This window comes from Rhodococcus sp. NPDC019647 (genome assembly GCF_044389235.1).
GTDB classification, from domain to species: Bacteria; Actinomycetota; Actinomycetes; order Mycobacteriales; family Mycobacteriaceae; genus Rhodococcus_F; species Rhodococcus_F oxybenzonivorans.
This window is the reverse complement of sequence record NZ_JBIRXS010000006.1, coordinates 115,344-171,014: the sequence shown is the minus strand read 5'-3', so window position 1 is coordinate 171,014 and position 55,671 is coordinate 115,344. Positions and strand designations below refer to the sequence as shown.

Here is a 55,671-nt window from a genome sequence, read left to right as displayed (position 1 = left end):
TCCCGGAACGGCATCGGCGTCGACGTGCGGTTGGCGCGCACAGGCGGAAACCTCATCTACGCCGGAATTCTCCTCCTGATGATGACGACCCTCGCCGTTCTCGCCGCCTTCGTCGCATTGCAGACGTTCCGGCGCAAGCGGGCAGTCGACACCGACATGCTCGGTTGGATGGCCGCGATGCTGTTCGCCGTCGTACCCCTGCGCGGGATCCTGCCGGGCAGCCCGCCGATCGGGTCGTGGGTCGACATTGCGCTCACCGTCTGGGTGGTGTCCACGCTGGTCGCGTCACTCGCCCTGTTCGTCTTTTGCTGGTGGCGCGACAGCGAGCCCGCGAAAGGAACGTGACCGCGCTACGAGCAGCAGTTCGGATCCAGCACGAAGCGCAGCGCCTCGAGCGCGTCGCGTTGTGGACGGTAATAGACGTTCATTCCGCGCCGGGTGGGGACCACCATGCCCGCCTTCTTCAGTTGCCCCAGGTGATGACTGACGGTCGATTCGGATACACCGACACCGTCGGCGAGGTCGCACGTACAGACCTCACCCTCGCTGGCGGACAACAGGATCGACATCAGCTTGATGCGCACCGGATCGGCAAGAGCCTTGAGCCGCACCGCAACCTCGAGCGCCCCATCGTCCGAGATGGGCCCCGACGCGACGGGGGCGCAGCAGAGTGGTGACGTCGCATCGATCAGGGGCAAGGCCTTGGGCATGAACCCATTGTGCCCACCTTCTTGACATACGTCAAAAAGGTGGCGCATAGTGAGGAAGTAATTCGATATACATCGAAAAGGTGGAGGATCTCATGTCCCGCGTACAGCTCGCCCTCAACGTCGACGACCTCGGTCAGGCCGTCTCGTTCTACTCCAAGCTCTTCGGCACAGCGCCCGCGAAACTGAAGGAGGGTTACGCCAATTTCGCCATCGCCGAGCCCCCGCTCAAGCTCGTGTTGTTCGAAAACCCCGGTGCGGGCGGCACCATCAATCACCTTGGCGTCGAGGTGGAATCGAGTGAGGCCGTGCACTCGGAAATCGCCAGGCTGACCGAGGAAGGGTTGTTCACCGAGGAAGTGCTCGGGACCACCTGTTGCTTCGCCAGCCAGGACAAGGTGTGGGTCACCGGGCCCGCCGGCGAAAAATGGGAGGTGTATACGGTGCTCGCAGACAGCGACACGTTCCGCAATGCGACCACCTCCGAGCAGGATGCCCCGACCGCGTGCTGTGGGTCGTAATCCCTCACACTCAGGGGTCTCCGATCCGCCGGCGCGAGCTCACCACTCCGCGCCGGCGGATCAGTCGAGCGCGAACAGTGCCGCAGCGTTGTCGTGACACACCGAGCGAAGCCAGTCCTCACCGAGATCGAACCGGGTCAGACCCTCGAGTGCGTCCAGGTACGCATACGGGATGTTGGGATAGTCGCTTCCGAACAGGATGCGTTCCTGCAGATCGGACAGCCGGTGTACAGCGTCACGCGGAAACGGGGTCGCCTCCTCGGTGTAATCGGTGAACGCCATCGTGGTGTCGAGGTACACACCGGAATAGCGTCCCGCGAGCTCGAGGAACTCCCGATACTCGGGCAGGCCCATGTGGGCGATGATCAGGCGCAGTCGGGGGTACCGCGCCAGCAATTCGCCGATCGGCTCGGGGCCGGTGTACTTGCCTGGCGCGGGACCGGATCCGCAATGGATGACCACCGGCACACCCGCGTCCTGCAACGCTCCCCACACCGGGTCGAGCAACGGGTCGCCCGGTGAGTAATCGCCGACCTGAATGTGGGATTTGAACACCCGGGTGCCCGACTCGATTGCCTCGGACACGTACGCGGCCGCGGATTCTTCCGGATAGAACGTCGCCGTCCGGAGGCAGTCGGGCGTGTGGTGGGCAAAGTCGGCTGCCCACTGATTCAGCCACGCGGCCATCTCCGGCTTGTGCGGATAGATCATGGACGTGAACCGCCGAACACCGAACGCGCGAAGTTGCTCGACGCGCACGTCTTCCTCGTGCCGGTAGCGGATCGGCCACGCTCGCCCGGTGAGGGGACCCACCGCGTCGAAGTACCGCCAGACCTTCTCCATCACGTTGGCGGGCATGAAGTGGGTGTGGACGTCGACGATGCCGGGCAACCCCAGCGCCCGCCAGAACTCCCGTACGCGCAGATCCTCGGTCACGACTTCTCCTCGATACAGACTTTTCCCGGTACCGGGTGAACCGACAGGATCAGAACAGGGTGAACGCTTTTTCGGCCGCCGCAGGGGCCGCGACCACGGGTGTAGTGGGAGCCGGAGGTGGCGCAGCTGCCGGCTCACCGGATGCGACGGCCCGTGCCGCCTCACCGGCGAGTACGTCTGCCATCTCGTTGTAGTGGTTGCCGACGTGACCGCGTACCCAACGGAACCGCACGGGTCCGGAACGCTCGATGATGGCCTGGTCGATGGCCTGGACCAACGGAAGATTCTTCACCGGGGCACCGGCCGCAGTCTTCCAGCCCTTCCGCTTCCAACCGGGCAGCCATTCCGATGCGCACTTGATGGCGTACTGGGAATCCGACTCGATCAGGAGCGGATCGGGTCCGGGATGCGCGGTGATCGCCTCGAGCAGCGCCCGCAGCTCGGCGATCTGGTTGGTTCCCGAGGGTTCACCACCGGATCGGCTGGGACCTTCGTGATTGACCCATGCCCAGCCGATCGCCCCACCGGGGTTACGCAGACAGGATCCGTCGGTACTCACGATGATCATGGCTGGGACTTTACGTGCGCGCCCCGACAACCGCCGGTAGCGGTGGCCGACATGTCGCCGAAGGACGGATACGCTGCTTGCGATGACGGCTTCGCTGGAGGTGGTCGAGACCACCGTGACCGCGCGGCGTCCACTGGACGTCGCGATGACGTTGCACCCCCTTCAGCGCGGTAAGGGCGACCCCTGTCACCGGCGTGCGGTCGACGGCTCCATCTGGCGGACGTCGGTGCAACCGTCCGGTCCGGTCACCTATCGCCTCACGCAAAGCGACCGGCACACCGTCCACTGTCAGGCCTGGGGCGAGGGTGCCCGAGAGTTGGCGGATGGGCTGAACCGTCTCGTCGGCGAGCAGGACGAGTGCGAAGACTTCGCGCCGGAGCACCCGATCCTCGCCGAGGCCCACCGACGCTTCCCGCACCTGCGTCTGGGGCGCACCGACCGGGTGCTGGAAGCCCTGGTCCCGGCCATCCTCGAGCAGCGGGTCCATGGCATCGCCGCGTTCGCGTCGTGGCGGCGTCTGGTGTGGAAATTCGGCACACCCGCCCCCGGCCCGGCGCCCGACGGAATGCGGGTGCCTCCCACCGCGCCCGTGTGGCGGCGAGTCCCGTCGTGGGAGTTCCACCGCGCGAACGTGGACCCCGGCCGTGCCCGCACCATCGTGCGTTGCGCCCAGGTCGCGGACCGTCTGGAGAAGATCGTCGACCTGTCCCCGGAGGAAGCGACCCGCCGCTTGATGTCCATCCCAGGGGTCGGAATTTGGACCGCGGCCGAGGTGTCGCAACGTGCGCTCGGCGATGCGGACGCTCTGTCCGTCGGCGACTACCACCTGGCGTCGATGGTCGGGTGGTCGTTACTCGGCAAGCCCCTCGACGACGCCGAGATGGTGGCGTACCTGGAACCGGTTCGCCCGCATCGTTATCGCGCCGTGCGGTTGCTGCTGGTCAGTGGCAACGCAATCAAACCCAAGTTCGGACCGCGAACCCCCGTCGTGGACCACAGCTGGCACTGAGAGTTCGGTGGTGGCAGAACACCGCTGTCGCCTGACCCATGAACACCTGTTCAAGTGTTCACACGAGAAACTAGACTGCAGAGACGGGACAGCTGCCGGCTGAGGAGGGTGACATGGAGTCCGTAGCCATGCACATGAGTGACGGGCTGATCAATGCCCCGACGTCCGTCCTGTTCCTCGCTATCGCGGCGGCGGGACTCGCGGTCGCCGCGTGGCGGGCCCGCTCCGAACTCGACGATCGCACCGCCCCCATGGCCGGTCTCGTAGCCGCCTTCATCTTCGCGGTGCAGATGGTGAATTTCCCCGTCCTTCCCGGTGTGAGCGGACATCTCCTCGGTGGTGCACTGGCGGCCATTCTCGTGGGGCCCTACACGGGTGCGCTGTGCATCGCGATCGTCCTGATCGTGCAGGCCCTGCTCTTCGCGGACGGTGGGCTGACAGCCTTGGGTGCGAACATCACGAACATGGCGATCGTCGGGGTGACGGTAGGCTACGTCGTCGCGCTTGTTCTGCGCCGACTCGCGCGCCCCGAGGATCTTCGTCTCCGCGTGCTCGGCGCTCTCGCATTCACCGCTGCGCTGTGCGGAACCGTCGCGGCGTCGATGGGCTTCGTCCTCGAGTACGCCATCGGCGGTCAGCCCGCTGCCGGCGGCGCCACTGCGCTCGGCTCGGTGGCGGCCTACGTTGTCGGCGCCCACATCTTGATCGGAATCGGCGAAGGAATTATCACCGCCCTCACAGTCACGGCGGTGGCCAGGGCCCGACCCGACCTCGTGTATCTGCTCCGGACCGCGCCGCGCGACGTGGCGGTGGGCGCATGAGCGTGTCGACGCGGTCCCCTCGCCGCTTCCTTCTCGGGTTCGCTCTCGCGGTCCTGCTCATTGCCGGGGTCCTGTCCACTCTGGCGAGCTCGAGTCCGGACGGCCTCGACGCTGCCACGACACGCGGATGCGACACCGTCGAGACCGACACCGGCGCGGCACTGGTCGGGGACTGCATTGCGAAGAACGCCGAGGACCACCACTTGTCGGCGTCCCCGCTCGCCGACTACACGGTGAGCGGACGATCCGGCTTCACCGGCGTGGCCGGAATCATCGGTGCGGCCGCGACCTTCGTCGTCGCGGCCGCCGCATTCCGGCTCCTCGCCCGCGGACGGCGTCACCGAGCCGGACCCTGATCATGAGTTCCGGTCACGCGCAGCCGCTCTATCTCGACGGCACATCCGCAGTTCACCGACTCCCCGTCGAGGTGAAGATCGTGTGCGCGGTGGTGACGGTGTTCGCGGTGGTGGCCACGCCCCGCGAGGCGTTCTGGGCCTTCGCCGCGTACCTCGCAGTCCTGGTGGTGGTGTGGCACATCGCCGGAATCGCTCTGACCTGGCTCGCCCCGCGCATGTTGATCGAACTGCCCTTCGTTACATTGGCCCTGTTGCTGCCGTTCGCGGAGGGCGGCGAGCAGACGACGGTCCTCGGATTGTCGCTGTCGGTGGCCGGACTGCACGCCGCGTGGGGGATCCTGGTGAAAGGCACTCTCGGCGTGCTGGTGTCACTCACGCTCGCCGCCACCACCCCCGCCCGCGATCTGCCGGTGGGACTTGCCCATCTGCACGTGCCCGCCATGTTCACCACGATCGTGGTCCTCATGCTGCGGTACCTCGACCTACTCACCTCGGAGGTCGCCCGGATGCGCACCGCACGCTTGTCCCGGGGTGACGATCCGCGAACACTTCGCCAGATCGGCGCCACCGCGCAGGGTGTGGGCGGATTGTTCGTCCGTTCCTACGAGCGGGGCGAGCGCGTCCACCTGGCCATGCTGTCGCGCGGGTTCACGGGCGCGGTTCCCACAGTCGGTGCTCCTCCGGCGTCCGCCGCGGCGTGGTCGGCCGGCCTCGTCCCTGCCGTCTGCGCGGTGGGTATCTGCCTCGCGGCCTGGACCCTCCGATGACGGCCGCCGTGCACCTCGACGGTGTGTCGTACTCCTACCCGGACGGCAGGAAGGCACTCGACCGAATCGACCTCACTGTGAGCCCGGGCGAACGGGTAGCGGTTCTCGGCCCGAACGGTGCCGGCAAAACCACTCTGATGCTGCACCTCAACGGGATTCTGACCGCCTCGGACGGTCGGGTCACCATCGGCGGCGTACCGGTGTCGCGCAACACCGACCGGAACACGCTGCGCGAGGTGCGGCGGCGGGTCGGCATCGTCTTCCAGGACCCCGACGATCAGCTCTTCATGCCCTCCGTCGCGCAGGACGTCGCCTTCGGCCCGGCAAATTTCGGTGTCACCGGTGCGGCACTCGGCGACCGGGTCCGCACCGCGCTGGCCGCTGTCGACATGACGTCGCATGCCGAGCGCAATCCCGTCCATCTGTCGGTGGGGCAACGGCGCCGGGTCGCCCTGGCCACCGTCCTCGCGTGCGCTCCGGACGTACTGGTGCTGGACGAGCCGTCGAGCAATCTCGATCCGGTTGCCCGGCGTGAACTGGCCGAAGTCCTGCTCGCGGTGGACACCACCCAACTGCTGGTAACCCATGACCTTCCGTACGCTGCGCAGTTGTGCACCCGCGCGGTGATTCTCGACGAAGGCCAGGTGGTGGCGGACGGACCGATCCTCGACCTGCTCGCCGAGACAGAACTGCTCGCCCGCCACCGCCTCGAGTTGCCGTGGGGTTTCCAGCTTCCCGGACGCTCGACCGACTCCGGCGCGAATGTGCACTGGGAGCAACCGAAACGGGGACATCGGCTACCGCGGTAGGTCACCATGAGGGGACCACCCACACCGGAGGTCAGCGATGCCCACACCCGGAGCCGACGCAGTGGCGCAACGTGTCTTCGACGCCTCCCTCGGCGCAATCGACATTCTTTCCATCCATCTGGGAGATCGACTCGGTTGGTATCGAAGTCTCGCAGATCAGGGCCCCGCAACAGCGGACGAACTGGCCGAACGCACCTCGACCCACCCGCGGTACGCACAGGAGTGGCTCGAACAACAGGCGGTGACAGGACTGCTCACCGCAGACGGCGGCAGTCCTCGAAGATACACGTTGGAGCCCGGTGCGGCCGAAGTGTTCACCGATGAGAAAAGCCTGGCCTACCTGGCGCCGCTGGCCCGGATTTTCGTTGCCGCCACCACACAGATGCCCGCGCTGATCGAGGCGTATCGCACGGGAGGCGGTGTGGGATGGGCACAGTACGGTGTCGATGCGAGGGAATCGCAGGCAGATATGAATCGGCCGTGGTACGAGCAGGTTCTGCCGGGAGCGCTCGCGTCGGTACCCGAGGTCGACGCACTTCTGCGCACCCCCGGTGCCGCCATCGCCGATGTCGGATGTGGAGGCGCGTGGTCCACGATTGCCCTGGCGCGCGCCTATCCCGATGCCCGGCTGGATGGTTACGACATCGACAGCGCCACTGTCGAACTCGCGAAACACAACGTCCGCGAGCAAGGGGATGTTGCCGACCGGATCACGATCACCGAGTCGGATGCAGCGGGCATTCCGGAGGGCGCCTACACCGCTGCATTCGCCTTCGAGTGCATTCACGACATGCCTGCACCTGTCGAGGTATTGACGGCGGTACGCAAGGCTCTGGCACCCGGTGGGGTCATGATCGTCATGGACGAGGCGGTGGACGACGAGTTCTCGGCGCCGGGAAGCGACATCGAGCGGTTGATGTACGGATTCAGCCTGACCGTGTGCCTGCCGGACGGAATGAGTTCCAGTCCGAGTGCCGCCACCGGAACGGTCATGCGTCCGAGCACCTTGCGAAAGTACGCCGAGGCTGCCGGTTTCGGCTCGATGGACATCCTTCCCATCGAAGACTTCGGGTTCTGGCGTTTCTACCGGCTGACCGTGTGACACCTCGTGCCGGTGAGGCGTATGTAACGAATTTTGCGTAAACGCCGAAAAGTGGGATACCCGAAGGGGGAAGATGTTCAGCAAGCGACTAGGCATGGGAAGCACCATGACACTGCAGGATTGCACAGGGTTGGACACGTTCCTCATAGCCACGACGCGCGTGCCCTGCCCCCTTCGCCCCTCCAGGCCGAGAGATGAATTGGGGAGGGCTATGGAGTAGGCGACTCACCGGGGAGCATCACCGCGCACCCACATATGCATGTAGCCGTTCGGTACTTCCAGCGAATATGGTCCACTCACAACAATGTTCGGTACTCAGGTGGAGTCCGTGTTCGACCTACGACATGGTGGGAATTCTCATGAAACTTCTCAGAACTCTGGCATTGTCTATCTTCGTCGTCGCTGCGATGGCAGTCGGCGCCGGCACGGCCTACGCCGACCCCGGCACGCAGGGAATCGACTGGAGCCAGCCCTTGATGACCCCGACCGCCGAAGGCAGTAGCCAGGTGGCTGAACAGTTCTTTCCGGAAAATGACGCCAAACAGGCCGCCTTCGACAACATGACCAGCGAGATCAACACCGGTTGGAACAACGCGGGCCTGCAAGGCATGGCCATCGGTTCCAATGTGGGCATGGCAATCGGGTGCGTCTCGATCTTCCCCAACTTCATCGCCGGATGCATCATCGGCGCCGTCGTCGGCACGATTGCAGGAGCCGTGATCGGTGTCGGTGTGGGAAATCCGAACGCGCAGCCCGCGGTGGAGCAGTTCTTCGCCACACCCTGAGCGAAGAGCGAACCGCAGCCCGGCCCTACACAGGCCGGGCTGCGGTGTTTCATCTCACCTTTAGTTAGTGGACGATTGGTTAGTGCACGAACTATCGGGTACCCTGAGCTGGTGACCACGAACGTTGCCGAAGACCCCCTCGCACTCGACAGGCAGGTGTGCTTCGCGCTGGCGGTGGCCAATCGCGCAGTCCTGGGCGTCTATCGGCCGATCCTCGAACCATTGGGGCTCACCCATCCGCAGTACCTGGTGATGCTGGCCCTCTGGGGTACCTCCCCCATGTCGGTCAAGGAGATCGGCAGCGCACTGCAACTCGATTCCCCCACGCTGTCGCCGCTGCTGAAGCGACTCGAATCGTCCGGGCTTCTCACCCGTACCCGCAGCGCGGACGACGAACGCCAGCTCGTCGTGGAATTGACCGACGCGGGGAGGGCGTTGCGCGCACAAGCCGAAAAAGTGCCACCCGCCGTAGTCGAAGCACTCGGAGTGGAACTCTCCGAACTGATGGAACTGCACAGCGTGCTGACCCGCATCAACGCCGCGGCCGTCAAGGCAGGCGCGCTCGGAGGAGTGGACAAGTGACCAATCGAAGCCACGGTGCCCGGAGCCGGCCGACGCTCTTTCAATGGCTCGGCTACGCGTTCGGACGCAGATTGCCCGACTCGATGCAGGACTGGGTTCGGAACGATCTGATCGGTGACTGGGCTGTGCCGCGACACCTCGTCCGCAGCATGGTGCCGTTCATTCCGGTGTTCGCGGCCTTCTTCCTCTTCCCCGGGCCGGTGTGGTTACGCGGTTCCATGGTGCTGCTCGGGGTGTTCCTCGCACTCTTCTACAGCGTCGCCTACATGGCGCAGAACCGATCACGCCGCCTCGAAAAGCACGGACTTCCGCCCGACTTGGAAAACCCGAAAGCCAGACGCCGGCACGACGCCGAACGGGCCGCGTACTACCGAGCCCACCCCCGTGCGTGAGAGCTGAGACCGTTCGAGGTGTTCCTGCCGCCTTCGCGGCCCTGGGCGACCCCACCAGTCGCGCATACGACGACAAAACGGGACGAGAAGAAAGAAACACAACGCCGCCCTGACCTGCCTCGTCCGACGCCCGTGCGACGTCCTGTACGCCACGCTCGAGAACAAGGAACTCTACCGGGATCCAACCCCCTCAGCAGCTTGACGAAAACCAAAGGGGGACATCCCCAGCGCTCACTCGGCGAGAACTGGTACGACCGTCTGACAATTCCTCCCGCTCCGGGTGGCTCACCGAACTCGACAACGCGCGCCTGAGTTTCGTGGGTGGCTTCCCCGCCGGCTGCGTGGTCGCGGGAGTGCTGACGGCTCTCGCGGCAGTACTCACCCTGATTTACCTGCCCATCGCACCACACCGGATGCCGGCGATCCCGACGAAAAGAACAGGGCGAAGGCGCCGGAGAACCCTGCAGTAGTCCACAGGTAACCCGAACTCCCCACTTACCGCGGCAGGCTCCCGTTGCACGGACAGCGCGAACTGCTCACCCGTGGTTACTCCAGGTCGAACGCGGCCCGGATCGCCTCGGACAGGGCCGCTTCCTGCGACGGAAAGAAAAATCCAAGACCGTGCCCCAACGCCGACACCGGAATGGTGACGATGTTGTCACAACTGACCACCGAATCCTTCTCCAATCCGTTGGCCGGCCCCACCGGCACCTCGGTCGACAGTCCACGCATGGTGCCGGTGATCGGCGCCACCGTCACCCTACTCAAGTGCGGGCGCACCAAATCCCGGGTCAACACCAGCACCGGCCGCGTCTTGTCCAGCTTCGCGGCGTGAATCGGCCTCATCAGTCGAGATCGCTGAACAGACCCGCGGCATGCCGGGCGAGGTCGTCGAGGCCATCCGGATCATCCTCGCCGCGCGCCCGGGACAGAATCTCGGCATCCCGGGCGGCGATCTGCCGACGCCGCTCCCGCTCGAGCGCCCGCAACACCAGAGCCGCCCGGCTGGGCGCCCGATGTTCGCGCACTTCGCCGTCGACGAAGGCCACGATCTCGTCCGGTAACCGCACCGCAATCTGCGTACTCATACCTAAATGCTACCACTGTGGTACCACATTGGTAGCGCGAGCAGGCGGCTCAGCGGCAACATCGTCCTGACCTCTCCTCCCAGGGTGCGGAGGGCGGATACGGGCACTACACCGCAGCGACGCACGGTGTAGTGGGCATCATGCCTCAAGCCTCCGCCCCGCCGGGCCGAGCATCGGAGGCGTCACAACCTCAGCCTACGACGCCGGCCTTCCGCATCGCTGTAATGTCCGCAGCCGAGCACCCCAGCTCACCGAGGACTTGATCGGTGTGCTCACCGAGAGCCGGAATGTCACCCATCCGCATCTCCACGTCGGCGAATGTCATCGGTGGCAGCACCGCGCTGATCTGGCCCACCTCGCTGCCGACCTGACGCCAGCGGTCACGTTCCTTCAACTGCGGATGGTCGATCAATCCGCTCATATCGTTCAGCTCCGCTGCCGGAATTCCGGCATCCGCGAGTGCCTGGTCGAGGGCCGCGCGGGTGAACTTCTTCGTCTCCTCGGCGACGAGGGCATCAACCTCTTCGCGATGATGGACCCGCAGCATGTTGGTTGCATAGCGGGGATGATCGGCGAGTTCGGGTCGCGCGAAGACCTCGGTGACCAACTGCCGCCACCCCCGATCGTTCTGAACCCCGATCAGAATGTTGCCGTCGAGGGTGGGGTACGCGTCGTACGGAACGATGGCGGCGTGTCCGAGGCCGACACGAGGGATCTGCCGGTCGGCGTACATCTTCATGTACATCGGATGGCCCAGCCACTCCGCGGTCGCGTCGAACATCGACACGTCGATCTGCGCGCCCACCCCGGTTCGTTCACGTCGGAACAGCGCACTCAGGATGGACGTCAGCGCATACATTCCCGCCGCAATGTCGGACACCGGCACTCCGGTCTTCGTGGCCGTCTCGGGTGTTCCGGTCACCGAGATCATGCCGGTCTCGGCCTGCACCAGCATGTCGTACGCCTTGCGTTCACGCCTCGGTCCCGCTGTCCCGTAGCCCGACATGTTCGCCACTATCAGCGCGGTGTGTTCCGCGCGCAACGCCTCGGTCCCGAAACCGAGTCTGCTCGCTGCATCGGGCGCCAGGTTCTGCACGAACACGTCGGCACTCGCGATCAACCTCAGGACAGCATCCCGCCCCACCTCGGATTTGAGGTCGACACAGAACGACTCCTTCCCTCGGTTCAACCAGACGAAGTGGGAGGCCTCGCCGAAGACGGCGTCGTCGTAGTTGCGTGCGAAGTCGCCTTCCCCGACGCGCTCCACCTTGATCACCCGCGCGCCCATATCCGCCAGATGACGGGTGGCGAGGGGGGCGGCCACAGCTTGCTCGAGAGCGACGACGGTGATTCCGTCGAGCGGGAGTGTTCCGGGGTCGTTCTCCATGTGGGACTTCACCGTTCCGATTTCGATTCCGGGTGATCGTGATAGTGCGTGGCGCCGATCGCGTGCAGCAATTGGTGCACGGTGTCGTCCGAGAGCCGATAACGCATCGAGCGGCCGTCGCGCGTGGCCGAGACCCAGCCCTGGTGGCGCAGCAGTCGCAGTGCGTGCGAGACGGCGGTACCGCTCATCTCGAGCGCTGCCGCGAGGTCGCCAACACAGATCCCCGGCGCGTGGTGCAGGCACAGCAGCAACCGGAGGCGGTTGCCGTCCGACAACAATTCGAAGCGGTTGGCCCACCCCTCGATGTCGGGGCTGTGCAGCGCCGCCGCAGCGCGCTGAACGTCCTCGGGGTTCAGCGCAGGAGTGGTAGCCACTCGGCCAGTCTACAAACGGCCTGACCGCGCCCATGTGCGCATACATAGGCGATCGCTAAGTGTCCGTGTGGTCCAGGGCGTGCCGAAATGACCTTCTCCGCTTCTTGCGAGAGGCGACCAGACGAAAGCCGGGCCAATTGTCCAGCCTGGCCCGTCCTAGTCGCGCGGCGCTGGACCATTGGTATGAATAATCCGATGTCATTGGCATTCGATGCCCACGAAAAGTTACCGTTCGTGACCAGTGACGTGAGTCACTTCCCACTACTTCCGTGATCGGCGCAGCCCCGCCCGGCGCGGTGCAGGAGGCGAACGTGAAAATCCAAGATGCTGTGCCCGGCGCGGAGGCGACGGTTCCAGCCCGCCGAGGGGCCGACCGCGCGAAGATCTTGTCCGTGCCCTGGCCGTGGTACCTCGCTCTGGTCGCAGTCGGCTTGGGTGCTGTCTACACCGGCACGCTCCCGGAGAACATCTTCGGCGGCCTGGCCATCGCCATGATCATCGGCTGCGGCTTGTTCTGGATCGGAGACCGCACCCCGGCATTGTCTGCGATCGGTGGTGGACCGCTGTTGTGTGTGTTCGTCCCCGCCCTCGCCGTGTACTTCGGGCTGGTTCCGGACAGCTTCTCGGACATCGTCAAGAACTGGTTCACCGGATACGGATTCGTCGAGATCCTGGTGGCGTCGATCATCGCGGGCAGCATCCTCGGGATGGACCGCCGGTTCCTGATCAAGGCGGGTGGCCGATTCTGTGCGGTGATCGTGGTGGCGTTCGCGCTGGTGGTCACGCTCATCGGGACGATCGCCGCAGTCACCGGTTTCGGATTCAAGACTGCGATCCTCGACGTCACGATCCCGATCATGGCCGGCGGCATCTCCGGCGGTGCGATTCCGCTGTCGCAGATGTACGCCGACACCATCGGCGGTGACGCGCAGCAGTACATGTCCAGCATCGTGCCGCCGATCATCTGCGCGAACCTGCTGTGCATCGTGCTGGCCTCGGTGTACGCCAACCTGACGCGTCGGCGCACCAAGCTGTTCGTCGGCTTCAACGGCCACGGCGAGATGCTGCGGGTCAAGGCCACCCCGGAGCAGGCTGCGGCGCTGACCGACGACAAGCGCCCGCTGACGATCAGCGGACTCGGTACCGGTCTGTTGATGACCGCCGCGATCTACCTCGTCGGCGCCATGCTGCAGGCCGCGGTTCCGCCGGTGCACCTCTACGCCTGGGTCATCCTTCTCACCGCCGCGATCAAGCTGTCGGGTGTGCTTCCGCAGGAGGTCGAGGAGTCGACGACCGAGTGGTACCAGTTCGTGGTCAAGCTGTGGGTGCCGGCGGCGCTGGTCGGTATCGGGGTTTCCCTGATCGACATCGAGCAGATCGCCGAACTCGCCTCTCGCCCTGCCTATCTCGCGTTCACCGTTGCGACTGTGCTGATCACCGCGCTGACCGCCGGTTTCGTGGGGTGGCTGCTGAAGTTGTACTTCGTCGAGTCCTCGATCACGGCCGGACTGTGCATGACCGACCTCGGTGGGTCCGGCGACATCGCCACCCTCGGCACCACCCGGCGCATGCATCTGTTGCCGTTCGCGCAGATCACTTCTCGGCTCGGCGGCGGGCTGGTGCTGCTGTCGGCCTCGGGATTCCTGGCCTACTTCTACGGCTGATTTTTCAGCGGTCGACGCACAATTTCGGCGCGACCGCATTCGATGAGGAGAAAGAAACACATGGGTAAAACACTGGCCGAGAAGGTGTGGGACGCACACGTAGTTCGCCGACAGGAGGGCGAACCGGACCTGCTCTACATCGACATGCACCTGCTGCACGAGGTGAACACCCCGCAGGCCTTCGACGGTCTCCGGGCGAGCGGTCGTACGGTGCGGCGCCCGGACCTGACGCTGGGCACCGAGGACCACAACACCCCGACCGTGGCGGTGGACAAGGAGATCGTCGATCCGGCGGCGCGGGAGCAGGTGTCGTTGATGCGGAAGAACTGCGCCGAATTCGGAATCGAGTTGTTCCGCCTCGGTGAGGAGCATCAGGGCATCGTGCACGTCATCGGACCCGAACTCGGCCTGTCCCATCCGGGTTCGACGATCGTGTGCTGTGATTCGCACACCGCCACCCAGGGTGCGTTCGGTGCCCTGGCGTTCGGGATCGGCACCAGTCAGGTCGAGCACGTGCTGGCCACCCAAACTTTGCCGATGGGACGGTTGAAGAACATGGCCGTGACCGTGAACGGGTCCCTACCCGTGGGGGTGTCGGCGAAGGATCTGATCCTGGCGATCATCGCCCGGGTCGGCACTGCGGGCGGGCAGGGGCACATCATCGAGTATCGCGGTCAGGCCATCGAAGAGCTGTCGATGGAGGGCCGGATGACGATGTGCAACATGTCCGTCGAGGCCGGTTCGCGGGCGGGGATGATCGCCCCGGACGAGAAGACCTTCGAGTATCTGCGTGGCCGCCCGGCCGCCCCGACCGGGGATGCGTGGGATGCTGAAGTAGCGTACTGGCGCACGCTTTTCAGCGACGACGACGCCGTCTTCGACAAGGAAGTCGTCATCGACGCCTCCACCCTGACCCCGTTCGTGTCGTGGGGCACCACGCCCGCGCAGGCTGGCCCACTCGGTGATCCGGTACCGCATCCGGACCAATTCCCGGACCCGGTGGAGCGCGCCGCCGTCGAGCGCGCCCAGGCCTACATGGACATCACCCCCGGACGCCCCGTCCGCGGGTTGCCGGTCGACGTCGTATTCATCGGATCGTGCACCAACAGCCGCATCGAGGACCTACGGGAAGTCGCCCGCGTCCTCGACGGGAGGAAAGTCGCCCCCGGCGTCGAGTTGATGATCGTGCCCGGGTCGATGAAGGTGCGTCAGCAAGCGATCGACGAAGGCCTGAACGAGGTGTTCGAGGCCGCCGGCGCGGGACTGCGGTTCGCCGGGTGTTCGATGTGCGCGGCGTTGAACGAGGACCGGCTCACGCCCGGTCAACGGGCGGCGTCGACGAACAACCGCAACTTCGAGGGCCGCCAGGGCAAGGGCTCGCGCACCCACATCGTCTCACCGGCTGTTGCTGCCGCGACCGCGGTCGCCGGCCACCTGGCCGCACCGGCCGACCTGAACTGACTCTCACCAACGATCGTCTGCGAATCGAGGACCACCGTGCAATCGTTCACCGTGCACACCGGCGTGGCCGCACCACTGCGGCGCACCGATGTCGACACCGACCAGATCATCCCCGTCCGCTTCCTCACCCACAGCTCCCGAACAGGATTCTCCGACAAACTCTTTCACGACTGGCGCGAAGAACGCGACTTCGTCCTCAACGACCCCGCCTACGCCGGATCGACCATCCTGATCGCCGGCCGGGACTTCGGCACCGGCTCCTCCCGCGAATACGCGGTATGGGCGTTGCAGAACTACGGATTCCGGGCGGTGATCGCACCCCGCTTCGGGGACATCTTCCGCGGCAACGCACTCACCAACGGCCTGCTCACGGTGACGTTGCCGACCGAAACCATCGAACGACTCTGGGCGGGTCTCGAGGCCGATCCCGGTAGCGAGGTCACCATCGACCTGGTCGAACGGCAGGTCCGCGCAGGCACGATCACCGCCTCCTTCGAACTCGACGACAACACCCGCTGGCGATTGCTCGAAGGACTCGACCACATCGACCTGACCCTTACCCACGCCGCCACCATCACCGGCTTCGAACATCAGCGGCGCCCCGCGCTGCCGGCGACCACACTGTTGCGCTGACCCACCGTTGAACGGGCCGAGCCGCTCAGGGTGTCTCGGCCCGCTTCTTTTCCAGCAGCGGCACGATCCGCGGGGCAATGCGGCGGCTGAGCACCAGTTCCGACTGGGTCCGCAGCACCCCATCGATGGCGATCATCTCCTGCAGCACCCGCTCGAAGTCCTCGTGATCCTTCGCCACCACGCGGCACAGCAAATCTCCCTTGCCAGCAACGGAATTGACCTCGAGCACCTCGGGGATGGTGGCCAGATGCCGGCAGGTGGCATCCATCATCGACTGCGCGATGTCCAGATGAACGAACGCCAGGATGGAATATCCGAGCGCGGTCGGTTGCATCTGCGGGCGGTAGCTGGTGATCACCCCCTCTCGGGAGAACTTGTCGAGCCGCGACTGCACGGTGCCGCGCGCGACGTTCAAACGGCGGGCGTACTCGCGCACCCCGGCCTTGGGTTCCTCGACGATCAGCTTCAACAGATCGAGATCCAACTTGTCCAAGGGAGTGGTCAACTGCATCGCCCCATTGTGCCCGATACGACACTCAGGCCGAACCGAACCGGACCGATTGCCCAACACGCGATCCCAGTCAACTACCACTAGCCCATCAGGGGCGGGTTCTACACCGACCGCCCTACTTCGACGAACGGAGAACTCGATGTCCCAGCAATCCTCCCCGGTCTCGCCGACCACCGACTGGCAGGCACCGGCCACGGCCACCCACCGCGACCGTGCCGCGTTGTTGGCTACCCTGTCGCAGGTTTCCGATGCCTCCTGCGCGGTCTCCGACGCCCTCGACCAGCTGGGTGTCGGAGCGGCGATCGGTGCCGGCATCCTCGCACCGCTGCGCCGGGGGCAGCGGATCTGCGGGCCCGCCGTGACGTTGCGGTACCGGCGGCTGACCGGCGAGGTCGCCGACAACAGGGCGGACGGTCTCGGTGCCCGGCTCGGCGACCGGGACCTCTACAGCACCGCCCGGCCCGGTGATGTGGCGGTGTTCGACTGCCCCGCCCCCGCCGATACCGCTGTCGTGGGCGCCTTGTCGGCGCAGTGGGCGCTGCTGGCGGGGCTCGCAGGGTGCGTTGTCGGTGGCGCGGTGCGTGATTCGGTGTCCATCATCGACAGCGGCCTGCCGGTGTGGTCGATGGCCCGGGCTCCGCAGGCCGCCCGGTTCCGCTACGCCACCGAGTCGATCGGCGAACCTGTCCGGCTGGCCGGGCGTCTGGTCCACCCGGGCGACATCATCGTCGCCGATGATGACGGGGTCGCCGTCATCCCGGCCGACATGCTGTTCGACGTGGTGACGATCTGCGTGGAGACCGACCGCATCGAGCACGAACTGCTCGCCCAGTTGCGGTCGAGTGACTCGATCGCCGACCTGATGGGCAAGCTGCGGCAACGACCGGTCAGCGTGTTCGACCGCTGACCCTCGGCTGTCGACGCACTACTCGAACAGGTTCGGCAACCCGTCCGTGATCCGGTTCGGGAACTTCGGCTCGCGCTTCTCGAGAAACGCGTCGACACCTTCACGCACGTCGTCCGAGGTGCCGCGGACGTAGATGCCGATCGACTCGGCCCGGTGCGCTACCTCAGGGTCGGACGCACCGAGCATCCGCCACATCAGCTGTCGGGTGAGAGCTACCGACACCGGTGAGGTGCCGGAGACGAATTCGCGCGCGATGTCGAGTGCCCGATCGAGCACCTGATCGGCGGGGACGAGCTCCCTGACGAGTCCTCGTTCGAGCGCCTCGACTGCCGAGACCATCTTGCCGCCCACCGCCCACTCGACGGCCGTCGAGATGCCGACGGCCCGCGGAAGAAACCAGGTCGAGCAGGCCTCAGGGACCAGCCCGCGACGCGTGAACACGAACCCGAACTTCGCGGTTTCCGACGCGATGCGGATGTCGGCCGGCAGGGTCATGGTGACGCCGACACCCGCGGCCGGTCCGTTGATCGCGGCGATGACGGGCTTGAGGGAACGGTAGATTCTCAGCGAGACCTGCCCGCCCGTGTCGGCCGGGGCGCCTCCGGTCTCCGGGTCGTCACGCAGCACGAAGGTGTCGCCGCCGGCTGCGAGATCGGCTCCCGCACAGAAGGCCCTTCCCGTTCCGGTAATGACCACCGCACGGACCTCGTCGTCGGCGTCGGTCTCGTCGAAGATGTCGATGAGCCGATAGCACATCGCGTCGGTGAACGCATTGAGCTGATCGGGACGGTTCAATCGCACGACCGCGATCTCCCCGTGCCGCTCGAGTATTACTGCATCGTCGGTACCGGTCTCCGTCACGATGACTCCTTTCTGAGTGCCCCGCCGGTTTCGGCTCAGCGGACCTTGTCGAATCGTTCTGCCAAGTCCCGGTATTCGGACCGGATCGCCGTCTTCGAGAGTTTGCCACTGGGGAGCCGCGGCAGCGGCTCGTCCCGGATCACGACGTAGCGCGGAACCTTGTAGTCGGCCACGAGCCGGTCGCAGTGTTCGATGATTGCCGCTGCATCGACGCCATCCTTCACCGTGACGATCGCCGCCGGGGTTTCGCCGAAGCGCTCGTCAGCGGCTGCGATGACAGCGACTTCCTCGACACCGGGAATCTCGGAGATGACCCGCTCGATCTCGACCGGCGAGATATTGATGCCGCCGGTGATGATGAGGTCTTTGAGCCGGTCGACGAATTTGACACGCCCTTCGTCGTCGAGGGTGCCGAGGTCGCCGCTGTGCAGCCAGTTGTTCTGTAAGGCTGCCGCCGTCGACTCGGCGTCGTTCCAGTAGCCGGGGGTGACACCCGGACCGCGCAAGAGTATTTCGCCCTCTTCACCGGGAGCGGCATCGGTGCCGTCCGGACGGACCACCTTCACTTCGGTGAAGATCGAGCCGGATCCACACGTGTCGGGGTGGTCGAAGGCTTCGGCGACGAGGGTGGCGGTGGCGACACCGCCGGCCTCGGTCATGCCGTAGATCTGTCGCAGTGCGACGCCCTTGCCCGCCCAGCGCTGCAACAGTGCCGGAGCGACCGCGGCGCCGCCGACGATCGCGGTGCGCAGCGATGACAGGTCGGCGTCCGCGAACTCGGGTGAACGCGAGATCGCCTCGAAGATCAACGGCACACCGAAGATGGCCTGGACATCGTGTTCACCGAGAAGCCCGGCCGCGCGGCCCGGATCGAACTCCTTCTCGATGATCAGCTTTCCGCCGAGCACCGTTGTCATGACCAGCCCCCATACCAGGCCGGGGGTGAACACCAACGGCAACACCAGCAGCGACGTGGACCCGGGCCGGAAACCTTCCTCGGTGAGTGACGCTTCGAAGACGATATTGAGCAGCGTCCGGTTCGTGCAGATCACTCCCTTGGACATCCCGGTGGAGCCGCTCGTGAAGAGGAGGGCGGTCGGTTCGTCGGGCTCGAGATCGATACGGAAGTCGTCCTGTCCTCCCGCGCGTAGCGGCGCGAGCTCGTCGAACGAGAGCGTGTCGAAGGCGGAACCCAGTTCACGCGCCGCGTCGACCGTCGGCGCGAACTCGCTCGGCGTGACGACCAGGACGGCGCCGGCGTCGTCGACAACCTTGCGGAGCTCCGCCGGCTTGAACCGTGGGTTGAGCGGGATCAGTACACCGCCGGCCTTGAGGACGCCCAGTGCAATCACCGGCCACGTCAGCGAATTCGGGCCCAGCACGCCGACTCGTTGACCCGGTTGGATTTCGAGGTCCACGATCTTCCGGGCGATACGACTGGACCAGTCCTGCAGTTCGCGGTATGTGAGAGATTCACCCGCCACGACGAGCGCGTCCTGCTCTCCCTTGGTCTTCGCCCACCAATGCAATGCCGAGCCGACGGTGGCAGCCATTCGTCCTTACCTTTCGTGAGTCGCGCAGGTGCGATGTCGTTATACCGGGCCTACCGGGCACGTTGGGTGCCTGACACAGGGCGTGGGCCGAATCGCTCTTGCCGACAGATGTTTTCAGCGCGGCTCGGACCAGGAACACCTGGCTCGTGCGCCGTGCGACCCACGCTATATGGTCCAATTTGAGACGTCAATCAAGTCTTGTATTTTGCAAAACGGCGCGCTGTGACAGCCACGAGTCCCGCCGCGAACGCGGCCACTCCCCCGACCGCGAACACCACGACGTACGCCTGTTCTGTGGGCGTCGAGGTGCCCGGGATCACGATCGTCGCGAGCAACACCGCTACCAATGCACTGGCCAGTGAGCTTCCGAATGTCCGGGCGATCGCGTTGATGCCGTTCACCGCCCCCGTGTTCCCCGGAGGAACGCCGCCGATGAGCATCGACGGCAACGCACCGTAGGCGACTATGACGAAGACATTGATCACCGCAACCGCCGTGATCAATTGCCAGGTGTAGTCGTGAGCAAGGATCAGCATCACGAATCCGCACACCCCGACGGCGCATGCCGCGGTCAGCACCCGGTGGGCGGGGAACCGTCGGGTTACGAGCCCACTGACGGCCGCCGCAGTCGTACCGGCAATTTGTCCGGGCAGCAGGTACACGAGACTGGTCTCGAGCACCGACGCATCGAAGCCGTATCCCGCTTCCTCTCGGGAGATCTGCACGAACGTCGCGACGGCCAGGAACTGCACGAACATCGCGACACCCACCAGAAAAGCCGCGACATGCGCCGGAGCCACCAACCGTGCCGTCAGAAGCGCAGGAGCAACCAGCGGTGCAGTGGTCCGCCGTTCGTGCCGGTACCAGGCGGCAAGCACCAGCGCGCCGGTGACGGCGCAACCGAGTGTCCGCACCGACAGCCATCCCCACGTCCCACCTTGCGCCAGCGGCAACAGCAGTCCCGGCAGGCCGATCGCGAGCCCGACCACACCCCAGAAGTCGAAACCGTCGCGCGCTCCCGACCCCGGGGTATGCGGGATAACGCACCACCCGACGACCATTGCTATCACCGTGAGTATCAACAGCATCCAGAAGACACGTCGATAGTCGGCCCCTTCGGTGTACAGCACTCCGGCCGCGATCATTCCCGCACCGCCGCCGACACTCAACGCACCGGACATGACGCCGAGCGCCATCGGGACACGGTGCGGCCCCAGTGCGCCCCGCACTACCGCGACACCGACGGGGAACAACGCGTACGACACGCCCTGCAGAACTCGACCGGCGACGAGTGCCGGCAACCCCGCCCACGCGACACACAGCACCGAGCCGATCAGTACCGTGCCCAGCACGGCGAGCATCACCTTCCGCGGACCATGTCGATCGGCGAGGTGACCCAGCAGTGGTGTACATACCGCGGCTGCAAGGAGATTCGCTGTCACTGTCCAACCGACAGCATCCGTGCCCACGTCGAGCTGCACCGCGATGGCCGGCAGGAGCGGTACCACGGCGGTCTGCATCATCGACGTGATCATCACGATGAAGCAGAGCGCCGGGACCAGCACCGCCGATCCACGTGCCGTCTTTCGGGCGGCGAGATGGGCCGTATCGGGCGCCTGGGTCACGGCATCTCCTCGCTGCGGTGCCGGTCAGAGATCGAGCACGAGTTTGGCTGTGCAGCTTCGTGACACACAGATCATCATGCAGTCGTTCTCAGCCTGTTCGTCTTCGGTGAGGATCGAGTCCCGATGCTCGGGAACTCCCTCCAGAACGGGGGTTTCACACGTCCCGCACGTACCCTCACGGCATGAGAAGGGGGCGTCGACACCGGACCGGAGTACCGCGTCGAGCACGCTTTCGTTCGCGTCGACGGTGATGGTGCTGCCCGCGCGGTGCAGTTCGACCTCAAACGATCCGTCGACCGCATCGGCCGGCCGCTTCTTGGCAGCGAACCGCTCGACGTACAGCCTCAGGTTGGGATGCGCGAGGAATTCGTTCTCGATCGCCTGCAGGAGCGGCTCCGGTCCGCAGCAGTACACCGCGGTGCCGTCGGGGACGGCGTCGAGGGCAGCCGGAAGGTCGAGGATTCCGTACTCGTTTTGGGGCCGCAGCTCGATTCGTCCGGGGTACCGAGCGACCAGCTCGTCGGTGAAAGCCATGCTGGTGCGTGATCGGCCGCCGTACAGCAGGCGCCAGTCGGCACCAGCGGCTTCGGCGCAACGGAGCATCGGCAACAGGGGCGTAATGCCGATACCGCCGGCGACGAAGAGGTAGGACTGCGCAGGTTCGAGGGTGAAATTGTTGCGCGGGCCTGCGATCGCGACCAGGTCTCCGACTTGCAGCGAGTCGTGCATCCAGCGCGATCCACCGCGGCCGTCCTCTTCGCGGAGCACCGCGATCGCCAAGGAGGTGGTGTCGGATGCGTCGCCGCACAGGGAGTATTGCCGCACCGTCGACCTGTCGATAATGACGTCGATATGCGCTCCGGGCTCCCAGGTCGGGACAGCGCCGCCGTCGGGATGCGCGAGGCGAACTGCCATGACACCGTGAGCAAGCACGTCTTTGCCGATCACTCGCATTTTGCGTTGTTCGGTGTTGGTGCTTCCGGTCATCGGCGCTCTCGTTCCCATAGACTTCGCGTGCCCTATAATCTTAAGCAATTAGGTTTACAGGGCGCAAGCCCGGCCATTGGTACTCACGACGCGCACAGGAGATCGCCATGACCCCACACTCATCGACGGACCAGAGTGAGACGGTCCTCGACCTGTTCAAACTGGACGGGTCCGTCGCTGTCGTGACTGGTGCCGGCAGCGGCCTGGGCGCCGGATTCGCCCGCGCTCTCGCCGAGGCCGGCGCCGACGTAGTGATAGCCGCACGCCGGCGCGAGAACCTCGACGCCGTCGCGGTGACAGTAGAGGCCATCGGTCGCCGCTGCCTGGTCGTCCCCACCGACGTCACCGTCCCCGAGCAGTGCGACGCGCTCGCCCAGGCCGCTGTCGCCGAGTTCGGCCACCTGGACATCCTGATCAACAACGCCGGGGTCACCAGCTCCGCGCCTGCGACCCGCGAGCGCCCCGAGGACTTCCGCGCAGTCCTCGACGTGAACCTGATGGGCAGCTATTGGGTAGCGCAAGCGTGTGGACGCGTCATGGGCCCAGGCTCGACCATCGTCAATGTCGCGAGCATGCTCGGCCTCATCAAATCGGCACTCCCGCAGGCCGCGTACGCGGCCAGTAAAGCGGGAATGATCGGCCTGACCCGCGACCTGTCGCATCAGTGGTCGAAGCGAAAGGGCATCCGCGTCAATGCGATCGCGCCGGGATTCGTGGAGACCGACCTGATTTCCGAAATGTCGTCGGATACGCTCGAGGAGTTCCTGCGCGGCAGCTCTCTCGGCCGCACCGCGACGCAGCGCGAGATAGACGGAGCCGTGGTGTTCCTCGCCAGTCGCGCCTCCGGCTACATCACCGGCTCGACGCTCGCCGTCGACGGCGGCACCTCCGGACACTGATTCCGACGACGAAGGACCATGCAACCATGACGTACTCCACCACGGTGACCACCCTCCGCGGCGACGGCGTTTCCCTGGTCGCCGACCTGTGGGAACCCCGGTCGGAACCGAAAGGCACCGTCCTGCTGCTCCATGGCGGCGGGCAGACCAGGCACTCGTGGCAGCGCACCGGAATCCGGCTGGCCGAGCAGGGATGGCGCGCATATTGCATCGACGCACGTGGCCACGGTGACAGCCAGTGGTCGCCCGACGGCGACTACAGCCCCGATGCGCACGCCCGCGACATCAGCACAGTCGTCAGCGACCTCGGTGAACCCCCGGTGCTCGTCGGTGCGTCCATGGGCGGCATGGCCTCACTCGTGGCATCGGGCGACGAACAAGGTCTCGCCCGGGCGCTGGTCCTGGTAGATATCACCCCGAAGGCCGAACCTGAGGGTCTCGCCAAGATCACCGACTTCATGCAAGCTGGGTTGTCCGGCTTCGACAGCCTCGACGACGCGTTGGGAGCAGTGATCGAATACAACCCGCACCGCAGTCGAGCGCCGCGGGTGGAGGGTTTGCGCAAGAACCTGCGGGAACACGAGGGTCGTTGGTACTGGCATTGGGATCCGCGGATGCTGTCGGACAGGACGAATTCGGCGGCCGCGTCGGCCGAACGCGAGAGTCGTGCTCGCATCGCAGCGCGGGCCATCAGGATTCCGACGTTACTCATCCGTGGCGCCCAGTCCGATGTGGTCAGTCCGGAAGGAGCGCGCGAACTGCTGGAGCTGATTCCGGGGTCCCGCTATATCGACGTGGGCGGCGCGGGGCACATGGTGGGCGGCGACGACAACGACGTCCTGAGTCGAGGCTTGGTGGAGTTCCTCGACGAGGCGGTTCTCACCGCATGACCACCTGAGCGACTGGAACATATACCATTCTGACCATCTGCCGCGCCGACCAGGCCCGGCGTACTGCTCGAACCGAAAGCGAGACATGGCCCGACCGTCGAAACCTCTGATCAGTCGCGCAGCCGCCGTGGCAGCGTCCATCGAGATCATCGACTCCGAGGGACTCGATGCGTTCAGCCTGCCACGCCTGGCGAAACACATCGGAGTGCGTGCTCCCTCGCTCTACCATCACTTCTCCGACAAGTCGGAGATCCTCGCCGCGGTCGCACGACAGATCGCCGGCGCCGGAAACCTACCGCGACGCAAGCCCGGCCCGGACTGGCCCGAATTCTTCGTGACGCTGAGCATGAACCTTCGCCGGTCGATCCTCAAACACCGCAACGCCGCGCCGATCCTGCTGCAATATCTGCCCCGTGACCTGCTGATCGGCACCTACGAGGACACCGCCCGGTTCCTCGAGGAGTCCGGAGTGCCCGCGCACCTGCACGTCCAGATTCTCGACGGCATGGAGCGCCTGACGCTCGGTGCGGTGCTCACCGAGGCGATGCGCAAACCGAGCACCAAGTCCACGATCTTCCCCAACGTCGACCCGGAGTCGCAGCCTCTGCTGTCCAAGGCGCTCGCCGCAAACGAGATGACCTCCCGGCAGTTGTTCGAGGAAATGATTCGCAGCTTCCTGCACGGCGTGGTGCGCAACGAGAACATCGCGATTGCGGACGCCGCGCCCTCCGACAACGTCAAGGTTTCGGCCAACTGACCGAGTCCGCCCTTTCCCCGCGCGAACCGCCCTCGACGCACCGGTGCCCCACGGATCGAATCCGTGGGGCACCGCGTTTGCTGACCTACTGTGTTGTGCAGACCTACTGAGTTCTGCAGACCTACTGGGCAGGAGCAGGCAGGTGGACGGTCTTGATCTCGAAGAACTCTTCGAGACCTTCGATGCCGCCCTCACGCCCGACGCCCGACTGCTTGTAACCACCGAATGGCAGGGTGAAGTCCATCGTCGCGGTATTGACACTGATGGTGCCGGTACGGATGCGCCGCGCGACCTCGAAACCGTGGTCGAGATCCTCGGTATAGACGGCGCCCGAAAGGCCGTACACCGAGTTGTTGGCGATCGCGATTGCGTCTTTCTCGTCCTCGAAGGTGATCACCGAGATGACCGGACCGAAGACCTCTTCCTGCGCAATCCGTGAATCCGGCTGCACATCGTCGATCAGGGTGGCTGCGACGAAGAAGCCCGTGTCGAGGCCTTCGGGGCGGCCACCACCGAGCACCACCTTCGCGCCGTCTTCCTTCGCGATGTCGATGTAGCCGAGCACGCGGTCCTGCTGACGCTTGGAGGCGAGCGGGCCGAGGAAGTTGGTCGGCTCCCACGGGTTGCCCATCGGCAGCGATCCGTACGCGGCCTTCAGTGCCTCGACCACCTCGTCGTGACGCTTGCGTGAGACGAGCACGCGGGTCAGCGCGATGCAGGCCTGACCGGACTGCATGCAGCCACCCATGGGCAGGGTCTGCAGCACGTGATTGATGTCTGCGTCGTCGAGGATGATCGCCGCGGACTTGCCACCGAGCTCGAGCGACACGCGTGCAATGCGTTCGCCTGCCAGGGACATGATGCGCCGGCCCGCGGCAGTGCTGCCGGTGAACGTGACGTGGTCGACGTCCGGGTTGGTCACGAGGGACTCCGACACCTCGCGGTCGGCACACAGCACACTCACTACGCCCTCGGGGATGCGACCTTCCGCGACCAGCTCGGCAATGATGTCCGCGAAAATCGACGGCGAGATCGGTGCCTCGGGTGCGGTCTTGAGAACGACCGAGCAGCCCGCGGCGAGCGCCGGCGCGAGCTTGAACGCGATCGTGCCGATCGGCCCGTTCCAGGGGATGATTGCGGCGACCACGCCCGTCGGTTCCTTGACGATGCGTGAGATGCCGCCGTCGGCCCGGGATCGCTCTTCGCTGACCTCGAACTCGCGGGCTACCGCGGCAACGGCCCGGAACAGGCCGCCGGTCATCTGCTGGGTCGGGCGGCTGACGCTGACCGGTACCCCGACCTCGATCACACCGATCGGCGTCAGTTCGTCCACGCGCTGCTCGAGACGGTCGGCGATGGCATCGAGAACGTCGGCGCGCTCGGCCATGGTGCGCGACGCCCATTCACCCCTGTCGAACGACTCGCGCGCAGCGGCAACCGCCTTGGTGACGTCTTCGACGGTGGCGGTGCGAACGCGTGCAACGGTCTCTTCGGTGAACGAGTCGACGACATCGACCCATTCGTCACCGGTCGAATCGACCCAACGGCCGCCGATGAAGACTTGTTCGCGATCGGCGATCGACGGGATCGTCGTATCGGTTGCAGTTTCGGTGGTGGTCATCAGTGAAGCTCCTTCGCTTTCAACGGATGTTGTAGCCGGCATCGACGGGGAATGTGACACCGGTGACGTAGCGGGCCTCGTCGGAAGCGAGGTACACGATCGCGTTGCTGATGTCGACGGCCTCGATCAGCTCGACGGGCATCGGGTTCTTGTACGACTCGTCGGCGGCGACCTCCGGGTGGGAATTGACGAACTCGCCGTATTCGGCGTTCGCGACCATCGGAGTGTTCACACCTGTGGGATGCACGGTATTGACCCGGATGCTGTGGGGCGCCAGTTGTTTCGCATACAGCCGCATGAGGCCGACGACACCGTGCTTGGCCGCGCTGTACCCGGCTTGGCCCGGCAGGGTATTGAGGCCGATGCTTGTCAGGCCGGCGGCCGAACTGGTGATGATGATCGAGCCGCCCTCGCCCCGCTCGACGAGATTCGGCACGGTCACGTCGAGCACGTGCCACACACCGGTGAGCATGGTGTCGATCGCGTCGTGCCAGGCCTGCCGCTGCTCACCCGGTCCGATGACGGGCATGATGCCGGCGTTCGGCAGCACGATGTCGACCTTGCCGAACTGGGCGATACCCGCGTCGTACGCAGCTTGGACGTCTTCGACGTTCCGGACGTCACCAACGAACGCAACGATGGCGCCTCCGGCCTCCTTGACCAGGCGTTCCGTTTCTGCGAGATCATCAGAGGTCGCCATCGGGTAGAACACGGTCGGGATCTGGTCGCAGATGTCCATCGCGATGATGGACGCACCTTCCTCAGCGAGCCGGACGGCATGCGACCTGCCCTGACCGCGCGCCGCGCCGGTGATGAATGCGACCTTGCCATCGAGCCGTCCCATGGATAGTCCTCTCCGAGTGTAGGTTCCGCCTGGTGGTGCACACAGGCAACGTGCGGGGTGATCGGATGATCGAAATGAAGTCGGCACACCATCTGTGAGCCACAACACAGACCGTAGTTGCCTACAACCTTTAGGTCAACACCGAACAAGAATCGTTTTTCGTATCACCGGCAACCATTCAAAAGCTGGGCACTTCGGCCCACTCCCCGACCTGGTAGCACGAGTGCTCTTCCTCCTGCTCGAACGACAACAGTCGGCACATCCGCACCGCGCCTGCATCGTCCGGGTCGATACGAATCAGGGCGATCTGCGCTCCCGCGTCGCGCAGCGCCCCGAGCGCCACCACAAGCAGCGTGGTGCCCAAGCCCTCCCGCCTCGCGGCCTCGGTGAGCACGAGCGCCCGGACCGACGCGGCGTCGAGTTCGAGGTGCGTGGACACCGTCGAGTCGAACCAGACGAATCCGAGAGGTGCGCCCGAAGAATCTGTTGCAACGACCACGCTGCCGGCCCCGAGACGAATGTCGTCGGCGAGGCGCTCACGCTGCGCCGGCACCAGCGCGGCCGCATCCAGCACTTCCTCGATCGACTTCGACGCCGTCGGATCGTCGAGTGGGCGAGCTTCGGCGAGCGTGATGCCGTCGGGCACCGACACATCGTCGAGCGGGCTCGCGAACGGCCCCGACAGGTGACGGAACAGCGTCCACAACCTGCTGACCGGCGCAACGCCGAACCGGCGCGTGAGACGCTCGGACGCGGGGTGAGTGCCGTACGCCCAGCAGCGCAGGGCCACAGCGCCAGTGCCTGCCCAACCACCGTCCACGGTCGTGTCCAGACCGACCTCCTCGACGAGCATCGTTGCGATACCTCGCGACCGATAGTCCGGGTGAACCACGAACTGCGCGGTACCCAGCCCCCCGTCGTCGACCTGCAGATGCAGATACGCCACCACCACGAGCGGAGCATCGTCGCGAGCACTCAGATCTCTGCGCGCCGTGATCGGCAGGTGGTAGACCCGCACACCGTCACGGCTCGTCGAGGTCACATCGCCGGGATTGATCGAGGAGAAGCCCGCCTCGTCGTCGTAGTCGGCGGCCGCCGCGACAAGTGCCAGCACCTCGTCCCGATCGCCGGAATCCAGTTCCGAACACCACTGATACGAGATCATTCGTTCGCTCCTCATCTGCCGGTTCGTTCCGATAAATCTAATGCCAATCGGTATTGGATCGCAATGGTCGAAACCTACCCGAGGACCCAACCCGGGGTTTACAGCTAAATCTACATAAGTTAGATTTAGGATCATCGATTCGCCATCGCACCACAGCCTGGAGGGCAGCCATGACAGAGGTCGGAATCCCCCGCGAGGAACGCATCCGTCGCGCGCTCGACCATCTGCGCAACGACACCACCGACGAGTTCGAGCACGTCACGTGGTTCGAACCCGTCGAGTTCACCGATCCGGACATCGCCAAGATCGAACGTGAGCGTGTATTCGGCCGGGTTCCGTCGATCATCATCCACGGCTCCGAGATCCCCCGCGCAGGAGATTTCGTCACCCTGCAGTTACCGCGAAACAACGTCATCATCGTCCGCCAGCGCGATGGCAGCGTCAAAACCCTCGTGAACCAGTGCCGTCATCGCGGGGCCATGGTCGAGAAGGAGGAAAAGGGTCGCTGCCGCCTGTTCTCCTGCCCGTACCACCGCTGGTCCTACGATACCGACGGCAGCCTTCGCACCATCACCCGCGACAACACGTTCGGGGACGCCGACCGCTCCGAACGCAACCTCGTCCAACTACCCACCGAAGAGCGGCACGGCTTCGTCTGGGTGGTCGACGACGCCGACGCAACCATCGATGTCGCCGACTGGCTCGGCCCTGAAATGGACTCGATCATGGGGTCCTACGGCATGGACAAGATGGTGACCACTCGGGTTCAACGCTTCGACGAGCCCATCAACTGGAAGTTGATGCAGGACGCGTTCCTCGACGGGTACCACATCCAGTACGCGCACCCCAACACCGCCGCGAAGCACATCCACACCAATGTCATGGCCTTCGAGGACTTCGGAAATCATTGCCGATTCCTCAATCTCCGCAAGACCATCGACCGATGGATCGAGGAGGACCCCGGCGATCGCAGTCTCGCCGAGCACATCACGGAAAGCCACCTGGTGGGGCCCAACAGTACGTTGCTCAAGCAACCCGACCATTTCCAGCTGCTCACCTTCCGCCCTCACCGCAGTGATCCGCAGCGCTGCCACATGGAGATTCGTCTGGTCGCGCCTACGCTCGAAGAGAGCGGCATGACGGAGGAACGCTGGAACCGGATCTGGGACAAGAACGTCGAGATCCTGGTAGCAGTGCTCCACAACGAGGACTTCCCGATCTTGCGAGATTCACAGGTTGCCATGGACAGCGCAAACGCCGGCAACATGCTCCTCGGCCGCAACGAAGTCGCCAACCAGGTCTTCCGCCGCGCAATTCAGAAACTCGTCAACGAGAGCTGATACCTGGCCTTCACACTCGCGGAACTACGGACGCCGGTTTCCGCTCACATCACGAAGGGGACCCGATCACGATCGGGTCCCCTTCCTCATCTCGACTCAGAGTTCCGAAGTGAACGGGAGCGTCAGACGCACCTGCGGTGAATCTCCTCAGTCGCCGGCCTTCGCCTGGGAGAGGTCGAGAACACCCTCCGAAAGCCGAACGGCGCGTCGAGCGTCCACGTGGTTCGTGAGCGATCGACGCGCCGTTCGGATGGCACGCGTTCCGACAGTACTATTCGAGTGTCAACGCCCGTTCGGGGCACACCGCGACGGCCTCCTCGGCCGCTGCGATGTGCTCGTCGAGCGCGAGTGCGTCCTGAAGGATCACCGGATACCCGGAATCGTCACAGTCGACGACCTCGGGGGAACGGCTGTAACACAAACCGTGTCCCGCGCACACCGACCGATCCACGACGAGGCGGCGCGTACCGTATTCCTTTTTCGTGTCGTGGGCAGTCATGATCGTTACTCTTCGCCGGTGACCATCGGCGGAGGGTTGTTCCCGTCTTCGGGGAACATCATGGCCACGCGAGACAACGTGCCGCCATCGGTCGTCGGCAATGTGACACCCGAGATGTACGCGGACTCGTCCGAGACCAGGAACAGTGCTGCTCGAGCATTGTCCTTCAGTGACGGCGGACGGTTGAGCTTGAGCGGAATCGGCGACACGCTCGGCTCCCACGGACCCGCCACTTCCTCATAGGACTGGCCGACGACCGGCGTACCCGCCGGGGCGAGGAAGTTCGGCGACATTCCGTGTGTCGGCGCGATCGCGTTGACGCGGATTCCATACTTGCCGAGATCCAGGCTCAGGGCCCGAACCATACCGTTCACACCGGCTTTCGTCGCGGAATACGCCGCGATGCTGTGGTACGCGACGAACGACGCCGCCGACGACGTCGCCAGGATGACACCACCGCCGTTGGCCCGCAGCGCCGGCACCGCAGCCTTCGCGGTGTAGAACACGCCAGACAGGTTGACGCCGATGACGTCCTGCCAATCCGCGTCCGTCAGATCCTGGAACTCGACCTGCTCGCCACCGGCGACGGACGGCACGCCACCACGCGAGATGATGCCCGCATTGGCCCACGCAATGTCGAGCTTGCCGAATGCGGCCACGGTGGCCGCCACCGCCTCGATCACCTGCTGCTCGACTCGCACATCGGCGGTGACCGCGATCGCCGAACCGCCTTGCTTTTCGACCAGCTCGACCGTGCCCTTGGCGCGCTCCGGATCGATATCGACCACGGCGACCTTCGCGCCCTCCGCGGCGAACAGCTGCGACGCCTCGCGTCCCAGGCCGGAACCGGCACCGGTGATCAGCGCGACCTTACCTTCGAGTTTCATGAAGTCTCCTGTGTTCGGGAATGTGTTCGGATGAATGGAAGCTGTCATCGGACAGCGGGACAACAGAGATGGGACCGGATAGCCGTGTGTCACAGATACAGCGGTGCTAGTACGCGATGAACAGAATTTCGTCGCGTGAGTACTCCATGCCCGGATGCGACTCGCTCAAATGCTCCTGGGTTTTCACCACCAGGTCGTCTTCGTCACTGCCGGTGATCGCGGCGCCACACGGACAGCTCAGTCTTGTCTTCATTCTCATGCCGGTCAGCCTTTCTGTGCCTCTCGTGCGGTCGGACGCTCACAGCACGTCGGCGACCGAGAAGTTCGATAGTCCCCCGAACATGTTCGACGTCACACAAGATTATCTAATGCACGTAGGTTGTACAAGCCCCCGCGTCGGCTTGATCACATCGGAAACAGTCGTGATCAGGCAGGCTCCGTGGCCTTCTCTACAGACACGTCCGTCTCGGACACGGTCTTATTCTTCCGCGGAACCAACGACACCAACACTGCGGCAGCCACTCCGGCGAACGCAAAGGCGTAGAAGGCCCAGTCGGCTCCGAGTGCAGAGCTCATGATCATTCCGGTGAGTATGGGACCGCAGACACCGCCGAGCCGGCCGAGACCCACTGCCAGCCCGAGCGCCGTGCCACGGGCGGCCGCCGGGTAGAAGACTCCGACGAATCCGTATACGCCCGTCGTCGACGAGGCACAGAAGCCGATCAGCAGAACCAGTCCGAACACGAGCGCCTGTGCCGGCTGCAGAGTCAGGGCGGACACTGCGAGCGCCCCGAAGACGAAGCTCACGGAAATGACGGGACGCGATCCCAGCCGATCCGCAAGACCGGTGATGACCACCATGCCGAACCCGCTGCCGATGTTGAATGCGAGCAGGAATGTCAATGCAGACCCGAGGTCATAGCCGGAGGACCTCAGCATCTGAGGAATCCAGGTGTTCATGCCGTATGAGACGAGAAGACCGAAGAAGGTGATGAGCGGGAACATGACCGTCGCGATCCTGTAGCCGGGGGCGAACAGGAGCCGCAGCCCCGAGGGGGAGCCGGTACTCCCACTTTTCGACCTCTCGAGTGCCATGCCGGATTCGGCGCCGGCATCGATGGAATAGCGCTGTGCCAGTTCGCGGGCCTCGTCGTGCCGACCCTTGCTTGCGAGGAAGGCAATCGACTCGGGCAGGTTTCGGTACGCGATGACAAACAATACGACACCCAGAAGGCCGCCCACTGCGAACATCGATTCCCAGCCGAAGGCAGGGATCATGAAAATGGCGGCAATCGCGACGACGCACCCGCCGATGGGAAAACCGGTTTGAATCACACCGTTGTAAAACTGTCGGCGGTCGACCTTGACGTATTCCTGGGTGAGCGCGATCAAGGTGGGGAGTGCTCCGCCGAAGCCGAGCCCTGCCAGCAACCTGAACAGGCCGAACATTTCCAAGTTCGGCGCAATGGCGCACAACCCGGTGAACAGGCTGAAGCTCACGATGCATGCAAGTACCACGGGTCGTCGCCCGATGCGATCTGTGATGTAGCCGGCCAGCATCGCTCCGGCCATCATTCCGAACAGGGACAGACTGCCGATCAACCCCGCCGATGCAGTGGTGATCCCCCACTGTTCCAGTTCGAGCAACGTCGGCAGGACCGCGCCGAACATGATGAGGTCGACACCGTCGAGGATGGTAATGGCCAAGCAAGTGAGGACCACGGATCGGGCACCCGAGACGGCCCTTTCCTTCCCCGGGACAGAAATCTGCGACATGTTGGGTTCCTTCGGGTCGTGTGTATCGGGGTTCGGTTTCGGTGACTGCACGGATGGCGCGGTATTCACACCATGGGTGCGAAGGAGCTCAACCCCACTTGCGCGGATCTGCGAACGCGCGCCCCATCCATTGGTGGAAGTGCTGGTTGGCAATCTCGTTGCGTCCGAAATAGAGGGGTCCGACATCTGTATTCGCCACGGACTTCTGCAGGCCCTCGTTGACCACGAGGTCCTCGTCGCGTAGCACGGCCATGAGGATTTTCCAGTTCTTGTCCCACCGCGCCTTCTGCTCGTCCGTGACCACCGGCTCCCGAGTGAGCAAACGCATCTGCATCCGAGTCCCGACGGCTGTGCCCGGGGCGGGGACGAAGTTGAGCACCTCCAGATGATCCGGTTGACGGAGCACCGACATATTGGGCATCAGAAAGTGAGCAACGGTGATATGCCGATCGATGGGGGCATCCTCGGGTGCCACATCGCGCACCGAGTCGATGCTCTTGCGAGCGGTTACCATTCGTCCGTGCCTTCCCATCGGCTCCCACGCCTGCGCGTTGTTGTAGAAGTACGGGGCAACGGTTCCGGCGTGGGTCGAGGTGATGTGGTAGCCGTCGAGGAAGGCGTCCATCAGCACCTTCCAGTTGATGTCCACATCGAAGTTCTGGGCGATATGGCAGTGGTACTTGTCCATTTCCATGGCGGCGAGGGACTCGTCGAACTCGCGGCCGAGCCACTCCGCGATGTCGATCTTGCGATCACCCGCGGCGGAGTCGATGACCCAGACGAAGCCGTGCCGTTCCTCGACCGGAACCTCCAGCAAACTCATGCAACTACGATCGACCGTCCCGAACGTGGGCTCGTCCGCGATCGACCGCAGCCTGCCATCGCTGCCATACGCCCACCCGTGGTAGCGGCACGAAAAGATGCGCTTCGAACCCTTCTCCTCGGGAACGAGCTGCGCTCCTCGATGCCGGCAGGTGTTCACGAAGCCACGCACTCTCCCGTCCGCCTGCCGAACGAGAACAACTTCGTTGTTCGGCAGCTGGACGGTCGCGAAGTCGTTGTTTCCGGGCAGTTCGGTACTGTGTGCCGCGATGATCGGCACATACCCGAACAGTTCTCTGCGCTCCCGCGCCGCCAGCTCCGGATCGGTGTAGACGCGCGGATCGACCTCGAGGATTTCCGGTGCCATATCGGTGGTGCCGTTGTCGAGGTGATCGAACATCGCCCGGGCAAAACCCGCTTTCGTCTCCTCGTCGTACGGCAGATCGGTGTAGACCATCGTGCTCACTCCTTCGGGGACCGCTGCGGGCCCACAAGACCGTCGCTAAAGCTGCAGACTCTTGATTTCGACAAACTCTTCGAGGCCGAATGCCCCGCCCTCACGCCCGTGGCCGGATTGCTTGAATCCGCCGAACGGTGCAGCGCCATTGAACTTTCCACCGTTGACCTCGATCTGCGTCGCACGCAGTCTGCGCGCCACCGCCTTCGCGCACTCGGGGTCGGCGGACCACACAGCGCCGGCAATACCGAAAATCGTTCCGTTCGCGATGTCGATCGCTTGCTCGGTCGTGTCGTACGCGATGATCGACAGCACCGGACCGAAGATCTCCTCCTGGGCGATCGTGCTGTCCGGGTCCACCTCGGAAAACACTGTGGGTTGGACGAAGAATCCGGTACGGGCAGGTGCGTCGACCGAGCCGGCGACGAGCTTCGCGCCCTCCTTGACGCCGGCACGAATGTAGCCGAGTACCCGCTCGCGCTGAGCTGCGGTCACCATGGGTCCAAGCTTCGTGTCGCCGCTCGTGGGATCGCCCGGGGCATATGCCGCCACTGCCTCTGCGGCGAGCTTCTCTGCCTCGGACAGGCGCGAGCGCGGTACGAGCATGCGAGTCTGCGCGTTGCAGGACTGCCCGCCGTTCATGTAGCAGGCACGCACGGTGTGCGGCACGGCCTTCGCGAACTCCTCGACATCGAGGTCATCGAGCAGCACCGCGGCGCTCTTGCCACCCAGCTCGACCGACACCCGCTTCACGGTCCCGGCGGCCAGTTCCAGCACTCGCTTACCGACCGAGTTCGATCCGGTGAAGCTGATCATGTCGATATCCGGGTGAACGGCGATGGCCTCACCCACAATCGGACCGTACCCGTACACCATATTGAAAACTCCGGCCGGGATCCCGACCGCTTCGACCACCTCTGCCAGAGCGTGGGCAGTGAACGGAGCTACCTCGCTGGCCTTGACGACCACCGTGCACCCGGCCACGAGCGCAGCGCCGATCTTGGCGGTGATCTGGTGCAACGGGTAGTTCCAGGGCGTGATACATCCGATCACGCCGACCGGCTCACGCACGATAAGGGAGTTGCGGAGCGGTTCTTCCCACGGGAAGTCCTTCGCCGCGGTCACTGCCTCCCGCAGATCGACGATGCCCAGTCCGACCTGGGCCCACCGAGCGACCCTGCGTGGCGTGCCGACCTCGGCGACGACGATGTCGGTGATGTCGTCCTGTCGCCGCTCCAGTTCGTCGGCCAGACGCGACACGAACTCGGCCCGCGTGTGCGGGGCGGTCTGCGACCATTTGCCGAAGGCCCGTCGTGCGGCAGCGACCGCCATATCGACATCTTCGGCGGCTCCGGCAGGGACGCTCCCGATGGGCTCTTCGGTGGTCGGGTTGACGACGTCGATTCGCTCCGTGCTCGTGGAGACAATCCACTTGCCATCCACATATAGTTCCAGGCTCACGATGGTTCTCTCCGTAGAATTGAGTTGATGTAATTTACCGGCGCCTTGAATCGCACGCACACCGAAAAGCACTACGGTGCAGCGACTCCACACTCATGATCCGAGCAGATCTCGCAGGCTTTCGTCGCTTACCGGCGTCGTGGCTAGACCCAGCACCCCGGCAAGAAATCCGCGGATGGTGACCACGAAAAGCTCGCGCGACGACCACTGGTTGGCCTCGAGCGCGCGGGCGAGGGTCGGGTGTCTACGCTCATCGACCTTCGGGAAGACCTCTGTGCTGCCGACCGGATCGCGCATGAGATCGCTCAGAGTGGTTGCGAGAGCGAGTTTCTCCAGACCGTCCAATATCACTACATGGAGTCGCGCCGGAACGCCCCCGTCCTCGAGGATTCGCGCACACCGTTCATACGTTCGGGTCAGGACATCCCGGGGAAGGAATTGCACCAACACGAGGGCGGCATTGGGATGACGGAGGATCGCGTCGCGGTAATTGAGGCTGAGTTCGACGAACCACTCCACCCAGTCCGTACCCGACGAATACTCGGGCACCGTCGCCCCGGTCATCAGTTCCTTCGCCACCTCGGTCATGAGCTCACGACGATCAGCGAAGTGGTGGTACAGCGAGGAGGTACTTACGTTCAGCTGTTTGGCCACGCGCGGCAGACTGAACGCATCCATGCCTTCGGTGTCTATGATCTCGATGCTTGCCGCGATGGTCGCACTCCGGCTGATCAGAGGCTTTGCCGGTCTCCCCATCATGTCCCACTTTCGATCGCTCCGAGACTCAGCTCCACGACCCCGCCGTATCGGCTCCGGTGGAAGACCAGTGGCTCCGTCACCGGATCGGACCCGAAATCGAGCAAGCCGCCAACGGCGATGAGGTGATCTCCACCGTCGTGCTCTGCAGTGAGCGCCACCTCGAACCACGCAGCCGCCCCCTCGAGAATCGGCGCGCCGCGCTCGGCCGGTCGCCACTGCACTCCGGCGAATTTGGGTCCGCCCGATTTCGCGAAGCGGTTGCTATGATCGCGTTGACCCGAGGAAAGAACGTTGATACAGAATGTCTCGGCAGTACGGATCGCCGGCCAACTCGTCGAACGCCGACTCGGGCACAGTAAGACCTGAGGTGGATCCAGCGACAACGCCGAAAACGACTGGCAGGTGAACCCAGCCGGTTCGTCGCCGACCATCGCCGTCACCACCGTCACGCCGGAACAGAAATGTCCCAGAACGTCGCGAAGCGCCCGCGTGTTCACTGCCGATTGTGTGCTGCTGTCCGATCGTGTCGACACGTGTGGTCCTCTCATACTCTCAGTGCGATGTGCACCCTGATCTCGCCTGCAGGACTGAGCCATCCGCGACGATCAGCGAACTCGATCATTGCTTCGAATCGCGCCAACCACGACGGGTCCAATGCCTGCTCCCCCGCAAGGGCGCGGATCGTGTCTGGTTTGACGAAGACCTGCTGTGCGCCGGATGGTCGGCCGAGGGGCGAGAGTCGGTCTGCCCAGATTCTGCACTTCGGGTCGGCCGGTTCGATATGGAGGGAGCCGAACTCGTCGGCGTCTTCGAGCCGGAACTGTGACTTACCGGAAGTCTCGTCAACCACGATCCGCATGGGTTCCTCCCCTGTTCATTGTGGTGTGGTGGAAGCTAGGGCTGCGGGCATCGAGGATAGGCAGCACTTCATCCAGCAGTAATTGCACACATGCATCGCGTGTGTTCCTCTCCGTGACAGCAGGAACGACAGTGACGCCGTCGGCAATGTCGGCCGCGCGGATGTCGAGGATCAGACTTGCCAGGCCGCTCGGCGTTCCGACGTAGACGACGGTGTCGCCTTCCGTCATGCCAGTTGCGGACGGGCGCCTCTGTCCTGTACCGGCTTCGAACCGCGCGGTGCGAGCGTCCGGCGCGATATGGACGATGACGTCGAGCAGTACGTCGACCCGGCCACCGGATGTGTCGCCCGCGGCCCGAATGTAGGCGCACTTCTTCTGCGCCTCTCGAAGGTTCGGGGCTGTAATTCGCACTGTGCGGGGGTCATCCGGGCGCCGCACCACGATGGTGCTGTCGACCGGCGCGTCTGGCGTCGACAGGTCCACGGCCACGGTGAGCTGTACCCCGTTCACGACCTGGTCCGTTCCGTACGGGGTGCGGTTCGTCGCCACACCAGTGCCGGTGACAGGGTGATGGTGCGGAACACCAGTGGATCCGAGGACAGGGTCATTCGGTCACCGTCGAAGCGCACATGCCGCTTCTGGTTCTCACCGAGCCAGTTCGGGTACAGCGATACCGCCATCTCGTGCCATACGGCGGAGTGGCCTTCGTCGACGTGGTAGGGGCCCGAATACGCAAGGTATCCCCCGGCAGCCTCGCTTCGTTCGCTGATCTCGCCACTGTGGACGTTGCGCGAGCGGTACAGGGTTCGCCCCGGGCGCATGATTTGTGCCGACATGAACCCGTCCGCCGAGTAGATGATCAATCCGCGGGCCTCGGGACCGAGAGGGTAGTCGACTTTCCCGCTGTCGGAGGTCGTCGAGTACTCGACCAGTTCCCAGGCCCCGACGATTCGTTCGGCGATCGAGACGCCTTCGGTGTCGGTGTCGGTGCTCATGTCATGCTTCCTTTCAGCTCACAGCACGTCGCGCGTGCAGAGAAGGACCGAGCTCGACAATGCGGCCATGGGCCCGCCGATGAAGAGCGAGACCTGTGCATCGGGAACCTGGTTGGTGGAGGTTCCACGCACCTGGCGCACGGCCTCGACTGCCAGACCCATTCCGTTGACGAACGAATCCGCGAGGTTTCCACCACTGGTATTCACCGGGAGCAGCCCGTGCGGGGCGGTCAGATTCTCGAAGGTCATGACCTTGCCGGCCTCGGCACCGGGTGGGCACAGACCGTGATCGATCAGTGCAGCCACACCCGAGCCGCTGAAGTTCTCGTATACCTGGACGACGTCGACCTGGTCGGGACCGAGGTCGGCGTCTGCCCACAATGTTTCGGCAACTCGGGCGGCTCCGGAGAATCCGGCCGAGGTGTAGTCGAGATCGTTCTCGCAGTCGACAGCGTATCCGCCGACCGCACCCTGACTGCCGGCCAGCACGTAGGCCGGACTGGGTGAAAGTTTCTCGGCGCGATCGGCGGCGACCAGGATGAGCGCCACAGCCCCGTCGTTCTCCCGTGAGCAGTCGTACAGCCGGTAGGGCTCGACGATCATCCGCGATGCTTCGTATTCGGCTTCGTCGAGCGGGCGGCCGTACGCGGCGGCGTACGGGTTGCGCTGCGCGTGGAAGTAGTCGGCGAGAACCAGGGATCTCATCGCAGATTCCGGAACACCGTCGTGTTCGAACATCCGTCGGGTGCGCAGCGCGCAGGCTTGCGCCGGCGATCCGACCCCGTGCGGGAGCATATGGCCGTCGAAGTGATGCTTGGCGTATCCGAGTCGGCCGGAATCCTGCTGTGCCATGGCGCGATACACGACGACGCACCGCGCTTGTCCTGCAGCGATGGCGACTGCCGCGTTGGTGATCGCCGCGGCAGCACCACCTCCGCCACCACCCCAGATCATGGTGGACCATCGGATCCGGGGTGACATGAGCGACGCACCCACGACCGTCCCGTCGTTGTCGCCGCCCCCGTACGAGACGAATCCGTCGATGTCGCGTGGTGACACACCGGCGTCAGCCGCAGCCTCGACGATGGCTCGCAAAGTCATCCGGAGTTCGCTGTCCGGCGATTCTCCTCGCTTGTAATGGAATTCACTGGCACCCACGACGGCTGCGGCACCACGGAGAAAGGTATCGGTCATCGCCCGGTTCCCCGTTCCGTCTCGGTGGTAGTGCTCGCCAGGCGCCAGCGAAGCACCGGCCATGGTGCATCGGCGGGCTGCTGGATGATCCCCGCAACCCCGTCACCGATGGCAATGTCACCGTCACCATTCTCGGCGAGCAGACCGAGTACTCGTCGTCCCCCGGCATGCGGTAGTTCGACCAGAACCGTGACGAACGGCAACTCGTCGGCCAGCTCCGGGATGAAGGGGTGCCACGTCCGCGACCACGAGAAGATTCGTCCGACCGGTTCCACTGCAATCCATTTCGGGTCGAACGTCTGACACCGGCCGCACATCCACCGCGGTCCCCAGATCCACAGCTCACACTCGCCGCACCTTTGCAGCCTCAGCTCACCCGCCCGCAGGCCCTCCCAGTACGGCATGTCGAGGCCGTCTGCGTACGGACCGGCCAGAGCCGTCGCCGGAAACTCGCGTGCTGTACCGGCACCGGGCGTCATCGGATCGCTCCACTCTCGTGAATCGGCATTTCGCTTCCTTCTGCTGCAGGCGGGCGTCGTGGGGAACCCGACGATCAGTGCTTGGTCAGGTATCCCGCATCGATCGGCAGGTCGATTCCGGTCACGTACTTCGCGGCGTCGGAAACGAGCCACAACACGGCGTCGGAGATGTCCTGCGGTTCGAGCATCATCACGTCCAGCAGATTCGTGCGGTCGTTGTGCTTCCACTTCCGCACCACGTGCGGCAGCACCTTCGACAGGCCGGCCGCCATAGGCGAATTGACTCCTGTCGGGTTCACCGTGTTGACACGGATGTTGTGGTCAGCGAGCTCGAATGCGAGGGTGTCCTTCAGCCCCTGCAGGCCATGCTTCGCGGCGCCGTAGTGCCCCCACGACGGGGAAGCACCCAGCCCGTCGACCGACGAGGTGATCACGATCGATCCGCCGCGGCCACCCTCGATCATCACGGGGACGACAGCCTTGCACGCCTTCCACGCGCCGGTGAGGTTGACGTCGAGCATCGTCTGCCACGCGTCGTCTTCGATCTCGATCGTCGACTCTGCGTGATCGTGGATGCCGGCGTTCGCCAGCAGGATGTCGATACGTCCGAACTGAGAGACGGCCAGATCCGCGACAGCCCTCATATCTGCACTGCTCCGGACATCCGCCTGCATGCCGGCAATCTCGCCACCGGCTTCCTTGACCAGCTGGATCGTCTCCTCGAGATCATCCCGTGTCGCGAGTGCGTACTGCACCTCGCCGATCGGTGCCGCGATGTCGCAGACCACGATCTTTGCCCCCGCAGCGGCAAGAGTGAGCGCATGTGAGCGGCCCTGTCCTCGTGCGCCGCCGGTGATGACTGCAACTTTTCCGTCGAGTCCGTCGAGAGAGGTCATCGATTCTCCTGATTCGAAGTGGGTAGTGATGTAGGAATTGCCGGACGTACTACCCTGCGCTCTTCGCGCGTTCGTAGTCTTGTGTCGCCTGGCTGATGCCGGTCGCGAAGCGCTCGCTGAAGCCTTCCTTGCGTGCCTGCGTCCAGTGGTAGGAGTTCAGCAGCGGTTCGCAGGTGCCCGTGAATCGGGGCATGACGTCGCGCATGAGGATGCGGTACATGCGCGAGGTTGCCTCGATGTCTGCCCAGTCGTGTGCTGTCGCGAGGAAGGTGCCGAATCCACCAGTGCGGTCGATGATCTTCTGGATGTAGTCGATGGCATCGTTCGCATCGCCGATGCAGCCGTATCCGGACTCGTTGACACGCCGGACCAGTTCCTCGTGCGCGACTTCTTCGCCCGGTTCGATCATCTTCATCGGGGTGACGACGTGGCGGTAGTCCATGAAGTCGCGCAGCCCGTACCGCGTATCTTCGACGGCCTGCTCGAAAGTGTCGGCGATATGGATGTTGCCGACGATCGCCCAATCGTTCCGATCGACGCTCTGCCCGTACACATTCGCCTCATGGGTGGTGATATCCCAGGTCTGGGCGAGCAACTCGACCGACTTGGCGCTCGTACCACCGATAGACAGCAGACCGAGCCCGTACTTGCCGGCCAGCTTCGGGCCGGACGGCGACATCGCGGCCGCCACAGTAATCGGTACCCCCGGATAAGAATAGGGGCCGAGTTGGACTCGCGCGTCCTCGAGAGAGAACCATTCCGTCTTCCGGTCGACGGGTCCCGACGTATTGAGCAATTCCAGGATGGCGTCGAGCGATTCTTCCATCCGCGGTCGCAACAGGTTGTAGTCCATGCCCATCATCTGCGAATCGGCCACGAGCGCGCCCGGCCCGACTCCGATACGTATGCGGCCACGGGTCATGTGGTCCAGAAAGGTGATGCGATCGGCCACCATCAACGGATGGTGGTAAGGAAGGGATATGACGCCACTGCACAGCTCGATGCGCGACGTACGCTGCGCGGCTGCCGAAATCATCAACTCGGGCGAGGGCCCGACCTCGTACCCACCACTGTGATGCTCCCCGAACCACACCTGATGGAATCCGAGCCGATCGAGGTCCTCGACATAGCGGAGGTCCTGTTCGATCGCCATCGTGGGGTTCCGCCGCGGATTGTGATACGGCGGAAGGAACACTCCGCAGCGCAGGGGTGCCTTCCTCGAGGCCGGCGCAATGTTCACGGCCGACCCGTTATTCCCAGTTTTCGGTTCCATGTCAGATCTCCTGTCGGTCGTGGCGTGATGCGCCGCAGAATGGTGATGATGGCGCGAGCCGTCCGGCTACGCGGCACGAAAGCAATCGGCTCGGACCACCACACTTGTTGTTACACAGACGATCTGCTCGCACTTACAAGCTCACAAGGTGCACAGAGGGCCGCGTTGGTACGCGACTCGCCAGCAGCACCATAGTGCCGTGCGTCACATCGCTCAATCTAAACCCTATCGGTTAAGCGGTCAAGCGGAACCTGCTACGCGGCAGCGATTCCCTACCAAATTGGATCTGGCGCCCATTCACCCTTGACCGGTGGGAAAGAGCTGATCTACCTTCAACTCAGGGCGATCGCCCCTCTCACGTCGGCCTTCGCGCTCGCCACAGCGCGAACTCGCCTGACGCCCGGAAGATCACCTCCCCGCCGAGGTGATCCCGGGACCACTCCCTCGCGAAGGATCGCCAATGACGACGACACAGCTCGATATCCCCGAACATCTGATCACCGACTTCGATGTGTACGACCCGTCCCTGGCCGTGCCCGCCGACGTGTTCCAGGAGCGCGTCGCCGCGCTGCGCAAGCAAGGGCCGGTCCTCTACTCCCCGCATCACGGGGGGCATTGGGTGGTCACGCGGTACAAAGAAGCGCTTCAAGTACTCCAGGATCCGGAGACGTTCTCGAGCTTTCCGAACAATCTGCTCAATGCCGCGCAGGGCAAGTTCCTTCCGCTCGAGCTCGATCCGCCCGAACACAGCTACTACCGGCAGGCATTGCAGCCGCTGTTCAGTCCCAAGCAGATGAAGGCGCTCGAGCCGGAGATCCGGAAAATCATCACCGAGTTGATCGACCAATTCGCCGACAAGGGCGAATGCGAGTTCATCTCGGAGTTCGCACACGAGCTGCCGACTCGGATCTTCCTTGCGCTCATGGGGTGGCCGCTGAGCGACGCACCACAATTCACGGAATGGACCGACATCACGCTTCAGGGGATCCCCGGGGCGAGCGAGGCGGAATCGGCCGAGGCGCGCGCGAAGGCGGCCGGCGAGATTTACGAGTACTTCGGGAAGGTCGTCGCACGAGTTCGATCGGGTGAAGACAGTTCCGAGAGCCTTACCGCGCAGATCATCAACACCCCGCTCGACGTCGACGGAACGCCTCGGCCACTCACCGACGAGGAACTGAGCCGGATGTTCTTCCTGCTGCTCGTCGCGGGACTGCACACCGTCCAGGGTGCTCTCGCCTGGGGGCTGATTCACCTGTCGCACAACCCCGAGCAGCGCGAGGCGATCATCGACGACCCGACGCTGATTCCGTCGGCAGTGGAGGAGATCCTGCGGATCGAGACCGCCACGAGCAGCGGGCGTCGGGCAACCCGGGATGCCGAGATCGGTGGTGTCTCCATCAAGGCCGGAGATCAACTGTTGGTCGTCATGACGTCCGCCAACCGCGACGACGACGAATTCGACAGCCCTGACGAGCTACAGATCGAACGGCACCCCAACCGGCACATCGGCTTCGGCGCCGGTCCGCATCGCTGCCTCGGCTCCCATCTCGCGCGGCTCGAGCTGCGACTTGCGATGGAGGAGATCCACAGGAGAATTCCCGACTACGCGCTGGTCCCGGACAACCCCGCGGTCTTCCATTCGTCCCAGGTCCGCGGATGCGAGAAGCTACCGATCACGTTCACGCCGTCGTCACAGCACTCGTGATTAAAGAAGTTGCGACAACGGGTCGCCCAGATACTCACGGCCCGCCCACACAATACGCTCGGCTGGATTCCAGCCGAGCGTATTGTGTCACCATTTTGAGAACTGGGCGGATCTGGGCACATTGCTGATGCAGATGAGTGCGGCGGCGGGGTGGGTGGATCCGCCGGGGAGCCGATGTGTTGGCGTGGGCCGCGAAACCGATGCCGGATCAGTCCTCGAAGGCCTTCAGAGTCTCGTGATCGATTGCCGCCGTTCCGTACCGATCACCCATAAGGGCACATACTTCGGCTGTCTGCATTTCCGGCGGACACAGCGCGAACATCAACCCGTGGAGGTGATGGCGCCGGTACGCGAACCACGCTTCATCAAAGGTCGGTGCCGACGCACCTGAGGCAGAGAGGGCAGCGAGATAATGCCTGAGGAGCTCCACTTCGTGACTACGCCTGTCGTCAACCTCCAGGACCCCACCGATGAAATACGCTACATCGTCGATCCACGGGGCGAGGGAGGTCGTCTGCCAGTCCAAGAAGCGCATGACCCCGTCGTCGAGTGAGTAAGTGTTCCCGACGTGGGGATCACCATGTGAGACTGAGAGGACAGCGGCATCATCAAGCTGCCATAGACGCTCAATACATCTCTCGACCCGCAGACGATCTCGCAGTGCCTCGTCAAAGGAGGCGGTCTGAGGTCTGGTCATGTAGTCGGCCCAGTGTTGCGATTCGAGAAATGAGCGCGCGACCGGGCGAAATAGCATCGATCCCACTGTCAACCAGCTAACACTGCCGACTCCTTTGCGGTTCCACGTCTGCCCATGCCAACCCGCCAGTAGCTCCAAGGAGGCAGCGACTCGGTCGACGTCGTGATGGTCCTGGGGACGACCAAACCGCGCACCAGCGGTCCGCAGATCATCGGTGATGACGATGCCTTGGTTTTGTGACTCGCTCTCGTCGGCGTACCAGCACTTCGGTACGGATCCGCCGAACGTCGGCGCGATGTCACGATAGAATTTCGACTCGATTCGGTAGCCCAGTCCCGCGATTGAACGCATTTCATCGTTGAACCCTCCCTTCACACAAAGTGATTCGGGGGGTCCGTCGTCGTCGCGCTTCGAATAGTCGACCTCGAGAAATACCTTGGTCGCTGTGCCCCAGATTACTGACTCGATCGCGACAGATTTGACCTTCGTCCCAGGAAAGTTCCGACCTAGCGCTTCAGTGAGCCAGCCCTCTGTAATACCTTCGAGAGTCGTTGGTAGCGTGCGCATGTGTGCCTCCTGATGGTTCCGCGACGGCGTCGAAGCGGTGATACCGCGAATAGTGAATCTCCTCCCGAGCCGACCGGCCGAGATGGCGCGCCACTGGTAGGTAGGCGCGAGCGATTGCCGCCCTTCCCGAACAGTGATACAAAGTATGATAGTTGTAACGCGGCCGGTGTGTCAATCGTCACAACTCGCACGAGCAAAGCTGCTCCCATGATCGGATCGCCCGCCGTCTCAGGCGCACTGACCCATATTGAGACACAGCGCGAAAAGTCACTCGACGTCCGCCCTATTCGGATTCATCGCCACTGCCGCACGCCGCCGCCGACATCGGAAGTTCGTCGCCGGCAAAGCATTCTACTGACCGAGTCGTCCCCGGGCAGTGTGGCAACGCAGTCCGAACAGTAGAAGGTGCCCGGAGAAATCCGGGGACCTTCTCTGCTGTGTCACACCGTGGAGGAGACCGGTGACAGCGCCGGATCGTCCGCGGGCGGTTGCAGCACACCGTCGTGCACGAGTGAATCGATCTCGACTGTGCTCAGACCGAGCACTTCCTCGCAGATTTCCCGTGTCTGCGCACCCGCCAGCGGTGCCTGTCGCAGCGGCCAGTTCGGCAACGCCGCGAAGTGCGCCAACTGCTTCGCCGTCGGAAGCGGCGCCGGAAGCAGCTCGTGTTCGAGCTCGGTGTAGGCACCGCGCGCGGTCAGGTGCGGATTGATCAACAGGTCCGGGAGCCGGATCATCGCGCCGGTCGGTATCCCGGCGGCCTGCAACGTGTCCATCGCTTCGGTCGGCGTCTGCAGCAGCAACCACTGTGCCAGCACCTCGTCGGCCTCGGCCCGGTGCGCAATTCTGAGCTCGGCGGTGGCGAACCGCGGATCGTCGACGAGGTCGGGGCGTCGGAGCACCCCGCACAGCGCGACCCAGTCGGCGTCGTCGCGGACGGTGACAACACACCACTCGTCGTCGCCCGCACAGGGATACACCCCGGAGGGCGCCGAGTACGGATCGGAATTGCCCGGTGCGCTGATCGAGCCCGGCGCGAGGTGTTCGGCGACGAGCTGGTTGCCGAGTTGGACGATCGCGGTGTCGGCCTGGGCGACTTCGATGGCGGCACCGCGTCCAGTCTGCAGCCGGTGGATCAACGTGGCGAGAATGGTGGTGGCGGTAACCTGTCCGGCGATATGGTCGGGGTAGACGGTCGAGCCGTCACACAATCCGTCGGAAGTATCGGAGTATCGCCAGAGCGCCGAGACGCCGCAGGCTGCCCGAACCAACGGACCGTAGCCCAGTCGCTTGTTCCACGGTCCGACACTGCCGAAGGCGCTGCTCTCCGACACGATGATGCGCGGATTGATCGCGGCGAGCTCGTCGTACGACAGACCCATCGAAGCAAGGGTGCCGGGCTTGAAATTGGCGAGCACGATGTCCGCTTCCGCAGCCAGGCGCTTGAAGATGCGGATGCCTTCGGGGCTGCGCAGGTTGAGCCCGAGGCTGCGGCGATTGCGATGGCCCCAGGCGACGGATGCCGCCAGCGCAGCGCCACGCTTGGATTGGCGCAACCCGTCGGGGAACTGAGAGTTCTCGATCTTGATGACGTCGGCACCGTTGTCCGCGAACTGGCGCCCGAGCTCGGCACCGAACACCACGACACCCATATCGAGGACCCGAAGTCCCTCGAACGGTCGTGCACCCGGCTCGCGCTGTGGTGCGGGAATCGGAACGGGGGTGTCGGCCCCGGCCGAGCGGAGAACCAGATCGTTGTGTTCCCCGAGCTGTGGTGCACGGGAGCGCAAGCCGGCGCGTTCGCCGTTGATCTTCGCGTATCCGGACGGGACCCGAGCAGTGACACCGGGAGCGATTTCGGCGTCGACGAATGTACCGGACGCAGCGAAGTGCTCGGTGGTCAATACCTCGGCCACGGTGTTGAGGCCGCCGATCGGAATTCCGCGCGCAGCACCTTCCGCGACGAGGTCGTCGCGGGTGTACGTGCTGAAAAGCTGCTCGATGAGCGGATTGAGCCGCTCGGATGCGGCGAACCTGGCGGGAATGGTGTCGTACTTCGGATCCGCGAATTCTTCCGGCCGACCCAACCATTCGTACATCGCTTGCCACTGACGCTTCGCGAGCAGGCAGATTCGCACCTGCCCGTCGCCGCACCGATACACTGGGTAGAAGTTGGCCGCATCAGGTCGGCCCCGCGGGAAGTCCTCGGATCGACCCGCGGCGGCGGAGCCCTGCACACCGAAACCGGGGTCGAAACCGTGCACGATGACCTCGAACGCGGAGATGTCGACGAGCTGCCCGTGGCCGGTATGCAACCGGTCGTAATAGGCGAGCAGTGCGGACCACGCCGTATGCACACCCACCGATTCGTCGATCAGCCCGTTCGGCGGCAGCAGCGGGGCCTCCCCCGGCTCACCGGAGCGCGATAGCACACCGCTCAGTGCATAGAGGACCTGCTCGGTCGCCGCCCAGTCGCGATACGGACCGTTCTGACCGAAACCGGTGATCGACACGGCCACGAGCGCGGGATTGACGCGGCACAGGTCCGCAGCCCCCACCCCACGCCGGGCCAGAAAGCCCGGCGGGAACGACTCCAGGAGAATGTCCGAGCGCTGTGCCAGCAAGCGCAGCCGTTCCCGGTCGTCGTCCGTGTCGAGGTCGAGCACGATGCCGCGCTTGTTGGCGTTGCGCAGCGCGAACGGGATGCTCACACCGTCCCGTATCGGCTGGGCCGTGCGCGAGGCCGATCCTCCCGGAAGTTCGACGCGGACGATCTCGGCGCCGAGGTCGGCGAGAAACCGCCCCGCCGTGTCGCCGAATCCGTCCGTCAGCTCCAAAACCCGGACACCCTGCAGAGGTAGTGCCATCATGTGCTCCAAAGTGTGTGCTCGTCGCGGAATCCGTTGTGGTCAGCGAGTTCCGAAGTACACCGACTTCGAGGTGAAGTACGGTGCCAGTCCCTCCGGGCCGAGCTCGCGGCCCAGCCCGGACGACTTGACGCCACCGAACGGCGCGTCGAGGTCGAGGGCGTAGTAGTTCACTCCCACCGTGCCGCTGTGGATTCGAGCCGCCAGATCGAGACCGTGCTGCTCGTCCGTGGTCCAGACCGTGCCACCGAGGCCGTATTCGGAGTCGTTGGCGATGGCGACGGCCTCGTCTTCACCGTCGTACGCGCTGATGGTCAGCACCGGGCCGAAGATCTCTTCCTGCGCGATGCGGGCGGAATTGTCGACGCCGGCAAATACGGTCGGCTCGACGAACCACCCCTGCGGCTGCGCGGCGGGTGTGCCGCCGCCGGTGGTGATGCGATAGCCGGCGGCACGGCCGGCCTCGATGTAACCGAGCACGCGGTCACGCTGCGCGGCCGAGACGAGCGGACCGATCTCGGTGGCCTTGTCGAGCGGATCGCCGACGGTCAGTGCCCGCACGGTCTCGGTGACGGCGTCGACGACCTCGTCATACCGCGAGCGGGGGGCGAGGATCCGGGTGCTCGCGTGGCAGGTCTGACCGTTGTTCACCAGCGACACTTCGAGCATATTCTTGACGAACACGTCGAGATCGGCGCGCTCGGTGACGATCGCCGCGGACTTGCCGCCGAGCTCGAGAGTGACCGGACGCAACAACCGGCCGCACACTTCACCGATGGCGCGACCGGCCGCGGTGGAACCGGTGAACGCCACCTTGTCGACTCCCGGATGGGAAACCAGATAGGCGCCGGCGTCGCGGCCGGCCGGCACAACGTTGACCACGCCGTCGGGGAGACCGGCCTCGACCGCAGCCTCGGCGAACACGAACGCGTCGAGCGCCGTCTCGGGGGCGGGCTTGAGCACCACCGTGCACCCCGCCGCCAATGCGGGAGCCAGCTTCATCGCCGCAAGCGGTTGCGGGTAGTTCCACGGCGTGATGGCCGCGACCACACCCACCGGCTCGCGACGCACGACGGTGCGGCCACCGAAGGCGCTCGGCCGCACATCCTCGTTGGCCGCATCGCGAATCAGAGCTGCGTAGTACGCAATCATGGCTGCGGGGCCGAAACCGTTGACACCGCCCGAAAGGGCGATCGGCATACCGTTCTCCCGGCTCACCAGCCGGGAGGTGTCCCGCCCGCGTGACTTGAGGGCGGCAGCGAACTTGTCGAGCAGATCGGCCCGCTCGACGTTGGTCAGCGCACTCCACTGACCACTCAGTGCGGTGCGCGCGGCCGCGACGGCCGCATCGATGTCGGCTTCGGACGCCATCGCGGAGGTCCCCAGTACCTTCTCGGTGGCTGCCTCGATGACATCGACGGTGCCTCCGGACTTCGGTGCCACCCATCGGCCACCGATGAACAGCTCATTCCTGTCCGTGGCGTTGTCACCGCGTGTCGTGTCACGGTCGTTCATGTCATGCCTTTCGGAAAGGGGCGGTCACAGGGTCTCTTCGTGGCCGAACAGCACCGAACTCACCAGCGGTGCCATCGGGCCGCCGATGAACAGCGACGTCTTCGCGCCGTCCACCGGGTTGGTCGAGGTGCCGCGAATCTGCCTGACCGCCTCGACCGCCAGGTTCAGGCCGTTGATGAACGAATCGGCGAGGTTGCCACCGCTGGTGTTGACGGGCAGCTTGCCGTTCGGCGCGGTGAGGTTCTCGACGGTCATGAATGTGCCGGCAGCCTCGCCCGGCGGGCACAGACCGTGATCGATCAGCGCCGCCACGGCGGGGCCACTGAAGTTTTCGTACACCTGGACCACGTCCACGTCGTCCGGCCCGAGACCGGCTGCGGACCAGAGTCTTTCAGCGACTCCGGGCTTGCCGTTGTTGGCCGGGCCGAATCCGGCGCTCATGTACTGCTCACCGAGATCGTTGTCGATCAGTTCCGAGTATCCGCCCGGTGCACCTTGCGCGCCCGCGAGGAGATACGCCGGGTCGGGACGCAGGGTCTTGGCTCGCTCGGCCGAGACGAGCACCAGCGCGACCGCGCCATCGCTTTCCCGGGAGCAGTCGAACAGGTGGAAGGGCTCGGCGATCAACCGTGAGTTTTCGTAGGCCTCCTCGTCGAGGGGTCGTCCGTAGCCCTGCGCGGTGGGGTTCTTCTGCGCGTGCTGATACGACGCGAGGACGAGAGAACGCATGGCCGTGCGCGGCACTCCGCCGTGCTCGAGCATCCGTTGGGTGCGCATCGCGCAAATCTGTGCGGGCGAGCCGATGCCGTGGGCGAGAAAGTGACTGCCGTAGTGATACTTCGCGTATCCGAGCCGGCCCGTATCCGCCTGCGACATCGCGCGAAACACGACGACACAGTCTGCCTGGCCGGTGGCGATCGCGGTGGCCGCATTCGTGATGGCAGCTGCGACGCTGCCGCCGCCACCGCCCCACATCATGTTGGACCAACGCAGTTCGTCGATCAGCAATGCGCCGCCGATGATGGCACCGTCGTTGGCGCCACCCGCGTAGGAGACGAAACCGTCGATCTCGCGGGGGCTGATACCCGCGTCGGCACACGCTCGAAGAATGACCTCGAGGGTCATGCGCTTCTCGCTGTGCGGGGCTTCGCCGCGCTTGTAATGCTGTTCGGCGACGCCGACGACTGCCGCCGCGCCGCGCATGATGTTGGCGCTCATCCTTTTTCTCCTTCTGCGGTCGCGGCGCGACGCCAGCGCAGCAACGGCCAGGGGGCGCCCTCGGAGTGTTCGAAGACTCCGACGACCCGGTCGCCGATCTCGGGATTCGTGTCGATGTCGTCGGCGAGTATGCCCAGCACCCGTCGGCCGTCGGCGTGTGGCAGTTCCACCAGCACCGTCACGTACGGCAGCCGGTCGGCGTATTCGTCCATGTAGGGGTACCAGCTGCGGTTCCAGCTGTAGACGGTGCCGGACGGTTCGACGGTTTCCCATCCGAGGTCGAAGCTGTGGCAGTGACCGCAGATGGCCTGCGGACCCCAGATCCAGGTGCTGCATTCGTTGCAGCGCTGAAGGCGCAGCTCATCGACGCGCAGGCCGTCCCAGTACGGTCGATCGAGTCCGTCGGGTGTGGGGCCCCACGGTTCCGCGACGGGCTCTGTTGCGGTCATGCGTGTGCCTCCGTTCCGGTGGGGAAGTTCTCGAGCGCCGCGGCGAGCCAACGTCCGTCGTGCCGTTCCCAGATCGAGCGCAGCCCGATCGACCGGTCACCCATGTCATAGACGGTTTCACCGACCATTCGGTCGCCCTCGGCGCGCACATCCTTGATCTCGAAGCCTTGCGCGGCCTCCCGGGGGGTGTCGACTCCGTCGAAGACCTGCGGAATGTTCTCTCGCACCATGTCGGCGAGAGCGGCCTTCATGTTTCCGGCGACAACGTGGCCGACATGCTGTTCGTACAGTGCGCGAAAGTCTTCGACAGACATCTGGAAACTCCTCGATTTCGTGACACGTGTATGCCGTGTCCGTCAGTGCATTAACCTTATGGCATTAGATAAAAGGGCGTCAAGATCATGCGAAGCGGAAGTGCCCCTCTTCGGAGATCGAAACCTGCTGACCGGCAATATCGACCTCGGCGAGGGTGACGAGATCCTCGGCGTCCGTGCTGACCGCAAGGGTCCGCTCCCCCGTCGCGGTGCGGGCCGCGAGGAAACCGCGCTCCGGGGAGCCGTCGCGGCCGTACACCACAGTCCACGATTCCGCCGACGCCCTGCCTGTGTAGGACAACAGCGCTCTCGTCGTGCGCTGCGCATCGACCTCGGCCTGCACGTCCAGACGCTTGAACCCGCCGACGGGAGGTTCGGTCCGGTACACGCCCATGGCGTGCTTGGTGAGGTAACCACTGTTGGCGGTCACCAAACCGTACGATCCCGGAGATTCGCGCAACCGCGTCGCCATCGTCGCAATCGAGTGGCTGACATAGTTGTTCCACGGCCCACCGCCGAACGTCAGGCCACCGGTCACCGTCAGCGGCCGGCCGGGATCATCGAGCGCGAGCCCCAACTCCTTCGCTGCGACCTGCACCGCCGACGGGAAGCACGAGTACACGTCGACGTAGGCAACCTCGTCCAGTCCGATACCGGCGAGATCGAGGGCCCGCGCCCCGGCGATGCGTATTGCCGGGGAGCCGTCGAGCGCCTCGCGTTCGGCGATCGCGTACGTATCGTGTGATTCGGTGCCGGACTGCGGAAACACCCACTTCTCCTGCGGGATACCAAGTCGGGTCGCGGTCTCGACCGAGCACATCAGCAGCACCGCGCTCTGATCAACCATGTTGTTCGAATTGAGCAGCTTGGTATAGGGCGTGGAGATCATCCGGTTGTCGGGCGACGGCGTCGAGATCTCCGCAGCGGTGTATTCACGCTGCACCCACGCGTTCGGATTCGTCGCCGCGATCTTGCTGAACCGCGACCACAACCCGCCGACGACCTCCCGATGCTCCTCGAGTGAACGTCCCGCCGATACCCGCAGCGCCTGTTCGAACAGCGGATAGACATACGAGGGCCGATCCAGACCGATGCGGCGTTCACTCTCTGCCGCCATCGGCACGTCCGTGACCAGGATGTCAGCGGCGGGTACCGACTCGTCCTGCACCGTCCAGTCGGGGCGCAGCTTCTGTGCCCGCAACTTGGTGCGGGTCCGCCACGATTCGGCGCCGCCGATGAGCACGACATCGGATCGCCCGGCGGCGATGTCCTCGGCAGCCCCGTTGACGAGCACCTGCGGCGTGCTTCCGCCGTTACCGGAGTAACCGGTGTGTCGCACGGTCGCGCCGATCCGCGCACCCACGAGCGCGCCCGGATCCCGGTAACGCCAGGACAGCAGCCCGACCACCCGGACCGAATCGACGAGTTCGAGCAGGCGCGTCGATCCCGCGTCGGCAGCTGCTGCCCGCGCCGCGCGCACCATCAGATCGACGGGCTCCACGCCGCCCTGGCGTTCGCTGGTCTGGCCGGTACCGACCAGGACCGGGGTTCTCGGGTCCAGGGTCGTTCTCGACTGCAGGGTCACGACTGCACCGCCGCGAGGATGCGCTCACGGTTCTCCGGCTTGGGCCACCCACCGAGAATGAGAGTGGTCAGACACGTGTTCTTCCACTTGTTTTCGATCTCTTCGATGATCTTGTCCGCGGGACCGATCAACGCGACATCTTCGACCATCGCGGTGGGAACGGCCTGGGCCGCAAGGTCGGGCCGACCGCTCAGGTACAGCTCCTGGATTTCGGCGCAGACCTCGCCCCAACCCATGCGCGCGAACACGTCGTTGTGGAAATTGGCGCCCTTGGCGCCCATGCCGCCGGCATACAACGCGACCGTCGGCTTGAGCCGGGAGGCGGCCTTTTCCACGTCGTCGTTCTCGACGAGCCAGCACACGTTCGCGATCTCGAAGTCCTCGGCGGTGCGGCGTGCTCCGTCCCGTGCGAAGCCTTCGGCCAGTGCCTTGCGGTAGAACTCGTCGCTCTTGGGCGAGAACCACAGCGGCGTCCAGCCATCAGCGATTTCGGCGGCCAACGCCACGTTCTTCGGGCCCTCGGCGCCCATGTAGACCGGGATATCGCCCCGCAGGGGATGAACGATCGACTTCAGTGGCTTACCCAAGCCGGAACCGCCCTCGACGGGAAGCTGGTAATGCCGCCCGGAGTAGGTCACCGGCTTCTCGCGCGCCCACACCTGCCGCATGATCTCGATGTACTCGCGGGTGCGTTCGAGGGGCCGCGGGTAGGGCTGCCCGTACCAGCCCTCGACGACCTGCGGTCCGGATGCACCGATCCCGATGATCACGCGGCCACCGCTGAGATGATCGAGAGTCAGCGCGGCCATTGCCAGCGCCGTCGGAGTGCGCGCCGACATCTGGCACACCGAAGTACCGAGCTTGATCGTCGAGGTCTGCGCTCCCCACCACGCGAGCGGTGTCAGTGCGTCGGAGCCGTAGGTCTCGGCGGTCCAGAAACTGTCGACGCCGAGGGCCTCGGCCTCGGCGAGCATTCTTTCGACATTGCGGGGCGGGCCCGATCCCCAATATCCTGCGGCGATTCCCACTCTCATACTTTTACTCACTGTTTCTCTGTGTGCCGTCGAATCGGTCGGAATGTGGTCAGTGGTTCTGGAACTCGGGCGGGCGCTTTTCGAGGAACGAAACGACGGCCTCCCTGTGATCGCGCGTCAACGAGCTGAGGATCTGGGTGCGGTTCTCGAGGTCGATGGCGGCGCGCATGCTGGGAACCTCCAGGTTCGACCACATGACTTCCTTGGTCATCCAGACCCCGAACGGACTGTTCTGCGCGATGGCCTCGGCGGTGTCCAGTGCCACCTCGAGCACCGTGTCTGCGGGTTCGACGGACGAGGCGAGACCGATGCGTTCGGCCTCGGCGGCGTCGATGGACCGGCCGGTGAGCATGATCTGCGCCGCCCGGGAGAAGCCGATCATGCGGGGCAGGAGCCAGCTCATTCCGATGTCGCAATTCGACAGGCCGCGGCGGATGAACGCGGCGTGCAGTACCGCCGTCTCGGACATGATGCGAATGTCCGCCATGAGGGCGAGCGACATGCCGCCGCCGGCTGCCGCGCCGTTGACGGCCGCGATGATCGGCGCGCGGGTGCTGCGGAATGCGTCGACGAGGCCGGCGATGTGCTTCTGCACCCGCAGTCCGAGTTGGGCCCGGCCCTCACCCTCGGTTGCGCCCGGCGGTGTGCCGTATCCGCGAAGGTCGAGACCTGCACAGAAGGCACGGCCTTCACCGGTGAGCACGATCGCGCGGGTGAGCGAATCATCGCGCACCTCGGCGAGCACCTCGTGCAACTCCTCGATGAGGTCGACGTTCATGGCATTGAGCTCGTCCGGGCGATTGAGCCGGATCAGCAGAATGCCCGGCCGCGGCCGCTCGATCAGAATCAGTTTCGCGTCGGACATAGTGCTCTCCCAGGGACGAGGTACTCGACAGACGCAGACTAATGGTTTTAGATTAAAAGCTCAAGGAACCGAGCCCGGAACACAACCGAAGGAGTCCACGATGACGAACCTCGACGGCAAGGTCGCCGTGGTGACAGGAGCCGCGAGCGGAATCGGCGCAGCCACCGCCCGCACGTTCGCCGAACGCGGAGCCCGCGTCGTCGTGGCCGATATCGACGACCCGCGGGGCCAGGCCGTCGCCGCCGGTCTCGGCGACCGTGGCGCCTACCTGCACACCGATGTACGCAACGAGGCCGACGTCGAGGCCGCGGTCGCACTGGCCGTCGATCGGTTCGGCCGGCTCGACTGCATGGTCAACAACGCCGGCCGGGTGGGCGCGTGGACCTTCCTCGAGGACACATCGCTCGACGAGTGGGAGAACGGGTTCGCGATGCTCGCTCGCAGTGCGTTCCTCGGGACCAAGCATGCCGCGCGCGTGATGCGCGATCAGGGGTCGGGCAGCATCGTCAATGTGTCGAGCGTGGCAGGCGTCCGTACCGGTTTCGGACCGCACCCGTACAGCGCCGCGAAAGCCG

At 64.7% G+C, this 55,671-nt stretch carries 60 protein-coding genes and 1 pseudogene (2 of these 61 running past the window's edge); 22 read left to right on the top strand and 39 right to left on the bottom strand.

Annotation, left to right across the window (positions count from 1 at the left end; all coding sequences use genetic code 11):
• Positions 1–345, top strand: the end of a protein-coding gene (locus ACH49N_RS15110) for a DUF4436 family protein (RefSeq protein WP_250769563.1). The gene continues 543 nt to the left of window position 1, outside the view; 345 of the gene's 888 nt are visible here — the last part of the coding sequence; its start codon lies off the left edge, out of view; the stop codon is at positions 343–345.
• A gap of 5 nt (positions 346–350) precedes the next feature.
• Here ACH49N_RS15110 and ACH49N_RS15105 read toward each other — a convergent pair whose 3' ends face one another.
• Positions 351–710 carry an Rv2640c family ArsR-like transcriptional regulator gene (locus ACH49N_RS15105; RefSeq protein ID WP_109333523.1) on the bottom strand — a complete coding sequence of 120 codons (360 nt, stop codon included), beginning with the start codon at positions 708–710 and terminating at the stop codon, positions 351–353.
• 92 nt (positions 711–802) lie between these two features.
• On the opposite strand from ACH49N_RS15105, the gene ACH49N_RS15100 reads away from it, so the two are divergent.
• A complete protein-coding gene (locus ACH49N_RS15100; RefSeq protein ID WP_358273070.1) occupies positions 803–1,228 on the top strand; it encodes an ArsI/CadI family heavy metal resistance metalloenzyme in 426 nt (141 codons plus the stop codon).
• A gap of 60 nt (positions 1,229–1,288) precedes the next feature.
• Here the strand turns inward: ACH49N_RS15100 and ACH49N_RS15095 are convergent, their stop codons facing one another.
• Together ACH49N_RS15095 and ACH49N_RS15090 are read right to left on the bottom strand one after the other, a co-directional pair.
• On the bottom strand, positions 1,289–2,164 hold the full coding sequence (locus tag ACH49N_RS15095; protein WP_358273071.1) for an amidohydrolase family protein: 876 nt from the start codon (positions 2,162–2,164) through the stop codon (positions 1,289–1,291).
• 49 nt (positions 2,165–2,213) lie between these two features.
• A complete protein-coding gene (locus ACH49N_RS15090; protein ID WP_358273073.1) occupies positions 2,214–2,732 on the bottom strand; it encodes a ribonuclease H in 519 nt (172 codons plus the stop codon).
• An 82-nt stretch (positions 2,733–2,814) separates the two neighbouring features.
• Between ACH49N_RS15090 and ACH49N_RS15085 the strand changes: the two genes are divergently transcribed.
• The 10 genes and pseudogenes from ACH49N_RS15085 to ACH49N_RS15040 form a co-directional block, all read left to right on the top strand.
• Positions 2,815–3,741, top strand: coding sequence for a DNA-3-methyladenine glycosylase 2 family protein (locus ACH49N_RS15085; RefSeq protein WP_358273074.1), 927 nt, complete (start codon positions 2,815–2,817; stop codon positions 3,739–3,741).
• A 113-nt stretch (positions 3,742–3,854) separates the two neighbouring features.
• On the top strand, positions 3,855–4,562 hold the full coding sequence (locus ACH49N_RS15080) for an energy-coupling factor ABC transporter permease (protein WP_317767585.1): 708 nt from the start codon (positions 3,855–3,857) through the stop codon (positions 4,560–4,562).
• A 2-nt stretch (positions 4,563–4,564) separates the two neighbouring features.
• Complete coding sequence (locus tag ACH49N_RS15075) at positions 4,565–4,918, top strand: PDGLE domain-containing protein (RefSeq protein ID WP_358273269.1); 354 nt, start codon at positions 4,565–4,567, stop codon at positions 4,916–4,918.
• Positions 4,919–4,920: 2 nt separating this feature from the next.
• On the top strand, positions 4,921–5,685 hold the full coding sequence (gene cbiQ, locus ACH49N_RS15070) for a cobalt ECF transporter T component CbiQ (RefSeq protein ID WP_358273076.1): 765 nt from the start codon (positions 4,921–4,923) through the stop codon (positions 5,683–5,685).
• Positions 5,682–6,494 (top strand): ABC transporter ATP-binding protein, encoded by an 813-nt coding sequence (locus ACH49N_RS15065; protein ID WP_358273078.1) that lies wholly within the window; start codon positions 5,682–5,684, stop codon positions 6,492–6,494. The genes cbiQ and ACH49N_RS15065 overlap by 4 nt, the downstream gene beginning before the upstream one ends.
• 37 nt (positions 6,495–6,531) lie before the next feature.
• The gene (locus ACH49N_RS15060; RefSeq protein ID WP_358273080.1) at positions 6,532–7,596 is read left to right on the top strand and encodes a methyltransferase; all 1,065 of its coding nucleotides are present in this window, start codon (positions 6,532–6,534) and stop codon (positions 7,594–7,596) included.
• 359 nt (positions 7,597–7,955) lie between these two features.
• Positions 7,956–8,381: a hypothetical protein gene (locus tag ACH49N_RS15055; RefSeq protein WP_109335379.1), complete on the top strand. Its 426-nt coding sequence runs from the start codon at positions 7,956–7,958 to the stop codon at positions 8,379–8,381.
• A gap of 111 nt (positions 8,382–8,492) precedes the next feature.
• Entirely contained in the window at positions 8,493–8,963 is a 471-nt protein-coding gene (locus ACH49N_RS15050; protein ID WP_358273082.1) for a MarR family transcriptional regulator, read from the top strand.
• The gene (locus ACH49N_RS15045; protein WP_358273084.1) at positions 8,960–9,355 is read left to right on the top strand and encodes a DUF5313 family protein; all 396 of its coding nucleotides are present in this window, start codon (positions 8,960–8,962) and stop codon (positions 9,353–9,355) included. The genes ACH49N_RS15050 and ACH49N_RS15045 overlap by 4 nt, the downstream gene beginning before the upstream one ends.
• Before the next feature lie 26 nt (positions 9,356–9,381).
• A pseudogene (locus ACH49N_RS15040) lies at positions 9,382–9,557 on the top strand (IS110 family transposase); the annotation flags it as partial.
• A 344-nt stretch (positions 9,558–9,901) separates the two neighbouring features.
• On the opposite strand, the gene ACH49N_RS15035 reads toward ACH49N_RS15040, so the two are convergent.
• The 4 genes from ACH49N_RS15035 to ACH49N_RS15020 all read right to left on the bottom strand — a co-directional run bounded on the left by ACH49N_RS15035 (position 9,902) and on the right by ACH49N_RS15020 (position 12,204).
• Entirely contained in the window at positions 9,902–10,201 is a 300-nt protein-coding gene (locus tag ACH49N_RS15035; RefSeq protein ID WP_358273085.1) for a type II toxin-antitoxin system PemK/MazF family toxin, read from the bottom strand.
• Entirely contained in the window at positions 10,201–10,443 is a 243-nt protein-coding gene (locus ACH49N_RS15030) for a YlcI/YnfO family protein (RefSeq protein WP_159923890.1), read from the bottom strand. Before ACH49N_RS15030 ends, ACH49N_RS15035 begins: the two co-directional genes overlap by 1 nt.
• A gap of 190 nt (positions 10,444–10,633) precedes the next feature.
• On the bottom strand, positions 10,634–11,830 hold the full coding sequence (locus ACH49N_RS15025) for a CaiB/BaiF CoA-transferase family protein (RefSeq protein WP_358273087.1): 1,197 nt from the start codon (positions 11,828–11,830) through the stop codon (positions 10,634–10,636).
• An 8-nt stretch (positions 11,831–11,838) separates the two neighbouring features.
• Complete coding sequence (locus ACH49N_RS15020; protein WP_109333546.1) at positions 11,839–12,204, bottom strand: helix-turn-helix transcriptional regulator; 366 nt, start codon at positions 12,202–12,204, stop codon at positions 11,839–11,841.
• Between the two features lie 311 nt (positions 12,205–12,515).
• On the opposite strand from ACH49N_RS15020, the gene ACH49N_RS15015 reads away from it, so the two are divergent.
• Genes ACH49N_RS15015 through leuD form a run of 3 tightly spaced genes read left to right on the top strand, consistent with a single transcriptional unit; the run spans position 12,516 to position 15,962 of the window.
• Complete coding sequence (locus ACH49N_RS15015; RefSeq protein WP_358273089.1) at positions 12,516–13,868, top strand: 2-hydroxycarboxylate transporter family protein; 1,353 nt, start codon at positions 12,516–12,518, stop codon at positions 13,866–13,868.
• Positions 13,869–13,928: 60 nt separating this feature from the next.
• On the top strand, positions 13,929–15,329 hold the full coding sequence (gene leuC / locus ACH49N_RS15010) for a 3-isopropylmalate dehydratase large subunit (protein ID WP_358273090.1): 1,401 nt from the start codon (positions 13,929–13,931) through the stop codon (positions 15,327–15,329).
• Positions 15,330–15,365: 36 nt separating this feature from the next.
• Positions 15,366–15,962: a 3-isopropylmalate dehydratase small subunit gene (gene leuD, locus ACH49N_RS15005; RefSeq protein WP_358273092.1), complete on the top strand. Its 597-nt coding sequence runs from the start codon at positions 15,366–15,368 to the stop codon at positions 15,960–15,962.
• Between the two features lie 25 nt (positions 15,963–15,987).
• Here leuD and ACH49N_RS15000 read toward each other — a convergent pair whose 3' ends face one another.
• On the bottom strand, positions 15,988–16,473 hold the full coding sequence (locus tag ACH49N_RS15000) for an Lrp/AsnC family transcriptional regulator (RefSeq protein ID WP_159923883.1): 486 nt from the start codon (positions 16,471–16,473) through the stop codon (positions 15,988–15,990).
• Between the two features lie 139 nt (positions 16,474–16,612).
• Between ACH49N_RS15000 and ACH49N_RS14995 the strand changes: the two genes are divergently transcribed.
• Entirely contained in the window at positions 16,613–17,380 is a 768-nt protein-coding gene (locus tag ACH49N_RS14995; protein WP_358273094.1) for an RraA family protein, read from the top strand.
• An 18-nt stretch (positions 17,381–17,398) separates the two neighbouring features.
• On the opposite strand, the gene ACH49N_RS14990 is transcribed toward ACH49N_RS14995, so the two are convergent.
• The 4 genes from ACH49N_RS14990 to ACH49N_RS14975 form a co-directional block, all read right to left on the bottom strand.
• Positions 17,399–18,241, bottom strand: coding sequence for an enoyl-CoA hydratase-related protein (locus ACH49N_RS14990; protein ID WP_358273096.1), 843 nt, complete (start codon positions 18,239–18,241; stop codon positions 17,399–17,401).
• Positions 18,242–18,276: 35 nt separating this feature from the next.
• Positions 18,277–19,794: an AMP-binding protein gene (locus tag ACH49N_RS14985; RefSeq protein WP_358273097.1), complete on the bottom strand. Its 1,518-nt coding sequence runs from the start codon at positions 19,792–19,794 to the stop codon at positions 18,277–18,279.
• A 191-nt stretch (positions 19,795–19,985) separates the two neighbouring features.
• Entirely contained in the window at positions 19,986–21,419 is a 1,434-nt protein-coding gene (locus tag ACH49N_RS14980) for an MFS transporter (RefSeq protein WP_358273099.1), read from the bottom strand.
• Positions 21,420–21,443: 24 nt separating this feature from the next.
• Complete coding sequence (locus tag ACH49N_RS14975; RefSeq protein ID WP_358273101.1) at positions 21,444–22,406, bottom strand: PDR/VanB family oxidoreductase; 963 nt, start codon at positions 22,404–22,406, stop codon at positions 21,444–21,446.
• A gap of 107 nt (positions 22,407–22,513) precedes the next feature.
• Here ACH49N_RS14975 and ACH49N_RS14970 point away from each other — a divergent pair, with 107 nt between their 5' ends.
• The 3 genes from ACH49N_RS14970 to ACH49N_RS14960 all read left to right on the top strand — a co-directional run bounded on the left by ACH49N_RS14970 (position 22,514) and on the right by ACH49N_RS14960 (position 24,952).
• Positions 22,514–23,305: an SDR family NAD(P)-dependent oxidoreductase gene (locus tag ACH49N_RS14970; RefSeq protein WP_358273103.1), complete on the top strand. Its 792-nt coding sequence runs from the start codon at positions 22,514–22,516 to the stop codon at positions 23,303–23,305.
• Between the two features lie 26 nt (positions 23,306–23,331).
• Positions 23,332–24,195, top strand: coding sequence for an alpha/beta hydrolase (locus ACH49N_RS14965; protein ID WP_358273105.1), 864 nt, complete (start codon positions 23,332–23,334; stop codon positions 24,193–24,195).
• A gap of 85 nt (positions 24,196–24,280) precedes the next feature.
• A complete protein-coding gene (locus ACH49N_RS14960; protein ID WP_250769618.1) occupies positions 24,281–24,952 on the top strand; it encodes a TetR family transcriptional regulator in 672 nt (223 codons plus the stop codon).
• Positions 24,953–25,073: 121 nt separating this feature from the next.
• Here ACH49N_RS14960 and ACH49N_RS14955 read toward each other — a convergent pair whose 3' ends face one another.
• The 3 genes from ACH49N_RS14955 to ACH49N_RS14945 all read right to left on the bottom strand — a co-directional run bounded on the left by ACH49N_RS14955 (position 25,074) and on the right by ACH49N_RS14945 (position 28,582).
• A complete protein-coding gene (locus ACH49N_RS14955) occupies positions 25,074–26,573 on the bottom strand; it encodes an aldehyde dehydrogenase (protein ID WP_358273107.1) in 1,500 nt (499 codons plus the stop codon).
• A 19-nt stretch (positions 26,574–26,592) separates the two neighbouring features.
• Entirely contained in the window at positions 26,593–27,417 is an 825-nt protein-coding gene (locus tag ACH49N_RS14950) for a mycofactocin-coupled SDR family oxidoreductase (RefSeq protein ID WP_358273109.1), read from the bottom strand.
• Between the two features lie 178 nt (positions 27,418–27,595).
• The gene (locus ACH49N_RS14945; RefSeq protein ID WP_358273110.1) at positions 27,596–28,582 is read right to left on the bottom strand and encodes a GNAT family N-acetyltransferase; all 987 of its coding nucleotides are present in this window, start codon (positions 28,580–28,582) and stop codon (positions 27,596–27,598) included.
• Positions 28,583–28,752: 170 nt separating this feature from the next.
• Here ACH49N_RS14945 and ACH49N_RS14940 point away from each other — a divergent pair, with 170 nt between their 5' ends.
• Positions 28,753–29,922 (top strand): aromatic ring-hydroxylating dioxygenase subunit alpha, encoded by a 1,170-nt coding sequence (locus ACH49N_RS14940; RefSeq protein WP_250769881.1) that lies wholly within the window; start codon positions 28,753–28,755, stop codon positions 29,920–29,922.
• Positions 29,923–30,193: 271 nt separating this feature from the next.
• On the opposite strand, the gene ACH49N_RS14935 is transcribed toward ACH49N_RS14940, so the two are convergent.
• The 15 genes from ACH49N_RS14935 to ACH49N_RS14865 all read right to left on the bottom strand — a co-directional run bounded on the left by ACH49N_RS14935 (position 30,194) and on the right by ACH49N_RS14865 (position 42,280).
• Positions 30,194–30,421: a ferredoxin gene (locus ACH49N_RS14935; RefSeq protein WP_159923865.1), complete on the bottom strand. Its 228-nt coding sequence runs from the start codon at positions 30,419–30,421 to the stop codon at positions 30,194–30,196.
• 5 nt (positions 30,422–30,426) lie between these two features.
• Entirely contained in the window at positions 30,427–31,308 is an 882-nt protein-coding gene (locus ACH49N_RS14930) for an SDR family NAD(P)-dependent oxidoreductase (protein ID WP_159923863.1), read from the bottom strand.
• A 106-nt stretch (positions 31,309–31,414) separates the two neighbouring features.
• On the bottom strand, positions 31,415–31,567 hold the full coding sequence (locus ACH49N_RS14925; RefSeq protein WP_374433466.1) for a DUF1059 domain-containing protein: 153 nt from the start codon (positions 31,565–31,567) through the stop codon (positions 31,415–31,417).
• A 167-nt stretch (positions 31,568–31,734) separates the two neighbouring features.
• A complete protein-coding gene (locus tag ACH49N_RS14920) occupies positions 31,735–33,084 on the bottom strand; it encodes an MFS transporter (RefSeq protein ID WP_358273113.1) in 1,350 nt (449 codons plus the stop codon).
• Positions 33,085–33,172: 88 nt separating this feature from the next.
• Entirely contained in the window at positions 33,173–34,363 is a 1,191-nt protein-coding gene (locus ACH49N_RS14915; RefSeq protein ID WP_159923859.1) for an SRPBCC family protein, read from the bottom strand.
• 45 nt (positions 34,364–34,408) lie between these two features.
• Positions 34,409–35,824, bottom strand: a complete 1,416-nt coding sequence (locus ACH49N_RS14910) for an aldehyde dehydrogenase family protein (RefSeq protein WP_358273116.1) — start codon at positions 35,822–35,824, stop codon at positions 34,409–34,411.
• Between the two features lie 93 nt (positions 35,825–35,917).
• Positions 35,918–36,580: a TetR/AcrR family transcriptional regulator gene (locus ACH49N_RS14905; protein WP_159923855.1), complete on the bottom strand. Its 663-nt coding sequence runs from the start codon at positions 36,578–36,580 to the stop codon at positions 35,918–35,920.
• Entirely contained in the window at positions 36,580–37,116 is a 537-nt protein-coding gene (locus tag ACH49N_RS14900) for a flavin reductase family protein (RefSeq protein ID WP_397504630.1), read from the bottom strand. Before ACH49N_RS14900 ends, ACH49N_RS14905 begins: the two co-directional genes overlap by 1 nt.
• A gap of 11 nt (positions 37,117–37,127) precedes the next feature.
• Positions 37,128–37,442 (bottom strand): hypothetical protein, encoded by a 315-nt coding sequence (locus ACH49N_RS14895; RefSeq protein ID WP_159923851.1) that lies wholly within the window; start codon positions 37,440–37,442, stop codon positions 37,128–37,130.
• Positions 37,426–37,953 (bottom strand): hypothetical protein, encoded by a 528-nt coding sequence (locus ACH49N_RS14890; RefSeq protein WP_358273119.1) that lies wholly within the window; start codon positions 37,951–37,953, stop codon positions 37,426–37,428. The genes ACH49N_RS14895 and ACH49N_RS14890 overlap by 17 nt, the downstream gene beginning before the upstream one ends.
• On the bottom strand, positions 37,950–38,438 hold the full coding sequence (locus ACH49N_RS14885) for a lipocalin-like domain-containing protein (protein WP_358273121.1): 489 nt from the start codon (positions 38,436–38,438) through the stop codon (positions 37,950–37,952). The genes ACH49N_RS14890 and ACH49N_RS14885 overlap by 4 nt, the downstream gene beginning before the upstream one ends.
• 18 nt (positions 38,439–38,456) lie before the next feature.
• Positions 38,457–39,632: a thiolase C-terminal domain-containing protein gene (locus tag ACH49N_RS14880; protein WP_358273123.1), complete on the bottom strand. Its 1,176-nt coding sequence runs from the start codon at positions 39,630–39,632 to the stop codon at positions 38,457–38,459.
• Entirely contained in the window at positions 39,629–40,111 is a 483-nt protein-coding gene (locus ACH49N_RS14875; protein WP_358273125.1) for a zinc ribbon domain-containing protein, read from the bottom strand. Before ACH49N_RS14875 ends, ACH49N_RS14880 begins: the two co-directional genes overlap by 4 nt.
• Positions 40,112–40,185: 74 nt before the next feature.
• Entirely contained in the window at positions 40,186–41,007 is an 822-nt protein-coding gene (locus ACH49N_RS14870) for a mycofactocin-coupled SDR family oxidoreductase (RefSeq protein ID WP_159923841.1), read from the bottom strand.
• A gap of 49 nt (positions 41,008–41,056) precedes the next feature.
• Positions 41,057–42,280 (bottom strand): LLM class flavin-dependent oxidoreductase, encoded by a 1,224-nt coding sequence (locus tag ACH49N_RS14865; RefSeq protein ID WP_358273127.1) that lies wholly within the window; start codon positions 42,278–42,280, stop codon positions 41,057–41,059.
• 460 nt (positions 42,281–42,740) lie between these two features.
• Between ACH49N_RS14865 and ACH49N_RS14860 the strand changes: the two genes are divergently transcribed.
• Positions 42,741–43,985 carry a cytochrome P450 gene (locus tag ACH49N_RS14860; protein WP_358273129.1) on the top strand — a complete coding sequence of 415 codons (1,245 nt, stop codon included), beginning with the start codon at positions 42,741–42,743 and terminating at the stop codon, positions 43,983–43,985.
• A gap of 208 nt (positions 43,986–44,193) precedes the next feature.
• Here ACH49N_RS14860 and ACH49N_RS14855 read toward each other — a convergent pair whose 3' ends face one another.
• From ACH49N_RS14855 to ACH49N_RS14815, 9 genes are all read right to left on the bottom strand, one after another.
• Entirely contained in the window at positions 44,194–45,249 is a 1,056-nt protein-coding gene (locus ACH49N_RS14855) for a hypothetical protein (protein WP_358273131.1), read from the bottom strand.
• A gap of 440 nt (positions 45,250–45,689) precedes the next feature.
• Entirely contained in the window at positions 45,690–48,119 is a 2,430-nt protein-coding gene (locus tag ACH49N_RS14850; RefSeq protein WP_358273133.1) for a CoA transferase, read from the bottom strand.
• Between the two features lie 39 nt (positions 48,120–48,158).
• Entirely contained in the window at positions 48,159–49,631 is a 1,473-nt protein-coding gene (locus tag ACH49N_RS14845) for an aldehyde dehydrogenase (RefSeq protein ID WP_358273135.1), read from the bottom strand.
• 24 nt (positions 49,632–49,655) lie between these two features.
• A complete protein-coding gene (locus ACH49N_RS14840) occupies positions 49,656–50,849 on the bottom strand; it encodes a thiolase C-terminal domain-containing protein (RefSeq protein WP_358273137.1) in 1,194 nt (397 codons plus the stop codon).
• A complete protein-coding gene (locus ACH49N_RS14835) occupies positions 50,846–51,298 on the bottom strand; it encodes a zinc ribbon domain-containing protein (protein ID WP_358273139.1) in 453 nt (150 codons plus the stop codon). Before ACH49N_RS14835 ends, ACH49N_RS14840 begins: the two co-directional genes overlap by 4 nt.
• On the bottom strand, positions 51,295–51,612 hold the full coding sequence (locus tag ACH49N_RS14830) for a hypothetical protein (protein WP_141469845.1): 318 nt from the start codon (positions 51,610–51,612) through the stop codon (positions 51,295–51,297). Before ACH49N_RS14830 ends, ACH49N_RS14835 begins: the two co-directional genes overlap by 4 nt.
• A gap of 85 nt (positions 51,613–51,697) precedes the next feature.
• Positions 51,698–53,197: an acetyl-CoA acetyltransferase gene (locus tag ACH49N_RS14825; RefSeq protein WP_358273141.1), complete on the bottom strand. Its 1,500-nt coding sequence runs from the start codon at positions 53,195–53,197 to the stop codon at positions 51,698–51,700.
• The gene (locus ACH49N_RS14820; protein ID WP_358273142.1) at positions 53,194–54,231 is read right to left on the bottom strand and encodes an LLM class F420-dependent oxidoreductase; all 1,038 of its coding nucleotides are present in this window, start codon (positions 54,229–54,231) and stop codon (positions 53,194–53,196) included. The genes ACH49N_RS14825 and ACH49N_RS14820 overlap by 4 nt, the downstream gene beginning before the upstream one ends.
• Before the next feature lie 49 nt (positions 54,232–54,280).
• Complete coding sequence (locus tag ACH49N_RS14815; RefSeq protein ID WP_141469842.1) at positions 54,281–55,096, bottom strand: enoyl-CoA hydratase/isomerase family protein; 816 nt, start codon at positions 55,094–55,096, stop codon at positions 54,281–54,283.
• A gap of 100 nt (positions 55,097–55,196) precedes the next feature.
• Here ACH49N_RS14815 and ACH49N_RS14810 point away from each other — a divergent pair, with 100 nt between their 5' ends.
• A protein-coding gene (locus ACH49N_RS14810; RefSeq protein WP_159923818.1) for an SDR family oxidoreductase crosses the window boundary here: on the top strand, positions 55,197–55,671 show its 5' portion. The gene runs 356 nt beyond the window's last position; the window shows 475 of its 831 coding nt (coding positions 1–475); its start codon is at positions 55,197–55,199; the stop codon falls past the right edge of the window.

Excerpts from the sequence above, each read along its gene's own strand:
- ACH49N_RS15105 (WP_109333523.1), bottom strand. The coding sequence starts at position 710 with ATGCCCAAGGCCTTGCCCCTGATCGATGCGACGTCACCACTCTGCTGC.
- ACH49N_RS15100 (WP_358273070.1), top strand. The coding sequence starts at position 803 with ATGTCCCGCGTACAGCTCGCCCTCAACGTCGACGACCTCGGTCAGGCC.
- ACH49N_RS15090 (WP_358273073.1), bottom strand. The coding sequence starts at position 2,732 with ATGATCATCGTGAGTACCGACGGATCCTGTCTGCGTAACCCCGGTGGG.
- ACH49N_RS15085 (WP_358273074.1), top strand. The coding sequence starts at position 2,815 with ATGACGGCTTCGCTGGAGGTGGTCGAGACCACCGTGACCGCGCGGCGT.
- ACH49N_RS15080 (WP_317767585.1), top strand. The coding sequence starts at position 3,855 with ATGGAGTCCGTAGCCATGCACATGAGTGACGGGCTGATCAATGCCCCG.
- cbiQ (WP_358273076.1), top strand. The coding sequence starts at position 4,921 with ATGAGTTCCGGTCACGCGCAGCCGCTCTATCTCGACGGCACATCCGCA.
- ACH49N_RS15065 (WP_358273078.1), top strand. The coding sequence starts at position 5,682 with ATGACGGCCGCCGTGCACCTCGACGGTGTGTCGTACTCCTACCCGGAC.
- ACH49N_RS15060 (WP_358273080.1), top strand. The coding sequence starts at position 6,532 with ATGCCCACACCCGGAGCCGACGCAGTGGCGCAACGTGTCTTCGACGCC.
- ACH49N_RS15055 (WP_109335379.1), top strand. The coding sequence starts at position 7,956 with ATGAAACTTCTCAGAACTCTGGCATTGTCTATCTTCGTCGTCGCTGCG.
- ACH49N_RS15035 (WP_358273085.1), bottom strand. The coding sequence starts at position 10,201 with ATGAGGCCGATTCACGCCGCGAAGCTGGACAAGACGCGGCCGGTGCTG.
- ACH49N_RS15030 (WP_159923890.1), bottom strand. The coding sequence starts at position 10,443 with ATGAGTACGCAGATTGCGGTGCGGTTACCGGACGAGATCGTGGCCTTC.
- ACH49N_RS15025 (WP_358273087.1), bottom strand. The coding sequence starts at position 11,830 with ATGGAGAACGACCCCGGAACACTCCCGCTCGACGGAATCACCGTCGTC.
- leuC (WP_358273090.1), top strand. The coding sequence starts at position 13,929 with ATGGGTAAAACACTGGCCGAGAAGGTGTGGGACGCACACGTAGTTCGC.
- ACH49N_RS15000 (WP_159923883.1), bottom strand. The coding sequence starts at position 16,473 with ATGCAGTTGACCACTCCCTTGGACAAGTTGGATCTCGATCTGTTGAAG.
- ACH49N_RS14995 (WP_358273094.1), top strand. The coding sequence starts at position 16,613 with ATGTCCCAGCAATCCTCCCCGGTCTCGCCGACCACCGACTGGCAGGCA.
- ACH49N_RS14985 (WP_358273097.1), bottom strand. The coding sequence starts at position 19,794 with ATGGCTGCCACCGTCGGCTCGGCATTGCATTGGTGGGCGAAGACCAAG.
- ACH49N_RS14975 (WP_358273101.1), bottom strand. The coding sequence starts at position 22,406 with ATGACCGGAAGCACCAACACCGAACAACGCAAAATGCGAGTGATCGGC.
- ACH49N_RS14970 (WP_358273103.1), top strand. The coding sequence starts at position 22,514 with ATGACCCCACACTCATCGACGGACCAGAGTGAGACGGTCCTCGACCTG.
- ACH49N_RS14965 (WP_358273105.1), top strand. The coding sequence starts at position 23,332 with ATGACGTACTCCACCACGGTGACCACCCTCCGCGGCGACGGCGTTTCC.
- ACH49N_RS14960 (WP_250769618.1), top strand. The coding sequence starts at position 24,281 with ATGGCCCGACCGTCGAAACCTCTGATCAGTCGCGCAGCCGCCGTGGCA.
- ACH49N_RS14955 (WP_358273107.1), bottom strand. The coding sequence starts at position 26,573 with ATGACCACCACCGAAACTGCAACCGATACGACGATCCCGTCGATCGCC.
- ACH49N_RS14950 (WP_358273109.1), bottom strand. The coding sequence starts at position 27,417 with ATGGGACGGCTCGATGGCAAGGTCGCATTCATCACCGGCGCGGCGCGC.
- ACH49N_RS14945 (WP_358273110.1), bottom strand. The coding sequence starts at position 28,582 with ATGATCTCGTATCAGTGGTGTTCGGAACTGGATTCCGGCGATCGGGAC.
- ACH49N_RS14940 (WP_250769881.1), top strand. The coding sequence starts at position 28,753 with ATGACAGAGGTCGGAATCCCCCGCGAGGAACGCATCCGTCGCGCGCTC.
- ACH49N_RS14935 (WP_159923865.1), bottom strand. The coding sequence starts at position 30,421 with ATGACTGCCCACGACACGAAAAAGGAATACGGTACGCGCCGCCTCGTC.
- ACH49N_RS14930 (WP_159923863.1), bottom strand. The coding sequence starts at position 31,308 with ATGAAACTCGAAGGTAAGGTCGCGCTGATCACCGGTGCCGGTTCCGGC.
- ACH49N_RS14925 (WP_374433466.1), bottom strand. The coding sequence starts at position 31,567 with ATGAGAATGAAGACAAGACTGAGCTGTCCGTGTGGCGCCGCGATCACC.
- ACH49N_RS14920 (WP_358273113.1), bottom strand. The coding sequence starts at position 33,084 with ATGTCGCAGATTTCTGTCCCGGGGAAGGAAAGGGCCGTCTCGGGTGCC.
- ACH49N_RS14915 (WP_159923859.1), bottom strand. The coding sequence starts at position 34,363 with ATGGTCTACACCGATCTGCCGTACGACGAGGAGACGAAAGCGGGTTTT.
- ACH49N_RS14905 (WP_159923855.1), bottom strand. The coding sequence starts at position 36,580 with ATGGGGAGACCGGCAAAGCCTCTGATCAGCCGGAGTGCGACCATCGCG.
- ACH49N_RS14895 (WP_159923851.1), bottom strand. The coding sequence starts at position 37,442 with ATGCGGATCGTGGTTGACGAGACTTCCGGTAAGTCACAGTTCCGGCTC.
- ACH49N_RS14885 (WP_358273121.1), bottom strand. The coding sequence starts at position 38,438 with ATGAGCACCGACACCGACACCGAAGGCGTCTCGATCGCCGAACGAATC.
- ACH49N_RS14880 (WP_358273123.1), bottom strand. The coding sequence starts at position 39,632 with ATGACCGATACCTTTCTCCGTGGTGCCGCAGCCGTCGTGGGTGCCAGT.
- ACH49N_RS14875 (WP_358273125.1), bottom strand. The coding sequence starts at position 40,111 with ATGACGCCCGGTGCCGGTACAGCACGCGAGTTTCCGGCGACGGCTCTG.
- ACH49N_RS14870 (WP_159923841.1), bottom strand. The coding sequence starts at position 41,007 with ATGACCTCTCTCGACGGACTCGACGGAAAAGTTGCAGTCATCACCGGC.
- ACH49N_RS14865 (WP_358273127.1), bottom strand. The coding sequence starts at position 42,280 with ATGGAACCGAAAACTGGGAATAACGGGTCGGCCGTGAACATTGCGCCG.
- ACH49N_RS14860 (WP_358273129.1), top strand. The coding sequence starts at position 42,741 with ATGACGACGACACAGCTCGATATCCCCGAACATCTGATCACCGACTTC.
- ACH49N_RS14855 (WP_358273131.1), bottom strand. The coding sequence starts at position 45,249 with ATGCGCACGCTACCAACGACTCTCGAAGGTATTACAGAGGGCTGGCTC.
- ACH49N_RS14850 (WP_358273133.1), bottom strand. The coding sequence starts at position 48,119 with ATGATGGCACTACCTCTGCAGGGTGTCCGGGTTTTGGAGCTGACGGAC.
- ACH49N_RS14845 (WP_358273135.1), bottom strand. The coding sequence starts at position 49,631 with ATGAACGACCGTGACACGACACGCGGTGACAACGCCACGGACAGGAAT.
- ACH49N_RS14840 (WP_358273137.1), bottom strand. The coding sequence starts at position 50,849 with ATGAGCGCCAACATCATGCGCGGCGCGGCGGCAGTCGTCGGCGTCGCC.
- ACH49N_RS14835 (WP_358273139.1), bottom strand. The coding sequence starts at position 51,298 with ATGACCGCAACAGAGCCCGTCGCGGAACCGTGGGGCCCCACACCCGAC.
- ACH49N_RS14830 (WP_141469845.1), bottom strand. The coding sequence starts at position 51,612 with ATGTCTGTCGAAGACTTTCGCGCACTGTACGAACAGCATGTCGGCCAC.
- ACH49N_RS14820 (WP_358273142.1), bottom strand. The coding sequence starts at position 54,231 with ATGAGAGTGGGAATCGCCGCAGGATATTGGGGATCGGGCCCGCCCCGC.
- ACH49N_RS14815 (WP_141469842.1), bottom strand. The coding sequence starts at position 55,096 with ATGTCCGACGCGAAACTGATTCTGATCGAGCGGCCGCGGCCGGGCATT.